At 34.3% G+C, this 57,671-nt stretch carries 44 protein-coding genes and 2 pseudogenes (1 of these 46 running past the window's edge); 26 read left to right on the forward strand and 20 right to left on the reverse strand.

Features of this window, described 5'->3' with window-relative positions:
• Positions 1-119: 119 nt before the first annotated feature.
• The 3 genes and pseudogenes from FLV_RS20045 to FLV_RS17575 all read left to right on the forward strand — a co-directional run.
• A pseudogene (locus FLV_RS20045) lies at positions 120-245 on the forward strand (QacE family quaternary ammonium compound efflux SMR transporter); the annotation flags it as partial.
• A gap of 17 nt (positions 246-262) precedes the next feature.
• A complete protein-coding gene (locus FLV_RS17570; RefSeq protein WP_243235892.1) occupies positions 263-727 on the forward strand; it encodes a GNAT family N-acetyltransferase in 465 nt (154 codons plus the stop codon).
• 19 nt (positions 728-746) lie between these two features.
• Complete coding sequence (locus tag FLV_RS17575) at positions 747-1,355, forward strand: alpha-ketoglutarate-dependent dioxygenase AlkB family protein (protein ID WP_243235893.1); 609 nt, start codon at positions 747-749, stop codon at positions 1,353-1,355.
• Positions 1,356-1,396: 41 nt separating this feature from the next.
• Here the strand turns inward: FLV_RS17575 and FLV_RS17580 are convergent, their stop codons facing one another.
• Both FLV_RS17580 and gldJ read right to left on the reverse strand, forming a co-directional pair.
• On the reverse strand, positions 1,397-2,683 hold the full coding sequence (locus tag FLV_RS17580; protein ID WP_243235894.1) for a UDP-N-acetylmuramoyl-tripeptide--D-alanyl-D-alanine ligase: 1,287 nt from the start codon (positions 2,681-2,683) through the stop codon (positions 1,397-1,399).
• Positions 2,684-2,797: 114 nt separating this feature from the next.
• Positions 2,798-4,486, reverse strand: coding sequence for a gliding motility lipoprotein GldJ (gldJ, locus tag FLV_RS17585; protein ID WP_243236049.1), 1,689 nt, complete (start codon positions 4,484-4,486; stop codon positions 2,798-2,800).
• Between the two features lie 213 nt (positions 4,487-4,699).
• Between gldJ and porU the strand changes: the two genes are divergently transcribed.
• The 6 genes from porU to FLV_RS19960 all read left to right on the forward strand — a co-directional run bounded on the left by porU (position 4,700) and on the right by FLV_RS19960 (position 13,729).
• Positions 4,700-8,536, forward strand: a complete 3,837-nt coding sequence (gene porU / locus FLV_RS17590) for a type IX secretion system sortase PorU (RefSeq protein WP_243235895.1) — start codon at positions 4,700-4,702, stop codon at positions 8,534-8,536.
• Between the two features lie 48 nt (positions 8,537-8,584).
• A complete protein-coding gene (porV, locus tag FLV_RS17595) occupies positions 8,585-9,778 on the forward strand; it encodes a type IX secretion system outer membrane channel protein PorV (RefSeq protein ID WP_243235896.1) in 1,194 nt (397 codons plus the stop codon).
• A 75-nt stretch (positions 9,779-9,853) separates the two neighbouring features.
• Positions 9,854-10,336: a cytidine deaminase gene (gene cdd, locus FLV_RS17600; protein WP_243235897.1), complete on the forward strand. Its 483-nt coding sequence runs from the start codon at positions 9,854-9,856 to the stop codon at positions 10,334-10,336.
• A 161-nt stretch (positions 10,337-10,497) separates the two neighbouring features.
• Positions 10,498-11,496, forward strand: coding sequence for a pyruvate dehydrogenase (acetyl-transferring) E1 component subunit alpha (gene pdhA / locus FLV_RS17605; RefSeq protein WP_110347095.1), 999 nt, complete (start codon positions 10,498-10,500; stop codon positions 11,494-11,496).
• A 6-nt stretch (positions 11,497-11,502) separates the two neighbouring features.
• Entirely contained in the window at positions 11,503-13,134 is a 1,632-nt protein-coding gene (locus tag FLV_RS17610) for a pyruvate dehydrogenase complex dihydrolipoamide acetyltransferase (protein WP_243235898.1), read from the forward strand.
• A gap of 334 nt (positions 13,135-13,468) precedes the next feature.
• Positions 13,469-13,729 (forward strand): helix-turn-helix domain-containing protein, encoded by a 261-nt coding sequence (locus FLV_RS19960; protein ID WP_317235680.1) that lies wholly within the window; start codon positions 13,469-13,471, stop codon positions 13,727-13,729.
• Here the strand turns inward: FLV_RS19960 and FLV_RS17620 are convergent.
• Positions 13,726-14,970, reverse strand: coding sequence for a glycosyltransferase (locus FLV_RS17620; RefSeq protein WP_243235899.1), 1,245 nt, complete (start codon positions 14,968-14,970; stop codon positions 13,726-13,728). The genes FLV_RS19960 and FLV_RS17620 overlap by 4 nt on opposite strands.
• Positions 14,971-15,073: 103 nt before the next feature.
• Here FLV_RS17620 and FLV_RS17625 point away from each other — a divergent pair, with 103 nt between their 5' ends.
• The 5 genes from FLV_RS17625 to FLV_RS19970 all read left to right on the forward strand — a co-directional run bounded on the left by FLV_RS17625 (position 15,074) and on the right by FLV_RS19970 (position 21,110).
• A complete protein-coding gene (locus FLV_RS17625; RefSeq protein WP_243235900.1) occupies positions 15,074-15,655 on the forward strand; it encodes a tRNA-(ms[2]io[6]A)-hydroxylase in 582 nt (193 codons plus the stop codon).
• Positions 15,656-15,704: 49 nt separating this feature from the next.
• The gene (locus tag FLV_RS17630) at positions 15,705-18,467 is read left to right on the forward strand and encodes an AsmA family protein (protein ID WP_243235901.1); all 2,763 of its coding nucleotides are present in this window, start codon (positions 15,705-15,707) and stop codon (positions 18,465-18,467) included.
• A gap of 89 nt (positions 18,468-18,556) precedes the next feature.
• A complete protein-coding gene (locus tag FLV_RS17635) occupies positions 18,557-19,369 on the forward strand; it encodes a helix-turn-helix transcriptional regulator (RefSeq protein ID WP_243235902.1) in 813 nt (270 codons plus the stop codon).
• 75 nt (positions 19,370-19,444) lie between these two features.
• Entirely contained in the window at positions 19,445-20,560 is a 1,116-nt protein-coding gene (locus FLV_RS19965; protein WP_262916470.1) for a serine hydrolase, read from the forward strand.
• Between the two features lie 64 nt (positions 20,561-20,624).
• A complete protein-coding gene (locus FLV_RS19970) occupies positions 20,625-21,110 on the forward strand; it encodes a hypothetical protein (RefSeq protein WP_317235681.1) in 486 nt (161 codons plus the stop codon).
• A gap of 100 nt (positions 21,111-21,210) precedes the next feature.
• Here the strand turns inward: FLV_RS19970 and rpmA are convergent, their stop codons facing one another.
• Positions 21,211-21,471 carry a 50S ribosomal protein L27 gene (rpmA, locus tag FLV_RS17645; protein ID WP_025539465.1) on the reverse strand — a complete coding sequence of 87 codons (261 nt, stop codon included), beginning with the start codon at positions 21,469-21,471 and terminating at the stop codon, positions 21,211-21,213.
• A gap of 24 nt (positions 21,472-21,495) precedes the next feature.
• Positions 21,496-21,939 carry a 50S ribosomal protein L21 gene (rplU, locus tag FLV_RS17650; RefSeq protein ID WP_078227187.1) on the reverse strand — a complete coding sequence of 148 codons (444 nt, stop codon included), beginning with the start codon at positions 21,937-21,939 and terminating at the stop codon, positions 21,496-21,498.
• Positions 21,940-22,210: 271 nt separating this feature from the next.
• Between rplU and FLV_RS17655 the strand changes: the two genes are divergently transcribed.
• Both FLV_RS17655 and FLV_RS17660 read left to right on the forward strand, forming a co-directional pair.
• Entirely contained in the window at positions 22,211-23,533 is a 1,323-nt protein-coding gene (locus tag FLV_RS17655; protein ID WP_243235903.1) for a M16 family metallopeptidase, read from the forward strand.
• A gap of 12 nt (positions 23,534-23,545) precedes the next feature.
• Positions 23,546-25,594, forward strand: a complete 2,049-nt coding sequence (locus FLV_RS17660) for an insulinase family protein (RefSeq protein ID WP_243235904.1) — start codon at positions 23,546-23,548, stop codon at positions 25,592-25,594.
• Between the two features lie 210 nt (positions 25,595-25,804).
• On the opposite strand, the gene FLV_RS17665 is transcribed toward FLV_RS17660, so the two are convergent.
• Entirely contained in the window at positions 25,805-26,671 is an 867-nt protein-coding gene (locus tag FLV_RS17665) for a DMT family transporter (RefSeq protein ID WP_243235905.1), read from the reverse strand.
• Between the two features lie 101 nt (positions 26,672-26,772).
• Here FLV_RS17665 and FLV_RS17670 point away from each other — a divergent pair, with 101 nt between their 5' ends.
• Positions 26,773-27,153 carry a heavy-metal-associated domain-containing protein gene (locus FLV_RS17670; protein ID WP_243235906.1) on the forward strand — a complete coding sequence of 127 codons (381 nt, stop codon included), beginning with the start codon at positions 26,773-26,775 and terminating at the stop codon, positions 27,151-27,153.
• 164 nt (positions 27,154-27,317) lie between these two features.
• Positions 27,318-27,779 (forward strand): VOC family protein, encoded by a 462-nt coding sequence (locus FLV_RS17675; protein ID WP_243235907.1) that lies wholly within the window; start codon positions 27,318-27,320, stop codon positions 27,777-27,779.
• Between the two features lie 60 nt (positions 27,780-27,839).
• Here the strand turns inward: FLV_RS17675 and gldD are convergent, their stop codons facing one another.
• From gldD to mutY, 4 genes are read right to left on the reverse strand one after another with little or no spacing between them, the layout of a single operon-like run.
• Positions 27,840-28,400, reverse strand: coding sequence for a gliding motility lipoprotein GldD (gene gldD / locus FLV_RS17680; RefSeq protein WP_243235908.1), 561 nt, complete (start codon positions 28,398-28,400; stop codon positions 27,840-27,842).
• Position 28,401: 1 nt separating this feature from the next.
• The gene (locus tag FLV_RS17685; RefSeq protein ID WP_243235909.1) at positions 28,402-29,694 is read right to left on the reverse strand and encodes a gliding motility-associated protein GldE; all 1,293 of its coding nucleotides are present in this window, start codon (positions 29,692-29,694) and stop codon (positions 28,402-28,404) included.
• A 23-nt stretch (positions 29,695-29,717) separates the two neighbouring features.
• Positions 29,718-30,155, reverse strand: coding sequence for a single-stranded DNA-binding protein (locus FLV_RS17690; RefSeq protein WP_243235910.1), 438 nt, complete (start codon positions 30,153-30,155; stop codon positions 29,718-29,720).
• 36 nt (positions 30,156-30,191) lie between these two features.
• On the reverse strand, positions 30,192-31,238 hold the full coding sequence (mutY, locus tag FLV_RS17695; protein WP_243235911.1) for an A/G-specific adenine glycosylase: 1,047 nt from the start codon (positions 31,236-31,238) through the stop codon (positions 30,192-30,194).
• Between the two features lie 129 nt (positions 31,239-31,367).
• Here mutY and FLV_RS17700 point away from each other — a divergent pair, with 129 nt between their 5' ends.
• Together FLV_RS17700 and FLV_RS17705 are read left to right on the forward strand one after the other, a co-directional pair.
• On the forward strand, positions 31,368-31,670 hold the full coding sequence (locus FLV_RS17700) for an HU family DNA-binding protein (protein ID WP_255347995.1): 303 nt from the start codon (positions 31,368-31,370) through the stop codon (positions 31,668-31,670).
• A 417-nt stretch (positions 31,671-32,087) separates the two neighbouring features.
• A complete protein-coding gene (locus FLV_RS17705; protein ID WP_243235912.1) occupies positions 32,088-33,632 on the forward strand; it encodes a ribonuclease E/G in 1,545 nt (514 codons plus the stop codon).
• A gap of 372 nt (positions 33,633-34,004) precedes the next feature.
• Here FLV_RS17705 and pbpC read toward each other — a convergent pair whose 3' ends face one another.
• The 3 genes from pbpC to FLV_RS17720 form a co-directional block, all read right to left on the reverse strand.
• A complete protein-coding gene (gene pbpC / locus FLV_RS17710; RefSeq protein ID WP_243235913.1) occupies positions 34,005-36,380 on the reverse strand; it encodes a penicillin-binding protein 1C in 2,376 nt (791 codons plus the stop codon).
• A 114-nt stretch (positions 36,381-36,494) separates the two neighbouring features.
• Positions 36,495-42,164: an alpha-2-macroglobulin family protein gene (locus tag FLV_RS17715; RefSeq protein ID WP_243235916.1), complete on the reverse strand. Its 5,670-nt coding sequence runs from the start codon at positions 42,162-42,164 to the stop codon at positions 36,495-36,497.
• A gap of 183 nt (positions 42,165-42,347) precedes the next feature.
• Positions 42,348-42,791: a nucleoside deaminase gene (locus FLV_RS17720; protein WP_243235918.1), complete on the reverse strand. Its 444-nt coding sequence runs from the start codon at positions 42,789-42,791 to the stop codon at positions 42,348-42,350.
• 101 nt (positions 42,792-42,892) lie between these two features.
• On the opposite strand from FLV_RS17720, the gene FLV_RS17725 reads away from it, so the two are divergent.
• The 3 genes from FLV_RS17725 to FLV_RS17735 all read left to right on the forward strand — a co-directional run bounded on the left by FLV_RS17725 (position 42,893) and on the right by FLV_RS17735 (position 46,481).
• Positions 42,893-43,588 carry a hypothetical protein gene (locus tag FLV_RS17725; protein WP_243235919.1) on the forward strand — a complete coding sequence of 232 codons (696 nt, stop codon included), beginning with the start codon at positions 42,893-42,895 and terminating at the stop codon, positions 43,586-43,588.
• Between the two features lie 65 nt (positions 43,589-43,653).
• Complete coding sequence (locus FLV_RS17730; RefSeq protein WP_243235920.1) at positions 43,654-45,444, forward strand: 1-deoxy-D-xylulose-5-phosphate synthase; 1,791 nt, start codon at positions 43,654-43,656, stop codon at positions 45,442-45,444.
• A 38-nt stretch (positions 45,445-45,482) separates the two neighbouring features.
• Positions 45,483-46,481 (forward strand): DUF3078 domain-containing protein, encoded by a 999-nt coding sequence (locus FLV_RS17735; RefSeq protein ID WP_243235921.1) that lies wholly within the window; start codon positions 45,483-45,485, stop codon positions 46,479-46,481.
• 4 nt (positions 46,482-46,485) lie between these two features.
• On the opposite strand, the gene FLV_RS17740 is transcribed toward FLV_RS17735, so the two are convergent.
• The 3 genes from FLV_RS17740 to FLV_RS17750 all read right to left on the reverse strand — a co-directional run bounded on the left by FLV_RS17740 (position 46,486) and on the right by FLV_RS17750 (position 50,283).
• On the reverse strand, positions 46,486-47,832 hold the full coding sequence (locus FLV_RS17740; RefSeq protein WP_243235922.1) for a deoxyguanosinetriphosphate triphosphohydrolase: 1,347 nt from the start codon (positions 47,830-47,832) through the stop codon (positions 46,486-46,488).
• 69 nt (positions 47,833-47,901) lie between these two features.
• On the reverse strand, positions 47,902-48,378 hold the full coding sequence (locus FLV_RS17745) for an RDD family protein (protein ID WP_243235923.1): 477 nt from the start codon (positions 48,376-48,378) through the stop codon (positions 47,902-47,904).
• Between the two features lie 27 nt (positions 48,379-48,405).
• On the reverse strand, positions 48,406-50,283 hold the full coding sequence (locus tag FLV_RS17750; protein WP_243235924.1) for a hypothetical protein: 1,878 nt from the start codon (positions 50,281-50,283) through the stop codon (positions 48,406-48,408).
• A 104-nt stretch (positions 50,284-50,387) separates the two neighbouring features.
• Between FLV_RS17750 and FLV_RS20050 the strand changes: the two are divergent.
• A pseudogene (locus FLV_RS20050) lies at positions 50,388-50,486 on the forward strand (hypothetical protein); the annotation flags it as partial.
• Between the two features lie 193 nt (positions 50,487-50,679).
• Here FLV_RS20050 and FLV_RS17760 read toward each other — a convergent pair.
• The gene (locus tag FLV_RS17760; RefSeq protein ID WP_243235927.1) at positions 50,680-51,261 is read right to left on the reverse strand and encodes an outer membrane beta-barrel protein; all 582 of its coding nucleotides are present in this window, start codon (positions 51,259-51,261) and stop codon (positions 50,680-50,682) included.
• 219 nt (positions 51,262-51,480) lie between these two features.
• Positions 51,481-52,071, reverse strand: coding sequence for an outer membrane beta-barrel protein (locus FLV_RS17765; RefSeq protein ID WP_243235929.1), 591 nt, complete (start codon positions 52,069-52,071; stop codon positions 51,481-51,483).
• A gap of 146 nt (positions 52,072-52,217) precedes the next feature.
• Between FLV_RS17765 and gldA the strand changes: the two genes are divergently transcribed.
• Both gldA and FLV_RS17775 read left to right on the forward strand, forming a co-directional pair.
• Positions 52,218-53,114: a gliding motility-associated ABC transporter ATP-binding subunit GldA gene (gldA, locus tag FLV_RS17770; RefSeq protein WP_243235930.1), complete on the forward strand. Its 897-nt coding sequence runs from the start codon at positions 52,218-52,220 to the stop codon at positions 53,112-53,114.
• Positions 53,115-53,394: 280 nt separating this feature from the next.
• Positions 53,395-55,839: a TonB-dependent receptor gene (locus FLV_RS17775; RefSeq protein WP_243235933.1), complete on the forward strand. Its 2,445-nt coding sequence runs from the start codon at positions 53,395-53,397 to the stop codon at positions 55,837-55,839.
• A gap of 126 nt (positions 55,840-55,965) precedes the next feature.
• On the opposite strand, the gene FLV_RS17780 is transcribed toward FLV_RS17775, so the two are convergent.
• The gene (locus FLV_RS17780; protein ID WP_243235934.1) at positions 55,966-56,763 is read right to left on the reverse strand and encodes an alpha/beta hydrolase; all 798 of its coding nucleotides are present in this window, start codon (positions 56,761-56,763) and stop codon (positions 55,966-55,968) included.
• A gap of 385 nt (positions 56,764-57,148) precedes the next feature.
• On the reverse strand, positions 57,149-57,671 hold the 3' end of the coding sequence (locus FLV_RS17785) for a pyridoxal phosphate-dependent decarboxylase family protein (protein WP_243235935.1). The gene runs 881 nt beyond the window's last position; 523 of the gene's 1,404 nt are visible here — the last part of the coding sequence; the start codon falls outside the window, past its right edge; its stop codon occupies positions 57,149-57,151.

The raw sequence follows: 57,671 nt of genomic DNA on the forward strand, positions 1-57,671 counted from the left end.
AAACAAAAAATTGATATAATTTTGTCTTTACAAAGCATTGGTGAGGTTTATTGGTTCGCAAAACAAATTTACTAAACCTCTGCTTTGTTTTTTTATGATATCCAAACTAGCAACTTGAATTAATTACTATTATTGGAGCCCTTTTTTTCAAACAAATACCTGATTTACCAGCAATAATTGGATTGAGTTTAATTATTATTGGAGTTGTCGTTATAAATGTTTTTTCTAAAACTACGGCACATTAATTTTTAAAACCTAAAAAATGAATTTCAAAAAAGCAACAATTTCAGATTTAGCCGAAATGCAAAAATTATATATTGAAACCATTCAGTCAGTTTGCAAAAACGATTATAATCCGGAACAAATTGAAGCCTGGATTTATGGCGTAAAAAATACAGATCGCTGGATAGATGTTATCAATACACAATTTGTTTTATTAGCCATAATCGAAAAGCAAATTACAGGATTTGGAACCTTGAAAGACACAAATTATATTGATTTTTTCTACATTCATAAAAATTTTCAAAGACAGGGAATCGCCGATAAAATTCTGAACGCATTAGAGGTTGAAGCCAGAAATCATGGCTCAAAAACTTTAACTTCAGATATAAGCATAACCGCAAAACCTTTTTTTGAAAAGAATGGTTTTATTGTAAAAACGGAACAAAAAAATATTCGTCTCAATACAGAACTTATTAATTACAAAATGGAAAAGAAATTACAATAGCCTTCTTTAATTTAAAAAAATGGATTTATTCAATCTCGAAATAGACGAAAACACAAACTTACTCCCTAGTGACGGAACCGTAAATTATTACGGGAGATTATTCTCAAGAGAAGAATCAAATCATTATTTAGACATTTTTCTAAATACTATTGAATGGAAAAATGACGAAGCCATTATTTTTGGAAAAATGATTTTAACTAAACGAAAAGTAGCCTGGTACGGAGATCAGGAATTCGAATATACCTATTCAAACACTACCAAAAAAGCACTTCCGTGGACAAAAGAATTACTGGAATTAAAAACGTTTATTGAAGAAAAAACGGGAGAAACTTTCAATTCCTGTCTTCTGAATTTATATCACACCGGTGAAGAAGGAATGGCCTGGCACAGTGATGCCGAAAAAGATTTAAAGAAAAATGGCGCCATTGGCTCAGTAAGTTTTGGTGCCGAACGTAAGTTTGCTTTCAAACATAAAGAAACCAAAGAAACGGTTTCCTTGATTTTAGAACATGGCAGTTTATTGATTATGAAAGATGAAACACAAACGCATTGGCTGCATCGTTTACCTCCAACTAAAACAATTTCAAAACCTCGTGTCAATTTAACTTTTAGAACTATTGAAAAATAAAAAACCTAACAATTTCAAGAAACGGTTAGGTTCTGTTTATTTTATAAATATTCTAAAGTTCTTTCTAAAGCCATCCCACGAGAACCTTTAATCAATAAAGTACTATCATTTACGAATTTATTCACTTTCAGATATTCTGAAAAACCTTCAAAGGTTTCAAAAAAATGAAGATTTTCATTAGAAATTCGATTTTCATAAAACGATTTTCCAATCAAATAACAAACAGATTTATTCTGATGTTTCAAAGAATCTACAATAATTTTATGCTCTTGCTGACTTTCGCTTCCAAGTTCAAACATGTCTCCTAAAATCATTACTTTATTTGAATTATCTAACTGTAAAAAATTAGTAATTGCAACAGCCATACTACTCGGATTAGCATTATAAGCATCCAGAATAATTTCAAATGATTCTTTTTTTAATAACTGAGATCGGTTATTGGTCGGAATATAATTTTCAATTGCCCTTTTAATATCATTATCACCAACTTTAAAATAGCTACCGATGGCAACGGCAGCATTAATATTGTTAGCATTATAAAGTCCGATTAAATTAGATTTTACAAAAAAGTCATTGTAATTAATTACTACAAACGGATTTGCTTCTATCTTACCGACGTTAATATCTGCAAGACTATTATGCAAACCAAATGTGAAGGATTTGATTTTTTTTGATTTTTCAACCTGAATAGCATCATCCAAATTAACAAAGGCTATTTTATCATTTTCAAGTAAGTACTTATACATCTCACTTTTTCCTTCAATTACACCCTCAACACCTCCAAAACCTTCTAAATGAGCTTTTCCAAAATTGGTAATATAACCATAATCAGGTTGTGCTATCTCACATAAAAACTCAATTTCTTTTTTATGATTTGCTCCCATTTCTACAATTCCAATTTCGGTTTCATTGGTAAAAGACAGTAATGTTAACGGAACTCCAATATGGTTATTTAAGTTTCCAACAGTTGCTTTTGTCTTGTATTTTTGTGCCAAAACAACGTTTATAAGTTCTTTTGTTGTTGTTTTTCCATTGCTTCCCGTTAAGGCAACAATAGGAATTTTTAAGTATTGTCTATGAAATTTTGCTAACTCCTGTAATGTTTCTAAACTGTTTTGTACCAAAATTGTTCTTTCATCAATCAGATAAGACGGATTATCAATTACCACAAATAAAGCGCCTCTTTCTAAAGCCTCCTGAGCAAAAGTATTAGCATCAAAATTTTCTCCTTTAATAGCAAAAAACATGGAATCTTTTTCAATCTTACGTGTATCAATTGAAAGCGATTTACATTTTAAAAACAAATCATGAATTTCTTTAATATTCATTTTATAAGCATTTATTTAGATTATAAAAATAGAAAAAAAACAATAAAAAAATTCCAAATCCCTTACTGAACTCAGTTTTGGAATTTGGAATTTTTTTATTGGAATTTCTAAAATTTAATTCCTTGGTGATTTTCTTCTTTCAGTTTTAGCACCTACTCTAGACATTGCACATCTAAATCCGATGTAGTCAGTAGCCATATCCTGAGGAAAATATCTTCTTTGTGCAGGATCTAACCAGTAAGCTCTGTCTCTCCAGGAACCTCCTTTATAAACTCTTGCATTATCGTTTATTAAAGTTGTTCTTTTGCTTGAACTGTCATATTTTCTCACCATATTACCTAAACTATCTGTAGTAACATTATGAACTGGTGAGTTATACATTGATTCTTTTTTAGCATCATCAGCAGATTCTGAATCTCCAAAATCATAATATCTTGAAGATTGTTTATCTCCATCTCTATAATTTACGTTATCACTTTTGCTGAAATTTTGTCTCAAGTATGTTTCATTTTCATCAACCGGAACCTGAGCAATTTCTCCCGGTAAATTTGTAGCAACTACTTTACCGTTACTTAAAGTGGTATATTTAATATTATCTTTTGTGATAATTTCTAACTTACCATCTTTTCCAATTTTGTTTTTAGCGTATTGATTTCCTCTGTAGTAGTTAAAATCATTTGCTTCGTTATCAATTATTGGTCTGTAAACGTCAGCAACCCATTCTGCTACGTTACCCGCCATATCGTATAATCCAAAATCGTTAGCCGGATAACTTTTTACATTATTTGTAATATCGGCACCATCATCTGACCAACCTGCGATTCCACCGTAGTCACCATTTCCTTGCTTAAAGTTAGCCAATTGATCGCCTCTGTTTTTACGTTTTGCAGAACGAGTATAATCTCCAGACCAAGGGTATTTCTTTTGTCCTTTATAGATATTATATTCTCTTTGTCCTACATCTGCTGCTGCAGCATATTCCCACTCAGCTTCTGTAGGAAGTCTGTACTCCGGCAAAATAACACCTGAAGAACGTTGTGCATAAACATTTTTTTGTTCTTCTACTTCACCACCTTTTACTTTTCTAGGTCTTCTTCCGTTAGGGCTTTTCTTTAAAACGATCTCTTCATTACCTCCGTAAGAAGTAGATGGAGACGCAAGATAAGCTTCTGTGTTAAACAGACTTTCAGCACTAACATCTTGTGTTTTAGCACCTCTTTTAATATATCTTTCTTTCTCTAAAACAGCTTCGTTAACACGGTCAGTTCTCCATTTACTAAATTCAACTGCCTGAATCCAGTTAACACCAACTACCGGATAGTTAGCATAAGCGGGATGTCTTAAATAATTATTTGTCATCGTTTCGTTGTAACCTAAACGATTTCTCCATACCAAGGTATCCGGCGATGCCCCGGCATAAATATTTTTATAACTTTCTTCTGTAGGTGGGAAAACTTTTTTCAACCATTCCAGGTATTCTAAATACATACCATTGGTAACTTCCGTTTCATCCATGTAAAACGACTGAACGTGTTGTTGAGTTGGTGTGTTATTCCAATCGTGCATAACATCATCCTGTACTTTACCCATCGTAAATGTACCTCCTTCAACGAAAACTAAACCAGGACCGGCCTGTTGTTTTTTTCCTGCATTTCTGGCAGCCGTTCCATTCTGACTATCAACATCCCAACCTGTTGCTCTTGAAGCGCGGCTAGAACTTGATTTTTTGCTACAACTAGCCGTGCCTAACATCAATACTATTGACATCATTACTTGCAAGGCTACAATTTTGTTTACTTTCATACTCATTCTTAGGTGATAAATTTAGGTGCTGCAATATAATAATTAACATTTAATTAGCAACATGTGTTCTAATAATTTTATTTAGCTGTTTTTTTACCAGAAAATAACCTATAGTTTCGAACGCAAAAATATACTTTTTATTATAACTATAACATTAAATACTATATTTTTACTTACTAAAATATTTTAAAATTAATTTCGTTTTCTTTAACTATGAAACAAGCCATCCTTTTATATCTTTTTTTAGTTCCATTTTTCTTATTTTCCCAGAAAAATGGGACACTGACAATAGATTGGCAAAATAAAAAAGAAATGAATTTTGGTCAGTTCAAAACAAATATACCCTACTTTTCAGGCGATAATTTCCGATATGACATTACTAAAAAAACCATAACATTATTATTCAGCCCGAATTATTCGGATTTTTCCAGCAATAGCAACGTTCAAATTACCAACATTATTTACGAAGCTGTTTCTGCTAGTGATTTGGGAGATTTATCATTAGTAAATATTCTGGCAAAACCAAACGAAACTCTAGAAATAGCCACTTCAAGAGACCAAAAGCAAGGCTTCATTTCTTTATCACCAATCGTATCCGAAGGAAATAGCTTTAAAAGAATCAAATCTTTTTCTTATTCGATAAACAGCAACACTTCAAAAAACAACAACTCAGCCTCCACTTTAAAATCTAACAGTATTTCAAATTCGGTTTTATCCTCCGGAGACTGGTATCGCTTTTATGTTGAAAAATCAGGTGTTTATAGAATTTCAAGATCTTTTTTACAAAGCCTTGGCTTTGATGTAAGTAAAAGCGATCCTAAAAAAATAAAAATTTACGGAAACGGAGGAAGAATGCTTCCTTTATCCAACAACATCTATTACCCGGAAGATTTAACTGAAAATGCTATTCAGATTATTGGAGAAAATGACGGCAGCTTTAACAATGAGGACTACATTCTTTTTTACGCAGAAGGAATCAATAACTGGAACACGGAAAGCAAAACCAACATTAACTTATACGCTACCAGATCCTATTATTACATTACCACTCAGGGAGGTGACGGAAAAAGGATTTCTAACATGCCCCAACCTACAGGAAACAGCACTTTAGAATTAACCACTTTCGACGACCATCAATTTCATGAAACCGACTTGACCAATATTGCACATTTGGGACGTCAATGGTTTGGAGAATCGTTTGACATCAATCAGGAGCAAGAGTTTGAATTTAATTTTCCAAATCTTGAGTCAGCGACTCCAATAAAAATAGAAACTGTTGCGGCTTCAGCATCACTTACCAGCACTTCATTTACCGTTTCTGCTAACGGACAGAATATTGGAAATATTTCTTTTAGCCAGCTTAGTTCCGATTCTGATATAAAATTCAACACAGGCAATTTACCTGCTAATACAAGCTTTACCGGATCTGAAAATGTAAAAATAAAACTCACCTATAACAATAATGGAGTACCCGGATCTAAAGGATATTTGGATTACATTAATTTAACAGCAAAAAGAAAACTCAAAGGCACGGGGAAACAATTTCAATTTCAGTACGACCTCGCCGGTTCTACCTCAGGAATTGTAAACTACACCATCTCGAGCGCTTCCCAAATTTCACAAATTTGGGACATTACTGACCTATATAATGTATCTAAAATCGAAAACAGCAATTTAGATAATTTTAATTTTAAAGCTTCATTAGGTGAAATTCGAAAATACATAGCAATTGCCCCGGCAGATTATTACACACCTTTAAAAGAGAATCAGTCAAAAATTACAAATCAAAACTTAAAAGGGACTCTTTTCAAAAACAACCAAAATAACTTTCAGGATATTGATTATCTAATTATCACTCCAAGGATTTTACTTTCACAGGCTGAAAAACTGGCTAACTTTCATAAAACTTATTCCAATTTAAATGTAAAAGTTGTTACTCTTGAAAACATCTATCAGGAGTTTTCGTCAGGAAAGCAAGACATTGCTGCAATCAGAAACTGTATTCGATATGTTTACAAAAATGCCTCTACATCTGACAAGAGAATAAAATACCTGAATCTCTTTGGCGATGCCTCATTTGATTACAAAAACCGCATTTCCAACAATACTAACATTGTACCTATATACCATTCTTTAACCAGCAACACAATCGGCGAATCTTCTTTTGCTTCTGACGATTTTTACGGATTAATGGATGACAACGAAGGAAATGTTATGTCTTTTTTTGGAGGAATCGATATTGCCACAGGGAGGATGTTAATATCCGACAATGCACAGGCCGAAGAAATGGTCAATAAAGTTTTAGAATATCATAACACTAAATCTTACGGAAACTGGCGAAACAATTTTGTTTTAATCAGTGATGATTCCGACAAAGCTTCGGATGCCACATTACAGTCTCGTCAAAACACATTGGCAGACAAAATCGCCACTGAAAAGCCTTTTTTAAATATCGACAAAATCTTCATGGATTCTTATACACAAGAAGCATCTGCAGGAGGCTCAAGATACCCTAAGGCAAGGGCAGATTTTTTTGATGCGTTCGAAAAAGGCGCTTTAGTCTTTAATTACTTAGGCCACGGAGGAGAAGATGGCTTATCCAGCGAAAGATTATGGGAAAAATCAGATGGTCAAAACTTAAGCAATCAGTACAAATATCCTTTATTTATAACTATCACTTGTGAATTCTCCCGTTTTGACGACCCAACTCACCCTACAGCCGGAGAATATACTTTTTGGAATCCAAAAGGAGGTGCAATAGCAATGCTAACCACCGTTCGTTCAATCGGACAATACAATGCCGAAAATTTCAATGACATCTTAATGAAAAACCTTTTGTCTTTTGGATCTAATCAATATACAACAATCGCTGAAGCGCTTCGAATTTCAAAGAACGAAAATCCAAGCTCTTCCAGCAATGTTGTTTTTTACTTAGGAGATCCCGCAATAAAGCTAGCTATCCCCAAACCCCGAATCAACTTAACAAAAGTAAACGACCTGCCTGTTTCAGGAGTAATTGAAGATTTTAAATCTTTAGCAAAAATTAAAATATCCGGAGAAATTACCGACGAAAACAACAACCTGCTTAATAATTATAATGGCGAACTTTCGACTGCTATTTTTGACAAACTAATTACAAGCACAACACTTAATAATGATGGTTTTAGTCCGGCAATGCAATTCAAAACATTAGGCGAAACTATTTTTAGAGGAAATGCTTCCGTAACTAACGGTCAGTTTGAATTTAGTTTTATAGTTCCAAGAGACATTCGAATCCCTGTTAACAATGGCAGAATTAGTTTTTATTCCAAAAAAAATGAAGCTTTAGAAAACCAATCGGGATATAATGATGTAATAAAAATTGGAGGAATTAATGAAAATGCACCTCAGGACAATATTAGTCCAAAAGTGCAGTTATATATGAACGATGAAACTTTTGTGTCTGGAGGAATTACAAATGACTCCCCTTTTCTTTTGGCGCTTCTTGAAGACGAAAACGGAATCAACACAGCAAGCGGAATCGGTCATGATATTATTGCTATTTTAGATGGAGATGTTAGCAATCCTTATGTTTTGAATGATTATTATCAGACAAAACTGGATGATTACACGAATGGAAATCTACGTTTTCCGTTACGTAATTTAAGTCCGGGAATGCACACCATAAGTTTCACCGCCTGGGATGTTTACAATAATCCGGTAACAAGTGAGATTCAATTTATGGTTGTTAGCGATGAATCGCTCACATTGACACACGTTCTTAATTATCCAAATCCGTTTTCTACTTACACCCAGTTTTGGTTTTCTCACAACAAACCTTACGAACCTTTAGATGTTCAGGTGCAGGTAATGACGATAACAGGAAAAGTTGTCTGGACAAAAAACCAGCTTATCACAACTGAAGGTTTTTTATCAAGAGACATTACCTGGGATGGCAAGGATGATTTTGGAGACAGGATAGGAAAAGGTGTTTATATTTACAAACTCACTGTCAAATCCAATTTAACAAACAAAAAAGCAGAAAAGTATGAAAAACTTGTTATTCTATAATATATATTTGCACCATTAACAGATGAACTAACACTTTACTTAATATAAATGAAAAAAATATCGCTCTTACTATTTTATTTTATTATATCGTTTGCGAAAGCACAAGACAGACCAATCACTACAGGGGTACCTTTTTTACAAGTTGCCGCTGATGCCAGAGCTGCCGGACTTGGAGACCAGGGAGTTGCTACATCTGCAGACGTATTTTCTCAACAATGGAATCCTGCCAAATATGCTTTTTCAATTGACAAACAAGGATTTTCTGTCAGCTATACTCCTTATTTAACAGATTTAGTAAATGATATTTCGCTAAGCCAGGTAACCTATTACAACAAAATTAATGAACGAAGTGCTTTTGCCGGAAGCGTACGTTATTTTAGTATTGGTGATATCGAGTTAAGAAATGATGCGACTGACCCTGCCAACACTGTTAAACCTTCAGAATATGCAATCGACGGATCATACTCATTGAAATTAAGTGAAATGTTCTCTATGGCAGTAGCCGCAAGATTTATCAGTTCAAATTTAGGAATTACAACGGAAGGACAAAGTTTATCTGCAGCAAGATCATTTGCATTTGATGTTGCGGGATTTTATCAGTCTGAAGAATTTGCCTACAGAGATTTTAACGGAAGATGGAGAGCCGGTTTTAATTTTCAGAATCTTGGGCCAAAAATTAATTATGATTTAAGCGGAATAACGGACGGATCAGGATCAAACTTTCTTCCGGCTAACTTAAGAATAGGTGGTGGCTTTGATTTCATATTAGACGATTACAATAAAGTAGCAGTAGGTCTTGAATTTACAAAGCTACTTGTTCCTACCCAACAAATCCCTGTACCTGTTGATTTGAATAATGATGGAGACACCACAGATGCAGGAGAAACTAATGGCGTCCAGGAAGCTAACAACGAATATAATTCCATAGGCTGGGTACCTGGAATTTTTAAATCTTTTGGAGATGCTCCAGGCGGCTTCAGCGAAGAATTAAAAGAAATCACCTACAGTCTTTCAGGAGAATACACCTATCAGGATTCGTTTTCGATGCGTGCAGGATATTATCATCAAAGTCCTGAAAAAGGGGCGGTTCAATTTTTCTCTTTAGGAGCCGGATTTAAATACAATGTCGTAAAAGTGGATGTTTCGTACTTATTCTCTGCATCAAAAGTTAAAAATCCGTTAGAAAACACACTTCGTTTCTCATTAACCTTTAATTTTGGTGAGAAATACGAAGAGTATTAATCTGATAACAAATAAAAATATATCAAATCCAAATTTCTAGAAATAGAAATTTGGATTTTTTTTCCCTTACAAATAATGAAAGAAATAAGCGTAACATCATCATTTCTGGTTTTCGATACTTTAGAAGAACTACCAAACGACATTCAGAATTTAATGAATCAGGCCGTCGAAATTCGTAAAAAAGCGTATGCACCCTACTCACAATTTAGAGTTGGTGCCGCTTTACTATTAGACAACGGGAAAATTGTTTTAGGATCGAATCAGGAAAATGCGGCTTATCCCTCAGGATTGTGCGCAGAACGTGTAGCCATCTTTCATGCAGGAAGTATTTATCCGGAAGCTAAGATTTTAAAAATGGCCATTACAGCAGCATCAGATTTGAACCAGACTCAGGCTCCTATTCCGCCTTGCGGTTCCTGCAGACAATCAATCGCAGAATATGAAATCAAACAAGACACCCCCATTGAAATCTATTTTATGGGAGAAATTGGCGCAATTTATCAGTCGGCATCCCTTAAAAACCTCCTTCCTTTCATGTTTGATAAAAAGTTCTTGTAAAAAAAGCCAAAAAGTAGCTTTTAAATTTTAGTTCTTAAATGTAATGTCTTATTTTTGCATCCCGACCCTTCGGGCGCAAATTTGTGGGAGGAAACTATTTTTGCGTTATAGGTGATAATTGATAACACAAAAAAACAACTTTAGCAAAAGAAAGAATTCAGATGAAAGAAGTTACAAAAGAGGTTTACTTAAAGTGGTATGAAGACATGCTGCTTTGGAGAAAGTTTGAAGACAAACTTGCAGCATTATACATTCAACAAAAAGTCAGAGGATTTCTTCACCTCTACAATGGTCAGGAGGCAGTATTAGCGGGAGCTTTACATGCAATGGATTTGACTAAAGATAAAATGATTACTGCATACAGAAATCACGTACAGCCAATAGGTATGGGAGTTGATCCTAGACGTGTAATGGCTGAACTTTTAGGAAAAGCAACAGGAACATCAAAAGGTATGGGTGGTTCTATGCACATTTTCTCAAAAGAGCACCGTTTTTACGGAGGTCACGGAATCGTAGGAGGACAAATTCCTGTAGGAGCCGGATTAGCTTTTGCTGATAAATATTTTGAAACTGGTGGTGTAACCATGACTTATTTTGGTGATGGAGCAGCAAGACAAGGTTCATTACACGAAGCTTTCAACATGGCAATGTTATGGAAATTACCGGTTGTATTTATCGTTGAAAACAATGGTTATGCAATGGGAACTTCTGTTGAAAGAACTGCAAACCATACTGACATCTGGAAACTTGGTTTAGGATACGAAATGCCTTGCGGACCAGTTGACGGAATGAATCCTGTAAAAGTTGCCGAAGCAATGACTGAAGCAATCGAAAGAGCACGTCGTGGAGACGGACCAACTTTCCTTGAAATGAAAACGTACCGTTACAGAGGACACTCTATGTCTGATGCACAACTATACCGTTCAAAAGAAGAAATCGAAGAATACAAAAAAATTGACCCTATTACTCAGGTTTTAGATGTAATTATGGATCAAAAATATGCTACAGAAGAAGAAATTGAAGTAATTGACCAAAGAGTAAAAGACCTGGTTGAAGAATGTGTGAAATTCGCCGAAGAATCTCCATATCCGGACTTGCAACAATTATACGATGTAGTATACGCACAAGAAGACTATCCATTTACACCTCATAAACTATAATATATTATGGCGATTAAAGTAACAATGCCTCGTTTGAGCGATACTATGACGGAAGGAACGGTAGCGACTTGGTTAAAAAAAGTAGGCGACAAAGTCAGCGAAGGAGATATCTTAGCTGAAATTGAAACAGACAAAGCAACAATGGAGTTCGAATCTTTTAACGAAGGAACTCTTTTACATATTGGAATTCAGGCTGGAGAAACTGCTCCGGTTGATTCATTATTAGCAATTATTGGAAATGAAGGCGAAGACATTTCGGCTCTTTTAGCCGGTGGCGATGCCCCTGCCGCTCCAAAAGCTGAAGCCGCTCCTGCTGCCGAAGCAAAAACAGAAACTGCTGCTCCTGCAAAAGCTGCAACTGAATTACCAAAAGGTGTTATAGTGGTGACTATGCCTCGTTTGAGCGACACCATGACAGAAGGAACTGTAGCTACCTGGTTGAAAAAAGTAGGTGATACTGTTGCTGAAGGAGATATCTTAGCAGAAATTGAGACGGACAAAGCGACTATGGAGTTTGAGTCTTTCAATGCCGGAACATTATTATACATCGGAATTCAGGAAGGAAACACCGCTCCAGTTGATAGTTTATTAGCCATCATCGGACCAGCTGGAACTGACATTTCAGGAATTGCTGACGGTTTTACTGCCGGAGGTACTACAACTGCAAGCGCTCCTGCTGCTGCAGAAGAAACAAAAGCTGCACCTGTAGCCGAAAAAGCATCTGAAGCAGTTGCTGAAACTTCTAACGGAAGAATTTTAGCTTCTCCATTAGCTAAGAAAATTGCTTCCGACAAAGGAATTCAATTGTCACAAGTTAAAGGATCTGGAGAAAATGGACGTATCGTAAAAAGCGATATTGAAAACTTTACTCCATCTGCACAGCCTGCTGCTAAAGCAACTTCTGATGCAAAACCACAAGAATCAGCTGCACCAAAAGTATTTGTTCCTGCCGGAGAAGTTTACACAGAAGAGATCAAAAACTCTCAAATGCGTAAAATCATTGCAAAACGTCTTGCTGAATCATTATTTACTGCTCCTCACTATAACTTAGTAATTGAAGTAAGCATGGACGAAGCGATGGGCGCAAGAGCAACAATCAATACGGTTCCGGATACAAAAGTATCTTTTAACGATATGGTAATTAAAGCTTGTGCTTTAGCCTTGAAAAAACATCCAAAAATTAACTCTCAGTGGAAAGAAGATGCTATCATCATCAACCACCACGTAAATATTGGTGTTGCTGTAGCAGTTGAAGACGGATTAGTAGTTCCTGTATTGAAATTTACTGACGCTATGAGTTTATCTCAAATTGGTGCTTCAGTAAGAGATCTTGCCGGAAGAGCTAAAAACAAAAAATTAGGACCTCAGGAAATGGAAGGAAGCACATTTACAGTTTCTAACCTTGGAATGTTTGGTATCACTGAATTTAATTCAATTATCAACCAGCCAAACTCTGCCATCCTTTCTGTAGGTGCAATTGTTGAGAAACCAGTAGTTAAAAACGGTCAGATTGTAGTTGGAAACACCATGATGTTATCATTAGCTTGTGACCACAGAACAATTGACGGTGCAACTGGCGCTCAATTTTTACAAACATTAAAACAATACATCGAAAGCCCGGTTACAATGTTGGCATAAAACAATGTCAGCCTGAGCAAAGTAGAAGGTTATTATAATTTTAAAATCCCGTTTTGAAAAATTCAAAACGGGATTTTTTTTTCTCAACCTGAACTGAATTATTATTATCTCCAACGGCTGAAACCATTGGTTATAGTTTATAACATTGGATTATTATTTTCAAACGATGCTAAAAAAACAAAATGCTCCTATTTAGCCCCGATTGCTACGCCAGTTCGCTTCGCTCGTATGAAGTGAAAATCCTTATGGCCCGGAGTTCGGGACATAAGATTATAACCGAAAGCGGGACGATACTTGCTGAAAAATCCTAACCTTTCTGCTCCAAAAAATAATAATCGTATTCAGGTTTCTCAAATTTTCACAGGGAAAATTATCCAAGAATTACTTCAAAAAAACACTTACTGATTTAATTTCGGAAAGAATCATCATTGAAGCTAAAAGAGAATTATATATGACCAACAAAACGGTAAAAGAAATCGCTTATGAATTAGGCTATGATGACGAACATTATTTTAGTAGATTTTTTAAAACCAATGCTGATGTTTCTCCTCAAATTTATCGAGAAACATTAGGATTTGGAAAAATGGAAGCTTAATTTTTATTCTTCGCCTCTATCCATTTTGCCATGTATTTAGTACTTTTTAAAGTATGATGCTGAAGCAGACTCCCCATAAAATTTTGTAAACGATGGCTTTCTGAATCTTTCAAAAGTGAATCAACTACAGCTATTAATTCCACAGAATATTTTTCCTTTTGATAACATTCATTAACAATGGTAATTCCATTTTTTTGAGATTGTCCCCAAAGCTTTTTATCCTGATATAACAAAATAGCATGTTTAGCAAATTCATCAACATCATCTGCAATAAAGCCATTCCAAGATAAATTTGCATGCATCGCTTCAGAGCCAATTGTTGAAGTTACACTTGGCGTACCACATTGCATGGCTTCTAACAATTTACCTTTTAAACCAGCACCAAAACGAATCGGAGCTAAAACAACCCTGGCTTTTTTAACAATTTCATTAGCATCATTAGCTCTTCCCATTATAAAAAAACCATTTTTGGGTTGATGCAATTGTAATACTTTTTGCGAAGGATAAGCGCCATACACTTCTAAAACAGCTTCAGGGAATTGTTTTTTAATTAGAGGCCAAATCGATTCTTTTAAATATTGAACCGTATTCCAATTGGGTTCATGAAGAAAATTCCCGATGAAAACAAAATGCTGACGATCTTCAAAAGAAGGCAATTTCAGCAAATCTTCTTCTGACATTTCTTCAACTAAAAAAGGCAAATATTGCAATAAATTCGGATCAATTTTAAAAATATCTTTTAAAACCTTCATTTCAAATTCAGAAATAATATAACTCAAATCACATCTTAAAATACTGGCAATTTCACGTTTTGCTACTTCTTCAGATAACAAATCATTCCATTTAAACATCCTGTTTTCTTTGAATGCTTTTTGACGTGCAGTCCTTAAGCAATGCAAATCTTCTGTATCTAATAATCGAATCGCTTTCGGACAATGCTCTGCCACTCGCCAGCCAAATTGTTCTTCAATCATAAAACGATCAAACAAAACTACGTCCGGATTGAGTTCAATTATAAAATCATCAAAACTCGAATTATTCAGTTCAATCGATTTTTTCTCAACACCAAATTCAGACAAATCAACCATAAAATCGCTATCTAAAGCCGGACTTGCAAATGTAATTTCAAATCCATTTGCTGTAAAAATCGAAATCAACTGCATCATTCTTCCACCCGCTGCGGAAGAATTGGGTTCAGGCCAGACAAAGCCAATAATTAATAGTTTTTTTATCTGTTTCATTTTTAATATTTTCTAGTTGCAAAATAATGCTTTTTTAGGCGCATTTACTGATTTTAGGTTATAAAAAAGACTAATTTTGCAGCATACAATTTTGATAAAAATTATGTTAGGATTAAAATTAGCCACAGACCCGCGTTGGGTAAATATCGTCGAATCGAATATCGAAGAAATTTTGACAGATCATGCCTGGTGCGAGCAAAAAGCAGCTTCAAACGCAATCAGCTTAGTTACTTACAACTCTGAATTAGAGGAATTAGTAACCGAAATGTTAGTGATTGCCAGGGAAGAACTGGAACATTTGCAAATGGTTCACGATTTAATCAAAAAAAGAGGCCTGACTTTGGGGCGCGAAAGAAAAGATCATTATGTAAATGAGCTTTTTAAGTTCATGAAAAAAGACGGAAGCCGAAAAGATGCACTTTGTGATCGTTTATTATTTTCGGCCATGATTGAAGCCAGAAGCTGTGAACGTTTTAAAGTTCTTTCTGAGAATATTAAAGATGAAGAATTGGCTAAATTTTACCGTGACCTGATGATTTCTGAAGCCGGTCATTATACTACTTTTTTAGGATTCGCCAGAAAATATCAGGACAATATCGATATTGATAAACGCTGGAAGGAATGGATTGAATACGAAGGTTCAATTATTACCAATTATGGAAAAAGCGAAACCGTACACGGTTAATTTGTCTATTTTTTATCATTATTAAATACTTAAATTTAACAAAACAGTTATGTCAAAAAACAAATCTAAATCGATTTTATTGAAAATTGCAAAATACTCCGGAATAACCTTTGTTGTTATTTTAGGTCTATTGTTTTTGACACCTATTGTTTTTGCTGATAAAATTAAGGAGCAGATTAAAAAAACGGCTAATGAAAAATTAAGCGCAGAACTGAATTACTCTGATGTATCCTTGTCATTTTTTCATCATTTTCCTTCTTTAACTTTAACATTAAACGATTTAAGCCTTAACGGCTCTGCACCCTATAAAAGCGAAAAATTCATTACCGCTAAAGAGGTTTCTTTTGGAATAAATGTGGCCAGCTTAGTTTTTAGCAAATCCGTAAAAATTGATCAGATATATTTATCCGATTCATTTATTAATGTAAAAGTAAACCCAAAAGGAGAAGCAAATTATAATATTTATAAATCATCTTCACAGGCCGAAACGACAAAAGATAGCAGCGAAACAGCTCTAAAACTGGAGCGAATTGAGATTTTGAACAGTAAAATAATTTATAACGATCAATCTACCAAAGTACATTTTGATGCGCTTGGATTTAATTATTTAGGAAAAGGAGATCTAAACAAAGCTGTTTTTGATTTATACTCGAAAGCTAACATCGAAAAACTGAATATTGTTTACGAAGGCGAACCTTATTTAATGAACAAAAAGATTGACGCTGATTTAATTACTAAGGTAAACGTAAACTCATTGTCTTTTTTCTTTCAACAAAATAATTTAAAAATCAATCAGCTTTTGGTCGATTTTAAAGGGAAATTTGATTTTTTGAAAGACGGTTACAAAATGGATTTTGTTATAAAATCTGACAATAGTAACCTGCACGATGTCTTTACAGCTTTCCCTCCAAAATATATTACGTGGCTTTCTAAAACGGAATTAAAAGGAAATACTAATTTACTTTTTACTCTAAAAGGAGATTATATTGCCTCACAAAATATAGCGCCAGACCTTAATCTGGATGTAAAAATAGACAACGGATTTGTAAATTATGACAAAAATGCTTTTCCGGTTTCAAATTTGAACCTGGACATTAAAACAAAAGTTCCTTCTTTAAATCCGGATCTTGTAATTGTTGATGCAAAAAATTTATCCTTAAACATTAACAAAGATTATTTAAAATCTAAATTTTACGTAAAAGGTGTCAATACTCCGGAAATCAATGGTGAATTTAAAGCAAAAATTGATCTTGGAAAACTAACTAAAGCTTTAGGAATTCCTGACATTGAACTAAAAGGAACTCTTACCGGAGATATAAAAACCAACGGAAAATTTGATCAAAAAAACAGACTTTTCCCTGCTACAAAAGGCTTTGTCGATTTAAATAACGGATATGTAAAAACCAAATATTACCCAAATCCGATTACGAATATTATTGTGAAATCTAATATAAGCAATCAAAAAGGGACTTTTGACGATTTAAAAGTAAAACTAAAACCTGCTCAATTCACTTTTGAAGGAAAACCGGTTTTTGTATCGGCTGATTTGAACAATTTTGATGATTTAACTTATGACGTGAAAGCCAAAGGAGAACTTGACGTTAAAAAAATATATAAGGTTTTCTCTCAAAAAGGACTTGATTTGGATGGTTTCATAAAAGCTGACCTGGCTTTAAAAGGAAAACAAAGTGATGCCACAAAAGGAAATTACAGCAAACTTCACAACAAAGGAACACTTGAACTAAGGAACATCGGAATTGCATCAGAATATCTTCCTCAAAAATTCATTATTAAAGAAGGTATTTTTAAAATCAATCAGGATAAGATGTCTTTCAATAACTTTTTGGCAGCTTATGGCCAATCTGATTTTAAGATGAATGGTTATCTGCAAAATGTTTTTAATTACGCAACTACTAATACCGGAATTCTAAAAGGTTCCTTTACTGTTTATGCACGATATATTAACGTAGATGAGTTTATGTCAACTACAGACAACAGCACACCTGTTACAAAAAGCTCTGCTCAACAAACTGAAACAAAATCAGGCACAACCACTCAGACAGGAGTTATCATAATTCCGACCAATTTGAATCTGCAATTAATGGCAAATGCACAAAAGGTATATTTTGACAAGCTTAACCTTCAAAATGCAAAAGGAAATTTAAGTATGAAAAATGGCAAACTGACCATGCAAAATACAGGATTCAATTTAATTGGCTGCAATGTGAATATGAATGGTAATTATCAAGCCACGACACCCCAAAAGGCTAATTTTGATTACAGTATAAAAGCTTCAGATTTTAGCATAAAAAGAGCTTATAACGAAATTGAAGTTTTCAGAAAAATGGCCAGTGCCGCCGAAAAAGCTCAGGGAATTGTTTCTTTAGATTACAAACTAAAAGGGCGCTTAAACGAAAATATGGAGCCGGTTTACCCTTCTTTAACCGGTGGTGGAACACTTTCTGTTAAAGATGTAAAAGTAAGAGGTTTGAAAATGTTTAACGCAGTGAGTAAAGAAACAAGCTCTGAATCGATGAAAAATCCTGATGTTTCTAAAGTTGATATTAAAACTACAATCAAAAACAACATCATGACTGTAGAACGTTTTAAATTTAAGTTTGCGGGCTTCAGGCCACGAATCGAAGGAACAACAAGTTTAGACGGAAAACTTAATTTAAAAATGCGTTTGGGATTACCTCCGTTAGGTATATTTGGAATTCCACTGACTGTTACCGGAACTCAAAATAATCCAAAAGTAAAAGTGGGCCGCAATACGGAAGATCTTGAGGAAACAGAAGATACTGAGCAATAGAATCTAAAACCTGCTTTTTTGAGCAGGTTTTTCTTTTTATTAAATTATATTTATAGTTTTGGTTTTGAATAACAAACAGACAGACAACCATGAATCAGTCAAAAAGGGGAGAATTTTATGGTCAGACTAACAAAACGATTTCTCTTGAAGGAATAACGCTCACAGATACTGTATATACCCTCCCTAAAGTCGACTGGCACTATCATGAGCATGCTTATTTTACATTTATCCTGCAGGGAAATGTAATTGAAGGAAATAAAAAAGAAGTTTATAATTGCTCACCAGGAAGTTTGCTGTTTCACAACTGGCAGGAATCTCATTATAACATCAAACCAGATGGTTTTACCAGAGGTTTTCATCTTGAAATTGAAAAAAAATGGTTTGATGATTTGACAATAAACAGCAATAATTTGCAAGGAAGTACCTCGATCCTGAATCCGGACATCAAACTTTTGATGTATAAAATATTCCGGGCAACTAAAATCGATGATATCCAATCTGATCTTTCCACACAAACTTTATTGATCGAAATACTGTCAAAACTAAATGGTGATTCTCAATCCGTTTTACATAAAAATCCGAAATGGGTTTTAATGATTGACGAAATTCTCCATGATCAATTCACAGAAACTATAACGCTCGATTATTTATCAAAAATACTAAACATACATCCTATTCATCTTTCACGGGATTTTTCAAAATATTTTCATTGCAATTTGGGTGAATATATCCGGAAATTAAAAGTAGAGAAAGCATTGTCTTTAATTGGTTTGCAGAATAAATCTTTGACTGAAATAGCTTATGAGTGTGGCTTTTCTGACCAAAGTCACCTTACACGATCATTTAAAGACGTTAACGGTTTAAATCCTTCTGAACATAAAAAATTGCTTTTCAAAAAATAAGTAAAATGTTAATTCTGTACAATTTTTTGAATTTGTTGCGCCGTAGTTTTACATTTTAACACTTATAAAAATCATATGATAAAACAAATCTTTTTATTATCAATACTATTTTTCAATAACATTGTTTCGGCACAAAATAATAATCTGATAAAAACCGATGAAATAACGACTGAATTACATAAGCGTAATATTGGCCAAATTACCTTTATGAATGGAAATATTCCTTTAGATCAATATACCGAATCTGATTTTCTCAAATCATTCGAATTAAAACGCAAATCAGACTTGAACATCAGAGTTTTTATGGATAATTCTGTCGCGAATTATTTACATCAATTAAACCCTAATTTACCTGCAGAAAAGCTTTTACAAACAGGGAACCTCCAATTTTCATTTTATATTGACAACAAGTTTATTTATAAAGAAAATATTAATTCCGGATGCAATTTCGGATCAGGAGGCAACAAAAATACTTCAACGACATTTAGGGTTCCACTTACCAGCTCAAAAGGAGAAGACTGGTGGGCAATATACATGTGGGACAGATTTAAAGATAATGGCGGAGAAAAAGCTTTGACTGAAGGTACGCATAAACTAAAAATAGAAATTCGGCCTTATCTTAAAAAAGGTATTACTACCGAAATTAAAACGGGAGATCTAATAGCAAAAGGTGAAATCCAGCTTGTTATAAAAAAACCAAAATTAACAGCAAAACAAATTGAAGTTCAGCCCATATTACCAAACAGCGATTGGGAAGTCTCGAATTTTCCTTTTGACAAAAAAAAGATCGAAAAGCTTAATAATGATATTGCAAATTATAGTTTGAAAGAGATAACAAGTGTAGTTGTTGTTTATAATAAAAAGCTTTTAATTGAAGAGTATTTTAATGATGCAAACAGAAATACTTTACATGACACCCGTTCAGCAGGAAAATCTTTTGCATCAACATTAATGGGAATTGCCATAAAGGATGGACATATTAAAAATGAAAATCAAACTTTAAACAAATTCTACGAGTTAAATAAATTTGCAAATTACGGAACAAAAAAAGATAGTGTAAAAATAAAAGACTTGCTAACCATGAGCTCTGCATTTGAAGGTTCTGATATAGATGGAGATTCGCCAGGAAACGAAGAAAACATGTATCCTACAGATAACTGGGTAAAATTCGCTCTAGACTTACCTATATAAATCTAAAACCAATGGCAGCAAATGGGATTACTTTACAGCCGGAACAGTTTTATTAGGCGATATTATAAACAAATCTGTTCCTAATGGATTAGAAAAATATGCTAATGAAAAACTTTTCAAACCATTAAACATCACTAATTACCAATGGCAATTTACTCCGCAAAAAGTGCCTAATACCGCAGGAAGCCTGCAAATGACATCGCTTGATTATGCAAAATATGCTCAATTGTACAAAAACAAAGGTCTTTGGAATGGCAAACAAATTCTTTCTCCAGACTGGGTTGAAAAAACTTTAACTCATCAAATTCAAATTCCCGAAAGAGAGAATCAATTCTATGGTTATTTGTTTTGGAATAAGACTTTTACTTTTGAAGGTAAAGACTACGAAACGTATTATTGCGCTGGTAATGGAGGAAATGAGTTTATAATCTTCAACGATTATCCTATTGTAATTATTATCACTTCAAAAGCTTACAACAAACCTTATGGACACGCTCAGGCTGATAAAATTGTACTTGATTATGTACTGCCTTCTATAATAAAAGAATAAAATTTACTTTTTTATTTATTCAAGCCGATAATTTCAATTTATAGAAAACAAAAAACCCGATCTTTTCAGATCGGGTTTTCTATAATAATTTATCTAATGATTATGCTTCGAATGGAAGGATAGATACATAAGATTTGTTATCTCTTTTCTTTTGGAACTTAACAACTCCATCAACTTTAGCATGTAAAGTGTGATCTTTACTAATGTAAACGTTTTCACCTGGATTGTGTTTTGAACCTCTTTGTCTAACGATGATGTTCCCAGCAATAGCAGCCTGTCCACCAAAAATCTTAACGCCTAGACGTTTTGATTCTGATTCTCTACCATTCTTCGAACTACCGACACCTTTCTTGTGAGCCATGACGTATGAGTTTAAATATTGTTATTATTCTTCTTTAGCTTCTTTTTTTGCTTTTGGAGCTGCTGCTTTTTTTGCTTTTGGAGCTGCTTCAGCTTCAGTAGCCGGAGCTTCTTCTGCTACAACTGCTTTTTTAGCTGCTGCTTTTTTAGTTCCGCCTGCTGCAGTAATACCTTCAATTACAATTTGTGTAAGATATTGTCTGTGACCATTTCTCTTTTTGTATCCTTTTCTTCTTTTCTTTTTGAAAACGATAACTTTATCACCTTTTAAGTGTTGTAACACTTTAGCTTCTACTGAAGCACCTTCTATAGCTGGGGCGCCTAAAGTTACATTTCCGTTATCGTCTAATAAAAGAACTTTGTCAAAAGAAACTTTTGAACCTTCTTCGTTAGCCAAACGGTGAACATAAACCTTTAAGTCTTTGCTTACTTTAAATTGTTGCCCTGCTATCTCTACGATTGCATACATACCAAATTGATTTATTGATTTTTAAGGATGCAAATATACAATTAAAAATTTAGTATGCAATCTCTTATTTCAAAAATATTTTCCCTGCTTTAAAGTCTGCTTTTCAAGGCGTTTGATTCCATTTTCAAAAGAATTTAAAAGTAAAAGATTGTTAAAATATAATCAAAACAAGCACCAGTTTTTAAATAACAACTAAAAAAAGGTATTTTTGATGTAACATAAATCAACTCTTGAATACCTACTCTTAGGTAAATATAAATTATTAATCTTTATGAAAAATTCAATAATGATGTTAAGTGCTGCACTTATGCTTGGCGGAGTAGCTAATGCCCAAAAAGTAGCTTTTGAAGAATACAATTTAGACAATGGCATGCATGTTATTCTGCACAATGATCCTTCTGCCCCTGTTGTTATTACCTCTGTAATGTATCACGTAGGTTCAAAAGACGAACGCCCTGACCGAACGGGTTTTGCACATTTCTTCGAACATTTATTATTTGAAGGAACCGAAAACATAAAACGCGGCGAATGGATGAAAATCGTTACCGCAAATGGCGGCGTTAACAATGCCAACACTTCTGACGACAGAACGTATTATTATGAAGTTTTTCCATCAAACAGTTTAGAACTGGGATTATGGATGGAATCTGAAAGACTGATGCACCCAATTATTAATAAAATAGGTGTTGAAACTCAAAATGAGGTTGTCAAAGAAGAAAAAAGAATGCGCTACGACAATCAGCCTTATGGAAACATTTTACCTGAGGTTAAAAAATACATGTTCAAAAATCACCCGTACCGATGGACGACTATTGGTTCGATGAAAGATCTTGACGCTGCCACTCTTGAAGAATTTCAGGCTTTCAACAAAAAATTCTACACCCCAAATAATGCCGTTTTAGTTGTTGCCGGAGATTTCGACAAAGCCAAAACCAAAGAATGGATTCAGAAATACTTTGGACCAATTCCGAAAGGAGAAGTTTTGAAAAAACAAACTTTTACCGAAGAGCCAATTACTCAGACGATCCACGCCACTTACGAAGATCCGAACATTCAGATTCCGATGGTAGTTGCCACTTACAGAACGCCTTCGATGAAAACCAGAGATGCAAGGGTTTTAGACTTAATATCTTCTTATTTAAGTGACGGGAAAAGCTCTAAACTGTACAAAAAAATAGTCGACGACAAAAAAATGGCCCTTCAAATTGGCGCCGTAGGTTTCAGCCAGGAAGATTACGGAATGTACATTTTGTATGGTCTGCCAATGGGCAAATACACCACAGCTGACATTTTAAAAGAAATGGACGAAGAAATTGTAAAAATCCAAACCGATTTAATTTCCGAGAAAGACTATCAAAAATTACAAAATAAATTCGATAATAATTTTGTCAATGCAAATGCAAGCGTTGAAGGAATTGCAGAAAATCTAGCCTCTTATTATTTACTTTATGGAGACGTGAATCTTATTAATACCGAAATCGACATCTACCACTCTATCACCCGAGAAGAAATCAGAGAAGTCGCTAAAAAGTATTTAAATCCTAATCAGCGTTTAATTTTAGATTATGTTCCTTCAAAAAAAGTTCAAAACTAAGAATATCGAATCATGAAAAAAATACATACAGTTTTAATCCTTTTATTCCTTACCGGAATTATGCAAGCACAAGATCGACCACAACCAAAACCAGGAAAATCACCAGTTGTCAACATCAAAAAACCACATACTTTTGTTTTGGCAAACGGCATGAAAGTTTTGGTAGTTGAAAATCATAAATTACCAAGAGTAAGCTTTAATCTTACATTAGACAACGCTCCTTTTACCGAAGGAAATAAAAAAGGCGTTGACGAGCTAACCAGCAGTCTGATTGGAAACGGAACCAAAAAAACTACAAAGGAAGCATTCAATGAAGAAATTGACTTTTACGGAGCAAATATCAATTTTACTTCTCAGGGAGCTTCTGCAAGTGCTCTTTCCAAATATTCCGGACGAGTTTTGGAACTTTTGGCAGAAGGTGCTTTACAGCCAAATTTCACTCAGGCCGAATTCGATAAAGAAAAAGCAAAAATGCTGGAAGGCCTTAAAGCCGACGAAAAAAGTGTTCCCGCTATTGCCAGTAGAATTGTAGATGTTTTGGCTTTTGGAAAAAATCATCCTTCGGGCGAATTTGTTTCTGAAGAAACCCTGCAAAATGTTACTCTTGCTGATGTCCAAACTAATTACAACACTTATTTCGTTCCTGAAAACGCCTATTTAGTTATAGTGGGTGATATTAAATTTAAAGAAACAAAAGCTGCTGTAGAAAAACTTTTTAACGGATGGAAAAAACAAGCTGCTCCAAAAAACACCTATCCAAATCCTGAGAACGTTTCTAAACTTGAAATTGATTTCGTAGATGTTCCAAATGCAGTTCAGTCTGAAATTTCATTAGTAAATACTGTAAGTTTAAAAATGAGCGATCCTGATTTTTTTCCTGCCGTAATTGCAAATCAAATTTTAGGAGGTGATTTTAACAGTTATCTGAACATGAATTTACGTGAAAAGCACGCCTGGACGTACGGTGCAAGTTCAAATATTGGAAGCGGAAAATATGTAACCAAATTCAAAGCTTCATCGGCTGTTCGAAATGCCGTTACAGACAGTGCCGTGGTTGAATTTATAAAGGAAATTAAAAGAATCCGAACTGAAAAAGTTTCTGAAGATGTCCTGAAAAACGTAAAAGCAGGCTACATCGGGCGTTTTGTAATGCAGGTTGAAAAACCTCAATCAGTTGCGCGCTACGCATTAAATACCGAAACAGAAAAACTACCGGCTGATTTCTACGAAAAATACATTCAGACCATTAGCAACGTTACCATTGAAGATATTTATCGCGTGTCGAACAAGTATTTCCCAATCGACAACATGAGAATTGTAATTGTCGGTAAAGGGTCTGAAGTGCTTCCGGGTTTAGAAAAACTCGGAATTCCGATTTCTTATTTTGACAAGTATGGAAACTCAATTACCAAACCTGTTTCTAAAAAAGAAGCTCCTGCCGGAGTAACAGCAAAAGTTGTTTTTGATAATTACATTAAAGCAATTGGAGGAGAAAAGGCCGTTTCATCCGTAAAAACATTATTCATGAACGGAACAACTACCATTCCGCAGGCACCCGCTCCTCTAACTTTTATTTCAAAATTAGATTCTAAAGGAAAAATGATTGTTTCTCTTTCTATGGGAAGCATGGCTTTAATGAAACAGGTTGTAAATGAAAAAGGAGCCTATATTGAACAGCAAGGGCAGCGCAAAAATTTAGAAGGCTCAGATTTAGCCGAGATGAAAGCTAATGCTGCTCCTTTTGAAGAATTGCAACTAAGCAAAAGAACCGATTTAACCGTAAGCGGAATTGAGCAGATAAACGGTAATGATGCTTACTCCATAAAAGATGGTAAAACAATCTATTTTTATGATGTAAAATCAGGTTTAAAAGTAGCCGAAACCAAAGTAAAAGAACAAAGCGGACAATCAACCACACAAACCACTTATTTTAATGATTACAAAGAAGTAAAAGGTGTAAAAGTTCCTTTTAATTTAATACAAAATGTAGGTTTTGAATTAGATATTAAAATGTCTGATATTAAAATAAATGAAGGAGTTACTGAAAAAGATTTTCTTTAAGATTCTGAGTTGCTAAGTTACTGAGATTCTAAGATTTTTTTTTAACCAGAAAGGCTGTCGTAACTGACAGCCTTTCTGGTTTTATTGATATTCTTTTTGTCAGGTTGAGCGGAGTCGAAGCCCTTTCCAATTGGGACGCCCTTCGACTTCGCTCAGGGTCACTCTACAACAACATTTCACATCTCACAAAAACCATTTCACAACCAAAAGTTACTTTTTAGCCGACAAATAAACCCCAATCAAAATAACAAAAGCTCCAAAAAACTGAATTGGAGTCAGCATTTCATTATCCAGCAATCCCCAGAAAAAAGCCACTATCGGAATCAAATAAGTTACAGAAGTTGCAAATACCGGCGAAGACATTTGTATTAATTTAAAAAACAAAATATTTGCGATTCCCGTACCTAAAATCCCCAAAATCATTACAAACAAAACAGAGTACTGTGTCGTCTCCAGATGTAGTTTTTGTGTAAAATCGGTTGTACTTAAAATAATTAAAGCCGGTAAAAATAAAACTGCAAAATTCCCTGTTGTAATGCTCACTGAATTCAAATCGGATAAATATTTTTTGATCAGATTAACATTAATAGCATAACACAGTGTTGCAATTACAACCAAAATCAGGTAATAATAATTTTGCCCGGTATTACTCGATGCGCCATTCAAAACCAACAACAAACAGCCTACTAATCCGATAAAAACACCTAAAACCTGACGTTTTTGAAACTGAATCCCAAAAAATATAATTCCTAAAACTAATGTATTTAAAGGTGTAAGCGAATTTAAAATAGCCACAATCGAGCTATCAACCTGTGTTTCGGCAATCGCAAAAAAGAACGCCGGAATAAATGTCCCGAAGAATGAAGTCAGGGCAACAAATTTCCATTGACGCAGGGAAATTTTCTTTAAACTCGAAAATCCAACAATAAGCAAAAACAAAGCAGCAAAAATAATTCGGAGCGAACCCACCTGAATAGCCGTTAACCCTACCAACCCTCTTTTGATTAAAATAAATGAACTTCCCCAAATTAGCGAAAGCAGCAATAAATAAAACCACTTTAATTGTTTTGCGTCCATAAATCGTATTTTACTGCAAATTTGTAATAATTTTAGGAACTGACCTTCTGATTTTTATTAATTTTGCAACAAACATATTGACAAACTAAAATTATATATAAATGAAACTTACAAAAATAATAGCATCGTTAGCTATTGCTGGTTTGGTACTGGTAAGCTGTAAAAAAGAAGAAGACAAAAGTCTGGCAGTCGCAAGAGGTGAAAAAACAGAAACACCAAAAGAACACCAACCAATCGCTGCAGAAAATGTACAGACAGCCAGTTTTACAATCGAAGGAATGACTTGTGCCATGGGATGCGCTAAAACTATTGAAGAAGAATTAGCAAACCTTGACGGTGTTGAAAAAGCAGCTGTTGATTTTGACAAAAAAACAGCAACCGTAACTTTTGATAAAACAATTCAAAATCCGGAGTCTTTGACAAAAGTTGTTCAGAAAACCGGAGACGGAAAAACATATAAAGTTTTGAATTTTAAATCGTAATTAAGACGATTATCTAATTCTGATAATAAACAATTTTAGACAGTATTAAACTCAGGTTTACTACTGTCTTTTTTTCTGAATTATATTTCAATTACATTTTAACTGCATAATCCTCTTGAGAATAGCGGTAAAAAAATCATCAATTTACACTACATATAAAAAGAATGAATCTTAAGTTTAGTCACATAGATATTTTAGTAAATGACCTTGAATCAGCCTGTAATTATTACGCAAAAACACTTGGCGCTGAGATTTCAAAAAAATTTACATGGAAAAGAGATGAACTTCATGTCACATATGCTGTTGTAAAAATTGGTCAGGAACGATTTATGCTTGTAAAGCCTTTTTCAGGAAATTTAAAAAATCTTTTAGACACCAAAGGAGAAGGAACGATATATCGCCACTGCTATTCTACTCCTGACATTGAAGCTGCATTTGATGAATTGATATCCAACGGAGTTCAGCCAGAGGACGAAAACGGAAAGCCTTTATCACGGGAAAGTCTCAATTCTCCGAGTGGAGTCAGAATTATTTGGCTTCCAAAACGTTTTGGTGAATTTTCAATTGAAATACTTGAAGAGACGGGACTTCAAGAATTTATGACAGAAGCATTTTCAGCACAATAAACATTGCTAGCCATTTTAAACAAACAAAAGGCGCTCACATGAACGCCTTTGTTTTTTATTTTATTTCCATTTTAATGTCTCCATAAGTCTCTGCATATCATTTTTGATATAACTCGCTGCCGGCATAATCGAGTCAAAATTAGGTTTGCTATAAAAATAAACCGATCCCGTGATGAAATGTTTCGTACTATCCGTTACATAAAATTGTGAGTTGGTTGCCGCATTTCCGTTTACCTGATAAAACATTCCGTACACTTTTTTTTCAGGATTTAAATAAGGCTGCTCTAATATATCATCAGCTTTAATCACATGCTCGTAAGTTAGTTTTTGAGCATCTTTCAGCAGTTTTTCTATATTATTATTTACGGGTTTGTATGTCAGATAAATGGTCGCTTTCATCTTTGGATACGTAATCGCAAAACCACATTCCTTTTCACCCTTAATTGATGCCGCTTCATTCATTTGAAAAGAAAACGGACATGTATTTTCAAAATTCACATATTTAGCTACCGGATAATCCAAACGCAAAAAACCGGCCGGTTTTGGCAATACATCGTCTTTACAGCTTATAACAGTCAGGCTCAGTAAAATTACCGCTATCCAAATTGTTTTTTTTAACATCTTATTCTATGGTTACTTTTATTTGTTTAACACGTTTTTTATCAACTGCTTCTATGGTGAAGATACAATTCTCAAACGCTACTTTTTGGTCTTTTTTAGGAAAATTGCCCAGAATTTCAAGTATAAATCCGGCCAGTGTTTCTGCTTCTCCTTTACGAACCTCAAAAACATCCTCATCAACATCAACAATTCTGTAAAAATCCTTCAGATTGATTTTTCCTTCAAAAAGGAAATTCTTTTCATCAATTTGAGAAAAGTTCAAATGTTCGTCATCAAACTCATCACTAATATCTCCTACTATTTCCTCAATTACATCTTCTAAAGAAACCAAACCTGATGTTCCGCCGTATTCATCCACTACAATCGCCAAATGACTTTTCAGACCTTGAAAGTCCTTCAACAGGTTGTCTAATTTTTTATTCTCAGGAACAAAAAAAGCTTCTCTTATTAAAGTTGTCCAGTCAAATTCGACCTTGTCAATATGAGGCAATAAATCTTTAACAAACAAAACGCCTTCAATCTGGTCAATATTATCGCGATATATTGGAATCCTTGAAAATCCTTTCTCAATTATCTTTGGATAAATGGCTTCAAAAGATTCTGATATTTCTAATGCAAAAACATCAATCCTCGGACTCATTACCTGTTTGGTATCTGTATTTCCAAAAGAGACTATTCCTTCCAGTATTTTTTGCTCTTCAGTCGATGTTCCTTCTGAATCGGTAAGTTCCAAAGCCTGCGAAAGCTGATCGACCGAAAAATTTGTTTTCTGTTTTCCTAATTTATTATGCAAATATAACGTAACGGAACGCATTGGCAAGCTTATCGGAGAAAGTAATTTATTTAAAAAAGCAACCGGATAAACTACTCGTTTGGCAAATTTTATGTTGTTACGGCTAGCATAAACCTTGGGAAGAACTTCTCCAAAAAGCAAAATCAAAAAAGTAACCACAATTACTTCTAAGATAAATTTCAATAACGCCGAGCTAACCTCCTCAAAGATATTTTTGCCAATAAATGAAAACAGAACAACTACCCCAATATTTAAAAAATTATTGGCAACTAATAATGTAGCTAAGAGTTTTTTGGGTTTTTCTAAAAGGTTCGAAATTATTTTTCCTTTCGGATTGTTTTCCTGTAACGTATCCTCAATATCTTTTTGAGTCAGGGAAAAAAAAGCAACTTCAGCACCAGAAACGATGGCTGATAAAAAAAGTAAAATAAATATTCCGGCAAAACCAATAATTAAATCAGTATCTGCTGATGCAAAAAATAAACTGGGCTCCGGGTCCAAATTAAATAAAATTAGTTAAACAATTAAAAGGGCAAATCATTGATAGGCAATCCTTCATTAGGATTTTCAAAGTTAGTGTTTTTTGGTGATTCAGATGCCTGATGATGCTTGTGTTCTGTTTCTTTTTTGGTTGTCAAAAAGGTAAACTCGGTCACCTGAATCTCGGTAGTATATTTTGTAGTTCCGTCTTCAGCCTGCCACTGTCGTGATTTTATACGGCCTTCAACATATATTTTATCTCCTTTTGACAAATATTTTTCACAGATTTCGGCAGCTTTATTGCGTACAACCAAATTATGCCATTCTGTGGAAGTAATTTTTTCGTTTGTAGTTTTATTAATATACACCTCATTTGTAGCAAGTTGAAAACGTCCAATGCAGTTTCCCCCATCAAAATAATGCATTTTAACATCATCGCCCAAATGGCCAATCAACATCACTTTATTTAATGTTCCGTTCATGATATATCATTTGTGTGTATCAAAGATACATTTTTTTTAACGACTTAATTCTTCCTTTTCAATAAAATTATAAATAGCAATCGGAAACGGAAATGTTTTTAAATCACTATAATTCACACCATTAACAATCAATTCATTAATTTTTATTTTCCAGAATTGAATATGTAAATGCTGATGGGAAAGTTTGTGAATTACTGTTGCATGAGAACATTCCTCAATACCTTTAATAGTATAAGAAGACAAAACACCCTGCCCGATTGTCTTTGAAATAAAATCAAAATCAACAATTTCGTCGGTTTCCAATAAAGGAAATTCATATAAATTGTGCCAAATACCTTTTGCTGTACGCTTTTGAATTAAAGTATTTCCTAAAACATCTTCTAAAATCAGGTAATTAAAAAACCTATTAGTTACTTTTAACTTCTTAGCTTTTACAGGCAGCACATCAACTTTCTTTTTTTGCAGAGCCAGACAGCTTTCATTAAACACACAAACAGAACAATTTGGATTTTTTGGCACACATTGCAAAGCTCCAAATTCCATAATCGCCTGATTGAAAATTGCGGGGTCATCTTTTGGCATCAATTCATAAGCAAGAGCGGTAAATTCTTTTTTAGTCGCAGGCAAAGCGATATCAGATTCGATATCAAAATAACGCGAAAGAACTCTAAATACATTTCCATCAACAACCGGAACCGTTTCATGGTAAGAAAAAGAAGCAATTGCAGCAGCTGTATATTCGCCAACACCTTTTAACTTTAACAGCTCCTTATAGGTAGCCGGAAAAACACCGTTTAAATCATTTGCTATGTACTGAGCAGTTTTATGAAGGTTTCGTGCCCGGGAATAATATCCTAATCCCTGCCAAAGTTTCAAAACCTTTTCTTCATCGGCATTAGCCAAATCAAACACTGTAGGAAATTCCTCTGTAAAAGAAAAAAAATAAGGCATTCCCTGCGCTACTCTGGTTTGCTGCAGCATAATTTCTGAGAGCCAAATATGGTAAGGATTGACAGTATTTCGCCAAGGCAAATCACGTTTGTTTTGTAAATACCATTTTATCAATAGGTTATGAAATTTCATTGCAAAATACTTAGAATGCAAAAGTAAATGTTTATGTAATTAAAATTTAACGAATTAGCTTGATTAATTATTTTTTTAATTCCTATATTTGCAAACTCAAAAAAATAGTACATCATTTATAAAGTAAAAATAGGAAAGAAAATGACGAAAGCAGATATCGTAGCAAAAATTTCAGAGAAACTAGGTCTTGAAAAAGGAGATGTTCAGGCAACAGTAGAAACTTTTATGGAAGAAGTTAAAACTTCTTTAGAAACTGGAGACAATGTTTACTTAAGAGGTTTTGGTAGTTTTATTGTAAAAACTAGAGCTGAAAAGACAGGAAGAAACATTTCTAAAAATACCACAATCAAAATTCCTGCACACAATATTCCTGCTTTTAAACCTGCAAAAGTTTTTGTAGAAGGAGTTAAAACAAATAACGAAGCAAAATAATACTATTAATTAATCATAAAATCGACACGATATGCCAAGTGGTAAAAAAAGAAAGAGACATAAGGTAGCTACTCACAAAAGAAAAAAAAGAGCGAGAGCTAACCGTCACAAAAAGAAAAAGTAGTTTTAAACTACTTTTTTCTTTTTTAAACCGTTCATTGAAATTTGGGAAATTTCAAAAATTCCAAAAAATAAAATCCAAAATCCAACGATTAAGAAATCAAAATTGAATCAAATTGGAATTTGGAATTTAAATATTGAGATTTAACTTTCCCTCCCGGGTTCAATACCTGTTAAAAATATTGTTTAATCCATCCTTGCTTGAAAAGTTGATGGTTGGTAGTTGATCGTTGATGGATTTTCCAATAACCGACAACCAACAACCGACAACCAATAAGTTCGGATAAAAATTTACAAATGAATAAAGAATTAATTATTCGATCAAGTTCAGATTTCGTAGATTTTGCCTTATTAAAAGATGGAAAACTAATTGAATTACATAAGGAAGAAGAAAAAAGCAACTTTCAGGTTGGCGATATTTTTATTGCCAAAATAAGAAAACCGGTTGCCGGACTTAATGCTGCTTTTGTAAATGTAGGCTTCGAAAAAGATGCTTTTTTACATTATCACGATTTAGGACCAAACTTAGCTTCCCAACTGAAATTCATAAAACTTGTAAGCGCAGGTAAATTAAAAGATTTCTCCCTAAAGACCTTTCAGTTTGAAAAAGAGATTGACAAAGATGGCATCATTACTGATATTTTAAGTGCCAATCAATCTGTCTTAGTACAAGTTGTAAAAGAACCTATATCTACCAAAGGTCCAAGAATAAGCGCTGAGCTTTCATTGGCAGGAAGATTTATTGTTCTCGTTCCGTTTTCTGACCGAGTTTCTATTTCACAAAAAATAGAAGACAAAAAAGAAAAGGATCGTCTAAAAAAACTTGTATTATCGATCAAACCTAAAGGATTTGGTGTTATTGTTCGCACAGTAGCCGAAGGCAAAAATACAGCCGAATTAGAAAAAGATTTGCAGAACCTGCTTGGCAGATGGACTGCAATGTGTAAAAAATTACCAACTGCTCATCATCCATCAAAAGTATTAGGAGAGCTTAACAGAGCTTCTTCAATATTAAGAGATGTTTTTAACGATACCTTTAGTGGTATCCAGATAGATGATGAAGAGTTGTACCATCAAACGAAGGATTATTTGCAAGAGATTGCACCTTCAAAACAATCAATTGTGAAGTTTTATCAATCAAACGACACTCCGATTTTTGAGAAATACAATATAGAGAGACAAATCAAAACTTCATTTGGAAGAACGGTTTCAATGAGCAAAGGCGCTTATCTTATCATAGAACACACTGAAGCACTTCACGTTATAGACGTAAACAGCGGAAACCGTTCTAATAAAGCGACCAATCAGGAAGATACCGCCATGGAAGTGAATATGATTGCTGCCGCTGAAATTGCCAGACAGCTTCGTCTGAGAGATATGGGCGGAATAATCGTAGTTGATTTTATTGATATGTCTAATCCTGAAAACAGGAAAGTTTTGTTCGACTTCTTGCGAGAAGAAATGAGCGACGATAAAGCAAAGCATAAAATCTTACCGCCAAGCAAATTTGGACTGGTTCAAATTACCAGACAGCGCGTAAGACCAGAAGTAAATATTAAAACCAGAGAAGAAGACCCCAATAAGGTAAATGGTGAAATTGAAGCACCAATTTTAATCATTGACAAAATCTCATCTGATTTAGACAGACTTTTAAAAACCCACAACAAAGTAGTACTTAATGTACATCCGTTTGTGGCTGCATACCTCAGTAAAGGTTTTCCATCCTTACGTTCAAAATGGTTTTTTGAGCATAAGAAATGGGTGAAAATCATACCTCGTGACGCTTACACGTATTTAGAATATCATTTCTACGATAAAAAAGGAAATGTTATTTCAGAATAAAAACAAACCGCCTTTCGTGAGATTGGCGGTTTTTTTATGCGCCATTGCGAGGGACGAAGCAATTACACTTGTATTTTCGATTTTGGAATTTAAAGTTCAGGAGCAATTTCCAGCTATCCGTTTCAATCTTTTACTTTTTAAAGAAAAAAGCAAAAGGATTTTCACTTCTATCTGGGCTAGGGCTATCATTTTCATAAGATGATTTTATATCAAAAATATTCTAATAAATCATAATGTCATATCCTGAGCGGAATCGAAGGCTTTCCGGTACAAAATGGCTTCGACTACACTCAGCCTGACAAACAATATATTATTTCTAAAAATTGGACTTTGGAATTTATTCAGCAGTTTTGGAATTGGAATTTTAAAAATTTATTCTCTCACAATTTCAATTCTCCTTCTAATTTCATTCCCAAAAGCATCCACAACCGTAATATAATGCACTCCCGAAGTTGGAATAACCGGCAATTCATGAAACGTTTTTGTCGTTGCCTTATACACATCATCAACGTACCAAAACAATTCTTTATCCCTTTCAGAGTAAGCTACCTTCAGAATTACGGGCTGCACTTCGCTGTTAAAATTCTTCGTTAAATAAATTTTACTGTTCGTTTTTGGATAAATAAAATCCATTGTTTTGGATTGAATCCCTTCGCAGCCTTCTTTAAACGGAGGTAAAGACAGATATTCAATATGCTGACTTTTATAATACCAAGCCATTACCGGAGGGAGAACAAACCAACTTTTAGTCACAATATCATCAACACTTTCGCAACTACTATTAACCTGAAATCGCTCTGTTTTATCTAAATGGACCTTTTTATGATACGGACAAACTACAGTAGATTTACCTTTTTTAGAAACCCATTGCTTTATTTTTGGGCAATCCTCTTTGGCCAGATAACCGCTCAAACGGCAAACCTCAACTTCAGCTAAATCATTGTACGGAGTATCAAACCATCTTTGTCTTGGCAGTAAATTAAAAACATCAAACAAAATGGGCGCAGCACTTGTCACGCCGGTTAAAGTTGGCCTTCCCTCTCCCGTGGCGTTTCCAACCCAAATACCAACTACATATTTTGAATTTGTTCCTATTGCCCAGGCATCTCTGTTTCCAAAGCTCGTTCCGGTTTTCCATGCAATTTTCAAAGAACTGTCATAAAACTTCCAGGCTTCATCGCCTTCCGGCCTGTTTACCTCTTCCATCGCATTATACGTCAGCCAAATTGCTCCGGCTCCCATTATATTCTTCTGATCGGTTTCCGTGCCAAAATCAGCTTCAAAATCATTTTTATAATTCAGCTCTGCAAATTCTTTAGTTCGATACTTTGCCTGATTTTTACTATAATAATTAACTGTTGAAGATAATCCGGCATAAGTCCGGCATAAATCCCATAAATTACTTTCGGCACCGCCTAAAATGAGTGATAACCCATAATGATCCGGGGTTTTATTAATATCTCTTAATTTAAATTTCTGCAATTCTTCATAAAACTTATTTACACCAAAATCCTGCAGCATCAAAACTGCCGGAATATTTAGCGATCTTGATAAAGCGCGATGAGCCGGAACAGCCCCATCAAATGTGAGATTAAAATTTTGCGGTGTATAACCGGCTATTTGTGTTGGTACATCAGCGACTAAAGTATTCGGCAATAATTCGCCATCGTCTAACATTGCTGCGTATAAAAACGGCTTCAAAATACTTCCTGTACTTCTGGGAGCATCAATAATATCTACATCTTTTTGATGATTATTATCTGTTGGAGCATTTCCAACATAACTCATTACATTTCGATTCGAAACATCAATTACCAAAATCGCCAGATTGTTTACTTCATTCTGCTTGTACTGGTTATAATAATACTTCGCAATTTGGTTGACCCTATTTTGCAGAGCATAATCAATCGTAGTTTTTACTCGGGTTCCTTCTTCATTTTTTGCCACGCGCTGTAATAAATGAGGTGCAATTTGGGGCAAATCGTAAGGTTTTTGTGGTAATGGTTCATCGATTGACAATTCGTAAGTCTGCTTATCAATAATTCCTTCCTGATGCAATTTTAATAAAAGTCGGTTACGTTTATTCAATAACTTAATTTGATTCTTTCCCGGATAAATTAAGCTTGGCGCATTGGGTAAAACAGCCAATGTTGCATTCTCCGCCCATGACAATTGATTGGACTGCACTCCAAAATAACGCCATGAAGCCATTTCCAACCCAACTACATTTCCGCCAAATGGAGCGTGTGCCGCATACATTTCGAGAATTTCGTTTTTCGAATAGCCCAATTCTAATCGGGTTGAGAGAATAATTTCGATTAATTTTTCAAAATAAGTCCTGCCTTTGCCTTTTCGGGATAAACGAATAACCTGCTGTGTTAAGGTACTTCCGCCTCGAACAACTTTTCCTGCTTTTTGATTTTGTTGAAATGCATTGACCATTGCAACGGGATTAAATCCCGGATGTTTATAAAAATACTCATCTTCAAAATAAACAATACATTTTTTGAATTTATCAGGTACGCTGTCTTGGGCAGGAAAACGCCATTGTCCGTCACGGGCTATTTTTGCCCCGAGCAATTCTCCTTCTTTGCTTTCTATTACTGTTGAATAAGGTTCCTGAAATAAAGTTCGTGGTATAGAAAAATAGTAAATCAGCAAGAGTACAAATACAATTGCTGATTTTATTTTGTTTTTTTTAATCCAGTTTATAATGCGTAGTGAGAACGCTATTAATTTATTTTTCAAAGTAATAATTTATTTTTAACCGCGCTAAGTTCGCAAAGTTATTTTTCACGCAGATTTAGCAGATTTGGCAGATTTTATTTTTATCTGCTCGATCTGCTAAATCTGCGTGAGACTTTATTTCACCACCTCAACCCAGAATCCTTTTGTTCTGGCTAAGAATGTATTATCGTACATTGCTTCACATTGTAATCCCGGTAAATAATAATTCCCCAAATAAGAAGCATTCAGTAAAATCCTGAATACTTTTGTTTCTCCGGCTTTCATTCCAAAATAAAAATTAGTCCTATCGTCCCGAATATCAATGTAATCTGCAATATTGTTTGTTGCGTCTCCGTAATCGGTAAAACGGGTGTTTACAATTTCAAAACCTGAAGGCAGAATTTGAGATAATGCTACATTTTCTACATGCTCATTTCTTTGATTTCTGACTGTAACCTCTGCAATAAATTCAGTTCCCTGACTAATTTTAGAAACATTGATAACGCTTCCTTTTCTGTTTTTGAAAACAATATTAGCTGAAACGTCACTCTGAATTGGTTTCTCCTGTCCGATTGGTAATATTCCGGTGTTCAAAACACGAACATAAACTGTATTGTTTTTAATATTTTTCAGCGTTACGCTATTAGCACCCGTTTGAACAATCAAACTTCTGTCTGCAACAGTTTTATTAGTGTTTATCGTTTCGCCTTTTCCGTTTTTGCTAAACTGAATATTGATTCCTTTTGGACCGTTACTAACCGCGAATTTTGACATCGCATACAAGCAATAAGCTGTAGTCTGAGTGCTCATCCATTGATTGTTTGACATTTGTTTGGCTAATTTAGAAGCCATCGTAAATGCCTTTTGTTTCTGACCTAAAAGCAGCATCGTTTCTAAAGCCATTGCCCTGTTTCTTTCACCTGAACCATAATAGTAATAATTATAATTGCTCGATTCAGCTTCAATTTTACTATGCAAAAACAAATTCAATCCTGCCGATTTTTGTCCCGCTAAAACATAAGCTGCAGCTAAACGCAGCTTACTTTCGTTTGAAATTTCTTTGGTTTCTCTCAATCTGTTCATTGAAGACAAATCGGCATTTCCGGCTAGAGCCAAAGTATATAATCGATAAGCCTGAGCCAAATCATTACCGTATTTTGGCTCAAAACGCCATTGTTTTGCTTCACGTTGTTGATACGAAATCCATTTTGATTTGAAATTAATTGGCAAAATATATCCTTTTTTCTCTGCTTCAATCAGGAAATGTCCTGCATACGAAGTTCCCCAGTCATCTGCAATTGTATTACCCTGCCAGTAAGCGACTCCTCCATTTGACAATTGGAAACTGCCTAATCTTGTAATTCCGGCAGTAATATTCTTTTGAATGATTCCTTTTCGGGTCGCATCTAAATCGACAACATCATTTAAATACAATTGTGGAAAAACCGAAGAAGTCGTTTGCTCCACACATCCATGCGGATATTGAATAAGATATTGTAATCTTCCATTAAGATTCATTGTTGGCATTGACGAAACCTCTAATCTTGCTTTATTGCTTCCTGAAACCCCAAACGTTTTCCATGAAATAGTTTTGGTGCTGTTTGGAGACAAAATCACATCAGTAAAAGTATTCGTAACCGGATTAGGATTCGTCATGTCGATTTCGACATCATAAACCGATTTCTCTTTTCCAGAAGTTGCAATAACCTGAACTTTCGCAATTCCTGTAGCCGAACCTACAACTAAATTAAAATAGGCCATTTTTTCATCAGGCTGTTTAAAAACCAAGGATTGCGTTGCACTTCCCATAACTTTTAAACCATTGCTCGTTTTAATCTGAATCGAAACATTTTTGATATTATTCTCTGTCGCAAAAACAGTAACCGGAATCGTAACTTTTTCTGAAGGCGATATTTTTCTTGGCAACGAAGCCAAAACCATCAACGGACTTTTAACCGGAGTTGCTTTTTCAACACTTCCGTAAGCGCTTGTGTTGGCATCTCCCGCAACCACCATAGTTCTAACGGAACCAATATATTTTGGCAATTTTAATTGATGTGATTTGGTTTGTCCTTTTTCTAATTTAAACGGACCGTAATACAATACAACCGGCTTGAAGCGATTTGCTTTTTTAGCTTTTCCACCGCCTAAATCCTGATCTCCACCAATACTGAAAATCTGATTTATTTTTCCGCCATACGCTCCAATTACATCATCATAAATATCCCAGGTTTTAACGCCCAAAGCTTCACGAACATAAAAACTATCCCAGGCATTTGGTGTTTTAAAGCGGGTTAGATCCAAAAGACCTTCATCTACAACCGCAAGAGTATAGGTCATTTCTTTTCCGGTTTTTTCGCCTACTTTTACCGTAAATGTCTGCTCCGGTTTTAAAACATCAAGCATAGAAAGTGTTGGTGCTAAAATGGTATTTTTATCTACAACTTCAATCGGGACAATACCATACATACGAATTGGGGAATCATTTTTAGTTGAAGCATGTGGTTGTAATAAGGTAATATTAAAATATACGTTTGGGGCCATTGCCGAAGTTATCGGAACCTCAACTTTTGTTTCACCTTTTCTTGTCTTAGCCCAAATAGTCTGCACTACTTTTGATCCATTTTCGATCGAAATTAAAGCACGTCCGCCTTCACTTGAAGGAAAAGATATTTGCGCTTTTTCACCTACAGCATAATTTGTTTTATCAGTTGAAAACACCAACATATTGGCCGTAGAAGCATCACGGTTTCTTGTTTTTCCGGACCAGATTGGCCAGTCAATATTTACGGTTAAAGCTGTCGCATGACCATCTGTATTATCAGAAACACGGATCAAGTAACGCCCCCATTCTTCATCGGTCAACGAAAACTGAACACTTCCTTTTCCGCTTGAATCTGTATTAATTATAAATGTTTTGTATGATGTCGTAGCATTCGCAGCATTATAATTCGATAAATTATCACTCGAAGCATCCCACCACCAGCGCCATTCTATTTTATAAACTTTTACCTCCAGATTTCGCCCCGATTTTGGTCTTCCATTTTCATCAACCGTCACAATATCAAAACGATTATTGGTTCTGGTTTCCAGCATTCCGTATTTATTTAACTCTGGAGATTTAATTCCCACATAGGTTTTATATGGAGAATAAGTCGCTGCAATAACATCTGTACTAAAGTCTCCACCTTCTTCATACACTTTTGTGATAAACGAAGCACGAAGCATTCCCGGTGCCTGACCTTGTAATTTTGGCTGAATATTTACGGAAGCTTTCCCGTTTTCGTTTAATTTTCCGGAGAAAACATTTATTTCTTCTGTGCTGAATTGACGCACTAAATCATCAAAACTGAATTTCTCATACCCTTTAAAAGTCGTCGTTTGCTGAGAAAATTTTGCCTGCATTTCTACATTCAGATTTTTAGCAATCGCACCGTGAAGCCAGGTTACTTCCAAATTACTCGTATTTGGATAAGAAGACGAAAGCGTTTTTCTGGAGAAATTGTTTTTGATTTTTAGACGATTTGGTTTAATCGTTTCAATTTTAATGCTTTTGTAAAATTTAGCTCCACCCACGCTTACCATCACTTCCCAGTTTCCTGTTGGCGCCTCCTGACTTGTTGGAACTGTAAAAGTATAATGATTCAGTTCATTTGTTTTTTGAACGGCCTGATACACAGTTTTACCATTTGGATCATTCAGTCTGAATTTAATGGGGTGCGACTTCGGAAGTTTATTTGAAGCATCATTAAAAATAAAAGACAAATACAAATTATCGCCCGGACGCCAAACGCCACGTTCTCCATAAATAAAACCTTTTAAGCCTTTTTGCAAGGTTTCGCCCGCAACATCAAAATTACTGACAGACAACGAAAGTCCGTCATCCAATTTCACGTAAGTTGATTGATTACCTAAAGATACAATAGCAAAATAGGCATATTTATCCAGCTTAAAAGATGCAATTCCTTCACTGCTTGTTGCTCCTGTACCAATTTTTTGTTGCTGGTAATTATAAAGATCAATTCTTGCATTCGAAACAGGTTCTGTCGTTACAATGTTATTTACTGCAAATAAATACGACTTATTCTCGCCTCGTTTGGCAATAACGCCCAAATCTGTCGCCAGAATGTTGGTCGCGATTTTAGCATTATAAAAATATGATCCCGAACAAGGATCCTGGCTTTCTCTCCATTCGTAATCGTCATAATAGTAATCATCGTAGGAGTTCCCGCTGTAGTTTACATCATTTTCATCAACTTCTTCTTCCTCTTCTTCCTGATCTGCATTTGAAGTTTCACATTTATACAAAGAGTATTTCTTTTTATAGACAAATTCTACTCTGTAAATGGCTCCCGGTTCCGGTGTGATTATTTTAGATAAATCCAAAGCAAAAGTGTTCCATTTACTTGGATTGACTAATTTACTTTCAATTAAATTCAGCGTTGTTTTAGCAACAGGCTGTGCCACTTTCTTAAGATTCTGACTACCGTTTAATTCATTATACTGAAGAAACTGCAGAATATTATTCTTGTAAATTTTATAGACTTTAACATCAACTGCTCTTAAATTTACGGCTTCAAAATTCAGTTTTAGATTATTAGAACTTGGCAGAATTGTTCCATTTTTAATAAAACGAATACTTGGCTTTATTTGATCAAAAGTAATTTTCTGCGTGTAATTGGCGTCCATTTTTTTGCCGTACTGGCTTTCAATTCCCTGAAAAACTTCAACCAGTAAATCCCCAACAATAATTTGTTCGGGCTTCGTTTCTTCTTCCTGCACGACTTCTACAGCTTCCTCAACTACAGCCGCTGCACTATCCACAATCACTGTTGATGAATCTACCAGAGAAACTATCGAATCTTCAACCGCTATTGCAACAGGAACCTCTTTGACAACAATGTCTTTTTCATTGCTAAAATAAACTTTCAGCAAATTTCCCTGAGTTGAAAACTTTAAATTATGGGTATTCTGAATTGAAACTAATCCTTTAAAATCCTGTCCTTTTTCTAAAGGTTCAGAAAAATTGATGGTTAACGACTGATTGCTTCCATCCGGAACTTCAACTTTTACAATTTTAAACTCATTAATATTCGTAATTGGAACATCGATTTGTCCTTTCTGATCAATATCAAAATCGTTTCCATCATAAATAATTTCCAGATTTGTTGCTTCAGCATAACGCTGAATACTATCAATGATAAAATGGAATTCTTTTCCTGAACCAGAATTTTTCTCAAATTTAATTTTAAGATTATTCCCTTTTTGCCTGGCCTCAACTAATTTTTTAGCCATCTCCAGATCAATATTATCAGCCGTTTTCAAAACGCAGTTCAGGTATTGATATTCTTTACTGTATGACTGGATATCAGCTGTATTTATCGTAAAATCCTGCTTGATTGTTTTAACCGTAAAATTGAATTCAGAAAGTGTTTTTTCTTTCTCTTTCGGAAGTGTAATCAGTTTATCTAAGTTTAAAGTAACCTGATATTCTGTTCCCGGCTTTAATTTTTTCTCCGGGATAAAAGCAATTGTATTGGCAGAAAGTGCTACGACTTTTCCATCAACCCCTGGCGAAATATCAAACAAATCGCTGTCTAAAATCTGATTGGCTTTCCATTCTTTTTTATCGAAAGCCAAAACGACCCTAATATCGGATTCAGACGAGACTATTCCCCCTGTAAAACTGACTATATACTCTTTAAATAATGAAAAATCAGAATTGAAATCGGCTGCTGATTTTCTGCCGCAAGATTGAAAAATAAAAAACACACAAAACACGAGAACTAATCCTTTTGCTTTCACTTTTATTTAGAGTTAATGGGTTACGAATTTTAAGAAATGACAGAACGTTTTAACATTTTATTATTAAAACCATAACAAGCAAAATGCTAATTATATTGTAGTAAATGTAAAATATTTTCTGAGATATTTTAAGAGGAAAATTCGCTAAGTGAAATTATTTTTTGGAAGAAAAAAAACGGAGTATTATTTACGCCTCTCGATAAAAAACCGTTTCATCAAATCAGCGGCTTCATTTGCCATTACACCAGAAACAACAGTAGTTTTGGGATGTAGTTTTGTACCCATAACCATAAAACCCCGTTGTTCGTCGCGAGCACCAAAAACAATTTTCGAAATCTGACTCCAGTACAAAGCTCCGGCACACATTTGGCAAGGTTCGAGCGTCACATATAAGGTACAATCTTTTAAATATTTTCCACCCAGAAAATTTGCTGCAGCCGTTATCGACTGCATTTCGGCATGAGCCGTAACATCGTTTAACAATTCCGTTAAATTATGACTGCTTGCAATTACTTTATTAGCTACTACAATGACGGCACCAACAGGAATTTCGCCTTTACTAAAAGCCATTTCAGCTTCCTGCAAAGCTTTTTTCATAAAATATTCGTCGGTGAAAGGATTTATCATAACTGCAAAAATAGAACTTTTCCACATTATTTTTATTACTTTTAAATCCTGAAATTCAAGCATGGAAAGAAAATACTAAATAACAATACCTGAACCCTGTGATGATTACAATACAAACTCCAAATCGCATTTTATACATGCAGGCACACAATCTTAAACTATTTTTACTGTCTTTATTCTTTTTATCAGGAACAACTCTATTTAGCTGTGCAGATAAAAGTGACCGCAAGAAAAAAAGTGAGCAAATCGAAGTTGCTGATTCTGAAAAAAAACAAAATGACAATCCGAAACAGATTTCTTCACTCCCGGAAAAAGAAAATCAATCGGAACATGCTGAAAAAAATATTGAAATTAAAAACGAAGAAATTGTTTCTTCTAAAAACAATTCTGAACATTCGGTTTCAGCATCTACAGATCTGGTAAAATCTATAAAAACTGAAAACACTAATAATACCGAAAAAGACAAAAAAAACACTTCTTCAAAAAAAGCAGCTGCAGTAAAGACCGAAGTTCCTCTTCATAAAAATGCAGAACTTCCGGGAGGGATTGATCAATTTTATACCTTTTTTGAAAAGGAATATAAAAAGCCGGAAAACACCACAAAACTCAACATTAAAATATCATTTGCAGTAGAAAAAAACGGTTCAGTATCTTATATTGAATCTGAACCGGCTGTTGACAAAATTGTAGAAACAGAAATTATCAGGGTTATAAGCTTATCCCCAAAATGGCAGCCCGGAGAATCTAATGGAAAAAAAATAAAAATGCAGTATTCGCTGCCCATCGTATTAAAATAAACTGCTTTAAAATTCCTCCGCAATAAAATTAAATTTAAAACCGTAAATTTGCTTTTTACCTTACAATGAAAAGCGATTTACTTTCAAACATATACAATCCCGCCGATTTACGTCTTTTAAAAGAAGCGCAGCTTACACAGGTCGCACAGGAGCTGCGTCAGTTTATTATTGACGTTGTTTCTGTAAAAGAAGGGCATTTGGGGGCAAGTCTGGGCGTTGTTGAGCTTACAATTGCTTTGCATTATGTTTTTAACACACCCGAAGATTTATTGGTTTGGGATGTTGGACACCAAGCTTACGGACATAAAATTTTAACCGAAAGAAGAGAAAACTTTCATACCAACAGACAGCTTGGCGGCGTTTCCGGATTCCCAAAAAGAGCCGAAAGTATTTATGATCCTTTTGGTGTTGGACATTCTTCAACGTCAATTTCTGCAGCACTCGGAATGGCGATTGCTTCCAGACTTAAAGGAGATTTCAGCAAACAACATATTGCAGTAATTGGCGATGCCTCAATTGCAAGCGGAATGGCATTTGAGGGCTTAAACCATGCCGGAGTTACAGATGCTAATATCTTAGTAATTCTAAACGACAATGCTATCGGAATCGACCCTAGTGTAGGAGCTTTAAAAAAATACCTGACCGCAGTTAAAAACGGAAAAAATCCGAAACAGAATAACATCATCAAATCTTTAAATTTTGATTATTCCGGACCAATTGACGGTCACGATCTTCCTACTTTAATAAAAGAATTAAATCGTTTAAAAAAAATAAAAGGCCCTAAATTCCTTCACATTGTAACTACCAAAGGAAAAGGTCTGCAGCAGGCTGAAGAAAACCAGGTAAAATATCATGCACCCGGAAAATTCGATGCTTCAACCGGAGAAATTCATTTAAAATCGGAAGAAAATCTTCCACCAAAATATCAGGACGTTTTTGGATTGACTATTTTAGATTTAGCCAAAAAGAACGAAAAAATTATCGGAATCACGCCTGCAATGCCATCCGGAAGTTCTTTAAAATTTATGATGGATGAAATTCCGGAACGCGCATTTGATGTTGGTATTGCCGAACAGCATGCCGTTACACTTGCGGCCGGAATGGCTACTCAGGGAATGATTGTCTATTGCAATATTTATTCGACTTTTTTACAACGTGCCTACGATCAGGTAATTCATGATGTGGCGCTTCAAAATTTACCGGTTATTTTTTGTTTAGACAGAGCAGGGCTGGTTGGTGAAGATGGTGCAACGCATCATGGCGTGTTTGATATTGCTTATTTGAGAGCTATTCCAAATATGATTATTTATGCACCAATCAACGAAATTGCCCTGCAGAATATTTTATATACCGTTCAGTCAGGTTCTTTACCCCATCCTATTGCAATTCGTTATCCGAGAGGCCGTGGCGTTTTGCCAAAATGGGAAACAGAAAATTTCGGAAATTATCAAAACATTACAATTGGTAAAGCAAATTGTTTAAAAACCGGAACAAAAAAAGCGGTTTTGTCTACAGGAGCCATTGGTAATAACGTAATCGCTGCCATAAACGAATTAGATAATCCTGAAACTATTGCCCATTACGATTTTCCTTTTATAAAACCTTTAGACCATAATTTGTTAGACAAAATCTTAACCTCTTTCGATCATATTATTACGATTGAGGACGGAGTAAAAATTGGTGGTTTCGGGAGTGCTGTTTTAGAGTATGCTACAGCAAATAATTACACAAAAAAGATAGAAATTTTAGGCATTCCGGACACTTTTATTGAACATGGCACAGTAATTGAGCAACAACATTTTTGTAAAATTGACGTTAAAAGTTTAACAAATCTTTTTTCAAACATTGAAAAATAGTATTTTGCACTGCCAAAAAAAAATCAAAAGTTTGCCTGATGAAATTATTACGACCGACCCTGTTTTTATTCCTTTTTTTATTTGCAACGAACAGTTTTGCTCAAATTATCCAAACCACTTTAGACCCAAAACAAGCACCTCCTGTTCCTTCAAACTGGACTAAAAAAAATAAACTTGGTTTTGACATTTCAGAAATTGCTTTTGTCAATTGGAGTGCCGGGGGAACCAGTTCTATTTCAGGGCTCTTTAAAGGTGAATTTTCCAGAACCTATACCAAAGACAATCATAAATGGTTTAATGAACTGATTGTAAAATATGGCCTGAACAAACAGGATGGTACCGAACTGAGAAAAACGGATGATGCCGTACAATTTAACTCTACTTACGGATTTAGAAAAGACACCGCCTCAAACTGGTTTTATTCGGCAAAATTTAATTTCAACACGCAATTTACCAACGGTTACAGATATCCAAACAGAGATGTTGCCATCTCTAAACCTTTTGCACCGGCTTACATCTTTCTGGGAGCCGGAGCTGAGAATTCAAACAAGAAAAAAAACAGAACCTTTTATTTCTCTCCAATCACGTTAAAAACTACTTTGGTATTAGATCAGGATTTAGCAAATCAGGGAGCTTTTGGTGTTAAAAAAGCTGTTTATGCCCCTGATCCTCTTGATCCGGATAATGAAATTTTAATTGAAAACGGCCAAAAAGTAAAAGCTGAATTTGGTATCCTGTTTACCGGATACATGAAAAACGAGATTTACAAAAATATTTTTTACGAAAACAGACTGGTACTATATACAGATTACCTAAATCAATTTGGAAATGTCGATATTGATTACGATACTCGTTTAGACCTTGTGGTTAACGCTTATGTAAAGGCAAATATTGGTGTTCATATCATTTATGACGACGATATTAAAACTAAAAAAGAGGTTGTTGATCCTGCATCAGGCTCAAAATCACAAGTCGATGACGGACCAAGAGCCCAGTTAAGACAAGTTTTAGGCGTTGGTCTCGTATATGCTTTTTAATACATTAGCTGTTTTTTCTGCCATTAATCATTTCATATAACTCTAACGCATTGCCATCGGTTAAAAGTGATACATAATGACAAATATGAAGCAGACGCTCGTATAAATTACCTTTTTCCAAATGATGTTTTTCAGGCAGCATTTTCAGAATCAGTTTATCGTAATTTGAAGCAGTTCCTTCGTATTTGTTATTAAAAGCAGTTATAAATTTATCAAGCAGGGTTTGAATAATCTGATAACCTACAATTTCTTTCTCAATAACTTCACGGCTTTGGTAGATTTTCTCAACACTCAATTTGATGATATCATTCATCTGTGCCTTGTATTTGCTTTTATCTGTTAAAGCAAAAGGAAAATTCCCTGCCAGAATTGCTTCTTCATTTTCAACAAAAACATCTACAGCATCATTAATCAAAGCGCCGATAGCCAAAGCACGCAGATAACTGATTCTGTCTTCTTTGGTTTCTAATAATTTGTACTTTGCTACACCAATATTATCTTTTACCAGTTTAATCAAATATTCTAAAGCATAATCTTCAGAAACCAATCCTAAATTTATACCATCTTCAAAATCGATAATTGTGTAGCAAATATCATCTGCAGCTTCAACCAGATATGCCAAAGGATGTCTTTCAAAACCAATATCCCCATCAGATTTATTAGCGATCAAACCCATATCTTCGGCAACTTCCTCAAAGAACAATTTGTCTGTCTGAAAGAAACCATATTTTTTATCTGAGATATTACTTGTTGGCTTTTTAGGAAGACTTTCTTTTGGATATTTCATAAAAGCCCCCAAAGTTGCGTATGAAATTCTAAGCCCGCCTTCGATTCCCGGACGACTTGCGGTAAGCACCGAAAATCCGTTTGCATTTCCTTCAAAATCAATTAAATCCTGCCATTGTTTTGCCGTAAGTTTGTCTTTGTATTTCAATCCTTTTCCACTCGAAAAATACTCTCCAATTGCTTTTTCGCCGGAATGTCCAAAAGGCGGATTTCCAATATCATGTGCCAGCGAAGCCGCAGCCACAATCGCACCAAAATCGTTCATGTGATAACCGTGAACCTCTTTTAAATAGGGATATTTTTCGATGATTTTTTTTCCAACCAAACGTCCTAAAGACCTTCCTACAACCGAAACTTCTAAACTGTGTGTCAATCTTGTATGCACAAAATCGGTTTTTGAAAGCGGAATTACCTGGGTTTTATCCTGTAAAGAGCGAAATGCAGATGAAAAGATAATTCGGTCATAATCTACCTCGAATCCTAATCGGGTATCATCTTGTTCTGCACGTAATCTTTTGGTTGTGTCTCCTTGGCGTTTTAGTGATAAAAGTTGTTCCCAGTTCATTATGCTTTTAGATTGTCGATTAACGATTTTAGGTTTATGATTTAAAAAGAACCAAAAATACATTTTATTTTAGGACTTTTCTAAAGATATTAACTCAAGATGTTCATGTATTTGCTCTTCGAATTTGGATTTTACCACAACAAAAGTTCCTGAATTTTTATCATGCAGCCCCAATGCACGACCTCTTAAAAAACTCAGGGGTTCAAAAGGTAAAATACGCAATAAAGTTCGTGCCAGAACAGACATTAAAACTGGCTTAGAGCCATCCTGCATCACAACAATTGTTTTGGTAAAATATTTGGCCGGAGATCTGGAAAGAAAGGTTTCGGTAATTCCGTAATATACAAAACTAATAAGACTCCAAAACAAATAACGTTCGATCATATCTAATGAATCTATTTCTTTTGCAAACTCAGAAAGATTTAGAAAAGTTATAACCAACTTAACTATAATTAGCTTAATTACACCATCAATAAAAAAGTTTAAAAATCGTTTTTTTTTTGATGCCAATAAATAATTTGAGATTTCAAAACCTTCCTTTTTCATTTTTTAAAATTCCTGAAACAACAGCTTTTAATTCAACTTAATCACTTGATTATCATATTTATCAAATACATAAATTTCATTATTAAATTGTTCTAATTTTAGAGTATTATAATATTCGCTTAAATTACGATCTTTATTTTTTCCAAGAATATCTCCTTTCAAATAAATTTCGGATTCATTCGCATTAGAAATTTTAATTATCCTTGTTCTATTTTCATCCGTAACATAAATATTTCCTGAATCATCAATAACTATGTTTTCGGGTTCATTAAAGAAAATCCCATTATTGGGCGTAATTAAACTTATAGTTTTGTCTTTTGAAATTTTTACAATTCTATTATTATAAGAGTCACAAATAAACAAATTGTCTTTTTTATCAATTGCCAGACCATGAGGTGAATTTAGTTTTATATGTTTAACTTCAAAGTAATTAGAAACAATTCCTTCAGGCGTAATCATATAAATAGTGTTTTTCACACTATCAGAAATCAATAGATTGTTCTTGGAATCGCACACTAAATCTGCAGGTCTTTCCCAATTTACAGTACTCCTCTTAGTATCTATAAAAGTCGTGGTGTTACCCTCTAAATCAACAACCCTAATTTTAGTACTTTTCCAATCTCCATCTAAAACAAACAACTTACCATTATTATCAATTGTAATTGCATTTGGGTATTCAAAACTGCTGTAAGTGTTTTTACCATCCTGACTTCCATATAAACCAGAACCTGCAAAAGTACTTACAACTCCGTTTTTAGAAATTTTACGAATCAAATTATTGCCTTTATCTACCACAAAAAGATTTCCATCTTTGTCAAAAACTCCATCATAAGGCATTTGATAAGTAGCCCTATTTGCATTACCATCTCTATGTGTTCCATCTTTCTCTCCAATTTGTGTCGTTTTGTTATCCGGAGTTATTGTAATAACATAGTTTTGCGAAGGGATAATTATATTGTCCTTTTCATCAACCATTATTTTAACATGATGAGCAAAACTTTCATTATATAGTTTTTCATTGCTAAAGACATTCAACAATTTTCCTTTCGCATCAAATTTGTAAAGTTTTTTTTGAGAACTATCAAATACAATCACTTCTTGTTTACTGTTAACTGCAATTGCTGCTGGCCAATCGATTACTCCTTTTGGAATAAACTCAGAAACAGTACTTTCCTTTTTTATCAACTTAATTTTTTTATTAACCTGATCTACCACAAAAATATCGCCCTCATCATTTAAGGCTATATCACTTATTTGATAAAAAAGAGCCTTTTTTGCATTACCAATTTTATCCCCCGACCCATTCTGACCTGCTATTGTTGTAACCAAACCATCAGTTGTAATTTTGCGAATTAAATGTCCCGCAGCCACATAAATAACATCTTTCTTATCAATCTTTAAAGAAGAAATTAATGGAAAATAAGCAGTTTCCTTAGCGCTTTCAATTTCGCCATCGGCTGGACCGTCAATTGTTCCTCTATATTTTTTTCCTGCAAACATACTAACGTTGCCCGATGGATCTATTTTTCTAATTTGATGATAATTTACAGAAACATAAATATTCTTCTTGCTGTCTATTGCCATGCTTTCAGGATTTTGAAAAGATGCCGATTGATATTTTCCGTCAATATTTTCATCTTGCCCATTTCCTGCAAAATTTAAAATTTGATTATCCTTAATTTGTCTAATGCAATTGTTCCTTGTATCAGCTATTAATTGTAGTTCATTATCAAGTTTCAACACACTGGAAGGATAATTTAAAACAATGTCATTTTGAGTGTTTACACCGGAAAAAACAATGATTTTGGTTTCCTTTTTGATTTCATTTTTAACAATACTTTTATTGGAAGTACAACCATTTATTACAAAAATTAATAGTATCGTAATTTTTTTTAATTTGTTCATATAGTTTAATTCCCTTAATTGATTACAAATAAGCAATCTTATACAATTTTAACATAAAATATCTGCAATCAAATATAATAGAATTATTCAGATAAAACGGATTGATAAATCCGGATTGCGGTTTAAAAACCCGTCACCGGGATGAAACCAAAAAAGCATTGATTGAAATGGTTGCCGCCGCTCTGGAAATGAGAGCCGAGGTTGAATATCCTGTAAGTTTACAATACTTTTCAGACAATTTTTGTTTTTTAATGCCAGCTGGCGAAATCGAAAATCTTGTAGTTATGATTTGTTTCAACTTCGTTTAACTTGGCATTTTTATGCAATCAAAAAACTTTGACTAACAAAAAAGCACCCCAACCGGAGTGCTTTCCTAATTTATATAAAAATTTAAAGCTAAAAGTTTTTAGAAATTCCGACGCTTATTGTTTTACCAAAATTGAAGTAAAAAGAACGCTCATCAATATCAACATTATCATAACTATAGGTTGTGTACCCCAACCCACCAATACTGAAATTTAATCCAAAACCCTTTTTCATATTAATAAAAAGAGCCGGGGTTAAATCTGTATAAAAACCATTTGCTTTACTTTCTGAAATAAGATCGTCATTATTGTAAGCTTTCCCTTTACTTGCTGTAAAACCAGCACCTAAATCTGCAAAAACAGAAAAAGTTTCACTTAATGGCATTGTATAACGCACAAATGCACCTACTTTATAAGCATTATTTTTAACTTCGCTCATTTGTCCATCTTGTTTTAATGAGCTGATAGTAAATTCAGCACCTGCTGTCCAGTTATCATGAAACTGATAACCTACTTTAGGAGAAAAATCAAAAGAATTCATTTTTATTTTACCTGTTTCGGCATCAACTGTTCGGGTGGTATAATCAATATCACCTCCAACTAAGATTGTTCCCTTTTGTGCATTTGCAAAGCCAACAACTGACAATGCAAGAATAAGTAGCATTTTTTTCATAATGATTTAAAATTTAAAATTTAAAAACATTAACTAACAACGATGCCATTACCTACAAAAATAACAGGTAAAAACTTATGTTTACAGTTAATTAATAAATTCCAAACATATCATTAGAAATAAGTCTTTTATTACAAATTACTTCACCCTAAATTTACATACGCCATAAAAAAAGCACCCCAATTGGAGTACTCTCTGAAATTGAGCATAAAATTTAGATTAGAAATTCTTTGAAATTCCCACAGAAAATGCCTGTCCGAAAGAAACATTAAAATTCTTAACAGTATCTCCGTTTCCGTTATTTCCGTCAAAATTTAAGGTATTGTAACCTAAACCTCCAATATTAAAATTCAGGCCAAAACCTTTATTAACATTAATAAAAATTGCCGGAGTTACACCAATGTAAAAACCATCACCTTTATTTATAGCTGAAAATGCACCGGTAGAACTAGTTATTTTACTGTTTTGAAAACCAATTCCTAAGTCAGCATAAGCTGAGAAAGTTTGATTTAAAGGTTTAGAATAACGTAAAAAACCTCCTAAAGAAAAATTATTGGTTTTGTACTCCGTATTTCCGAAATCCCGTTTATCTGTTACAACTCCAGCCTCAATACCTACGGTCCAGTTTTGGTGAAATTGATATCCTACTTTTGGAGCAAAACCAAAAGAATTGTTTGTAGTTTCAGAACCGGAGTTAGATACTTTTTGAGATTCATAATTAAAACTTCCCATTACTAGGACAGAACCTTTTTTTTGTGCATTTGTAAAGCTAATCATCGCCAAAGCCGCGATAAGAAAAATTTTTTTCATGATTTGGGTTTTATTAAAATTTACAATCCTCAAGCAAGAACGGTGCCGCCATTACTCATTATTATATTTATTTTAAGAATTCTTTACCTGACAATTTTTAGCAATCCAAACTATTTCTGTTTACTTTTGTAACAAATAAAAAGTCTATGTCGATAGAAGTAAACAGCATATCAAAAAGTTACGGAGAGCAAAAAGCTTTAAATGAAATTTCTTTTAAAATTGAGAAAGGAGAAATCGTAGGGTTTCTTGGTCCAAACGGTGCAGGAAAATCTACTTTGATGAAAATTTTGACTACTTATTTACTTGCCGACAGTGGCTCAGCCCTTGTTAATAGTCATGATGTCATGACAGAGACCAAAAAAGTTCAAAATTCAATCGGGTACTTGCCGGAGCACAATCCTTTATATTTGGATTTGTATGTTCGTGAATATTTGGCTTTTAATGCCGATGTTTACAAAGTTCAAAAATCAAGAATTGAAGAAGTAATCCAACTGACAGGACTATCACCGGAAAGCCATAAAAAAATCAGCCAATTATCTAAAGGATACCGTCAGCGTGTAGGACTTGCCAATGCTTTATTACACAATCCGGATGTTTTGATTCTAGATGAACCCACTACAGGACTAGACCCAAATCAGTTAATCGAAATCCGAAATGTAATTAAAAATGTCGGCAAGGATAAAACCGTTTTTTTATCAACACACATCATGCAGGAAGTCGAAGCCATTTGCGATCGTGTCATTATTATTGATAAAGGAAAAATTGTAGCCGATAAAAAACTGAATAATTTAATCTCAGCCGATAAAGAACAGGTAATCGAAGTTGAATTTGATTATAAAATTGAAGAACAGGTCATTGCTACCATTCCGCATCTAAAATCTTATACCAATATACACGATTGTTTATGGGAATTAACCTTTTTAGCTGATAAAGACATGCGACCGACAGTTTTTGATTTTGCTCACGATAACGGATTGAAGACTTTACAACTTAATCAGAAAAATAAAAATCTGGAAGCTGTATTTAGGGAAATTACTAAATAGGTTTTAGATTTCAGATAATAGAAAGCTCGTTTTAAAATATTTAAAACGAGCTTTCTATTTTTATTTCATCAATGATTTCATGGAAATCTTAAATAATAGCGATAATACAACGGTCGAAATCCGGAGTATTTTTTTTTATAATTCTATGCTTAGATTGAAAAGTACAGAGAACTGAATTGTGGCTCCAATTAATATTGGCTGTTTTTTAGAAATCATTTAAATTTATTTTTATTTAGTCTAAATTATTATATTTTTGCGGTCTAAAATTTAAATAACCGCCATGAAGTTTACTTATTTAATAGTATTGTTAGCCTTTTTCAATATAGGTCAGGCACAAAATGCTAATATTACGGGAAAGATAATTTCCGAAAATAATGAAGCTGTTTCGTATGCTTCTATTTCCATTAAAAATTTAAAAAAAAATACCGTTTCTGATGACAACGGCAATTTTGAAATCACGAATCTTGTACCGGGATCTTATACTGTTTCTTTTTCGGCAATGGGGTTTTCTGATTTCGAAAAAACAATCGAGCTGCATGAAAATGAAAATGCAGAAGTTTCTATAATTTTACAGAAAAACATTAATACACTCCAGGCTGTAGAAATTACAGGACGAAAAGAGAAGTCCTATAAAAATACCAAATCTTTTATTGGAGCTAAAACAGAAATTGCCTTAAAAGATTTACCTCAGGCAGTTTCTTATGCCACAAAAGAGTTAATCGCAGATCAGGGTGCCATTCGCGTAGGCGAAGTTGTAAAAAATTTCAGTGGTGTAAGCCAGTTTACTTTTTATGATGATATCTCCATTAGAGGATTTCGCATCAATGGAGGAAGTAATACGCAATTATTAAACGGAATGCGAACCTCAACAGGTTTCTGGAAACAGCCACTTGCTAATTACTTAGAACGTGTTGAAGTTTTAAAAGGTCCCTCTTCGGCTTTATTTGGAAATGCATCCCCAGGAGGAGTTTTAAACCGTGTCACAAAAAAACCTTTAGATCAAACTGCTAACAGCGTTAGTTTTTCAACAGGCAGTTTTAATACACTAAGAGCTCTGGCAGATTTTACTGGTCCGCTTACAGAAGACAAATCACTTTTATATCGCCTGAATTTGGGTTATGAGAACGCCAATTCTTTTAGAGATTTACAATTTGACAAAAATATCGTGTTAGCCCCGTCTTTGTCTTTTCTACCAAATGATAAAACAAGCGTCAATTTTGATTTGATTTATACCTCTTCAAAAAGCATCCTGGATCGTGGTCAGTCTACCTACGAAAATAATTTGTACTCGACAAAGATTTCCAACTCTTTAAATTCTACAAATGATTACTTAAACGAGGAAACCTACATCGTAACAACTTCGTTAAATCACCAATTTACGGATCGTTTATCTTTTTCAGCTTCCTATATACGTACAGGCTACAGCGAAGATCTACTGGAACATCGCGGTGCTAATAAATATGCTTCTGCAGGTGATGGAACTACAATTTCTACGGCAATTGAAATGCAGGTTTTTCAACGTAAGCGTAAACGTTACATCGATAACCTATCTGCTTTTCTTAAGTATCATGCTAAAACCGGAATTTTCGATCATAACCTGATTGCCGGTTACGATTATGCACAGGAGAATGTTCCTCCCGGAGGTTCTCAATTGCAGGCATCCGGATATCGAAATGCTGCCAACACAGGATTTATCGCAACCTATAATCCTAATAACAAAAGCGCTTATTTATTAGACTCTAAAGGAAATCCGGTACCAAACGTTGCACATTTTGACCTTACGAATCCATCAGGATCTCAGCAATTAAAGGATATGAGTAAATATTTTTATACAGCTCGTCCGTTTGATCCTACCTATTACTCATTGTACGGCGTATATTTTCAGGATCATATAAAATTTGGGGCTTTTCAAGCTTTAATTGGGGTTCGCTATGATGAATATACAGAAAAAGAGAATTATAAAAAAAATACTGAGAAAAAAGTAAAACAACATTCTTTTTTACCGCGTTTTGGTTTAACATATACACTTAATCCAAACATTAATCTTTACGGAACTTATGTAAAAGGATATAATCCGCAAACAGCTTCCTCATTATCAAATCCAAATGCTGGAGGTCCTTTTGATCCTTTAGAAAGTAATATGGTTGAATTTGGAGGGAAATCTTCCTGGTTCAGGGAAAAACTTTTCGTAACGGTAGCCTTATTTAAAATTCAGCAGAAAAACACCTTGTATCCGGCAAATGACACCACTAATCCAGATTTGATGCGTGCTATTGGAGAAGAAGAATCTAAAGGTATCGAGATTGATGTAAACGGAAGTATTACAAGAAACTGGAGTATTTCGGCAGCCTATTCTTATAATGAAGCGTACATAACAGAAAGTCCGGTAACTACAGAAGTTGGAAGGCAAAAGCCTAACACACCCCTTCAGCAGGGCAATATCTGGACGCGTTACAATTTTACAGATGGTGCATTTAAAGATTTTGGAATCGCAATGGGATCTAATTTTGTAACAACCCGTAATTTGAGTCAAACCATAACACAGACAATTCCAGGCTATACCTTGTTTAATGCTGCTTTGTATTATAGCATTAATAAGTTTAAAATTCAGTTGAATGCCAATAATATAACCAACAAGACCTATTGGGTTGGCGGTTATGACTACATTCGCTTGTTCCCAGGAGCGCCATCAAATTGGCTCCTAACACTTGGGTATTCATTTTAATTTTTAATATAGCAACAAAAATATTAATGCATCTAAACAATTAGCCCGGAGTAACATCCGGGCTAATTGTTTTATTGTCTACCTGATGGTGATTGCACTATAACTTCCAAATCAAATTCAAAATCCTTATTTCAAAAAATAATTAGTATCCTCAAACCAATCCGCCAATCGCTGTGGCCAGGTTTTCAACGAATTTGTTTTAGCTCTTTTTCCCATATTAAAAGCATGTCCGCCTTTGGCATACAAATGCATTTCTACCGAAACATTTGCTTTTCGATATCCATTAAGCAGTTCCACAATTGGTGCTGAGCAACAAGAATCATCATTTGCAACTAATAAAAAAGCGGGAGGAGCATCAGCCTTAATCTCTTTCGGAATAAATAATGGACCCGGATAAATCAATATCTGGAAATTGGGCTGTGAGTTCAGTTTATCAATTGCATCCGAAGTATTTTTTAAAATATTATTAGAATCATAAGCAATCAGGGCGACAACTTCTCCACCTGCAGAAAATCCCATAGCACCAATGCGATTTGAGTCTATTTTAAATTCAACCGCTCTGCTTCTTATGAACCTCATCGCCCTTTCGGCGTCCTGCTTCACGTGGGTTTCCAGTTTGTATGGAGAATCTTTTGTCCTTGCTAAACGATATTTCAAAACAAAAGCAGTTACGCCAATACTGTTTAAAAATTCGGCAGCATCTTTTCCTTCCGAATTAAAAACCAGATTTTCATGTCCGCCTCCCGGACAAATAAGTACTGCCATACCGTTTGACTTCTCCGGAAAATAAGCAGTTATCGATGGATTATGAATATTTCTGACCCACCAGTCCTGAGCCTGCTCCGGTTCATCTTTACGATTTTCAAAACCTGGGGCACCTTTTTCCCAAAGCAGAATTTTAAGTCCTTCCTTTTGTCCAAACATTATGTTTGAAAATACCAAAACACATAAACAGATATATCTTTTTTTCTTTAGCATCATTATAATCTGAATTAAATTAACGCTAAATATAAGACAATCATCGTAATGCGTTTAATACAAAATTATCATATACTGATTGTAAAATTAAATTTTTCAGTCATTCGAACTTCTAGCAGAAATCTAATTATAAAAATTAAATATTTTATTTATTTTTATTTAGATTTATTATAAATAATATTATATTTGTATTCATAACAAGTATTAAAATACTTTTTAAACCTAAGGTCTTTAGTTACTTTTTTGTTTTTTATTTTTTTTTGAATAGAAAAGGATCTGTTTTTTAGCAGATCCTTTCTTTTTAAAGTGAAGAAAAATGTTTTTTAAAGGATTAGATTTTAGAAAAAACTTCTTTCATTTCATCAATCACAATACGAATATCTTTTTCAGTTGTTCTCCAATTGACAAACGACGCCCTGATTCCTTTTCGATTTTGGTAAACAGTTGGTGTCATAAATACTTTTCCGGTGTCGTTGAGATTTGTCAAAAACTGAGATACCTTGTCCTGATTATGATTCCCTTTTAAAGTAAAACAAACATTATTCAGGTGAATTGGAGCAAGAAGTTCGAAAATCTCATCTTCAATAAGTGCATTTCCAAAGTGCAAAGCAAGCGCAACACTATTTTCAACTATATCCCTAAAACCTTCTTTACCATAAGCCAGCAAAGAAAACCAAACAGGCAGAGCTCTTAAACGTCTTGAGTTTTCCGGCAGTACATTCAGATAATTAAAATTTTCTAAAGGGTTTCCTAAATAAGGGGCATTGGAATTCTGAAAAGTTTCAATTTGTAAAGCTGTATGTTGTTCTTTTATCAAATAAAAAGCACTTTCATAAGGTACATTCAGCCACTTA

Origin of the sequence: Flavobacterium pectinovorum, from assembly GCF_022802975.1 — a bacterium.
Classification (GTDB): Bacteria; Bacteroidota; Bacteroidia; order Flavobacteriales; family Flavobacteriaceae; genus Flavobacterium; species Flavobacterium pectinovorum_B.

Coding starts and splice junctions, on each gene's coding strand:
- FLV_RS17570 (WP_243235892.1), top strand. CDS start 263: ATGAATTTCAAAAAAGCAACAATTTCAGATTTAGCCGAAATGCAAAAA.
- FLV_RS17575 (WP_243235893.1), top strand. CDS start 747: ATGGATTTATTCAATCTCGAAATAGACGAAAACACAAACTTACTCCCT.
- FLV_RS17580 (WP_243235894.1), bottom strand. CDS start 2,683: ATGAATATTAAAGAAATTCATGATTTGTTTTTAAAATGTAAATCGCTT.
- gldJ (WP_243236049.1), bottom strand. CDS start 4,486: ATGAAAGTAAACAAAATTGTAGCCTTGCAAGTAATGATGTCAATAGTA.
- porU (WP_243235895.1), top strand. CDS start 4,700: ATGAAACAAGCCATCCTTTTATATCTTTTTTTAGTTCCATTTTTCTTA.
- porV (WP_243235896.1), top strand. CDS start 8,585: ATGAAAAAAATATCGCTCTTACTATTTTATTTTATTATATCGTTTGCG.
- cdd (WP_243235897.1), top strand. CDS start 9,854: ATGAAAGAAATAAGCGTAACATCATCATTTCTGGTTTTCGATACTTTA.
- pdhA (WP_110347095.1), top strand. CDS start 10,498: ATGAAAGAAGTTACAAAAGAGGTTTACTTAAAGTGGTATGAAGACATG.
- FLV_RS17610 (WP_243235898.1), top strand. CDS start 11,503: ATGGCGATTAAAGTAACAATGCCTCGTTTGAGCGATACTATGACGGAA.
- FLV_RS17620 (WP_243235899.1), bottom strand. CDS start 14,970: ATGAAACAGATAAAAAAACTATTAATTATTGGCTTTGTCTGGCCTGAA.
- FLV_RS17625 (WP_243235900.1), top strand. CDS start 15,074: ATGTTAGGATTAAAATTAGCCACAGACCCGCGTTGGGTAAATATCGTC.
- FLV_RS17630 (WP_243235901.1), top strand. CDS start 15,705: ATGTCAAAAAACAAATCTAAATCGATTTTATTGAAAATTGCAAAATAC.
- FLV_RS17635 (WP_243235902.1), top strand. CDS start 18,557: ATGAATCAGTCAAAAAGGGGAGAATTTTATGGTCAGACTAACAAAACG.
- FLV_RS19965 (WP_262916470.1), top strand. CDS start 19,445: ATGATAAAACAAATCTTTTTATTATCAATACTATTTTTCAATAACATT.
- rpmA (WP_025539465.1), bottom strand. CDS start 21,471: ATGGCTCACAAGAAAGGTGTCGGTAGTTCGAAGAATGGTAGAGAATCA.
- rplU (WP_078227187.1), bottom strand. CDS start 21,939: ATGTATGCAATCGTAGAGATAGCAGGGCAACAATTTAAAGTAAGCAAA.
- FLV_RS17655 (WP_243235903.1), top strand. CDS start 22,211: ATGAAAAATTCAATAATGATGTTAAGTGCTGCACTTATGCTTGGCGGA.
- FLV_RS17660 (WP_243235904.1), top strand. CDS start 23,546: ATGAAAAAAATACATACAGTTTTAATCCTTTTATTCCTTACCGGAATT.
- FLV_RS17665 (WP_243235905.1), bottom strand. CDS start 26,671: ATGGACGCAAAACAATTAAAGTGGTTTTATTTATTGCTGCTTTCGCTA.
- FLV_RS17670 (WP_243235906.1), top strand. CDS start 26,773: ATGAAACTTACAAAAATAATAGCATCGTTAGCTATTGCTGGTTTGGTA.
- FLV_RS17675 (WP_243235907.1), top strand. CDS start 27,318: ATGAATCTTAAGTTTAGTCACATAGATATTTTAGTAAATGACCTTGAA.
- gldD (WP_243235908.1), bottom strand. CDS start 28,400: ATGTTAAAAAAAACAATTTGGATAGCGGTAATTTTACTGAGCCTGACT.
- FLV_RS17690 (WP_243235910.1), bottom strand. CDS start 30,155: ATGAACGGAACATTAAATAAAGTGATGTTGATTGGCCATTTGGGCGAT.
- mutY (WP_243235911.1), bottom strand. CDS start 31,238: ATGAAATTTCATAACCTATTGATAAAATGGTATTTACAAAACAAACGT.
- FLV_RS17705 (WP_243235912.1), top strand. CDS start 32,088: ATGAATAAAGAATTAATTATTCGATCAAGTTCAGATTTCGTAGATTTT.
- FLV_RS17720 (WP_243235918.1), bottom strand. CDS start 42,791: ATGATAAATCCTTTCACCGACGAATATTTTATGAAAAAAGCTTTGCAG.
- FLV_RS17725 (WP_243235919.1), top strand. CDS start 42,893: ATGATTACAATACAAACTCCAAATCGCATTTTATACATGCAGGCACAC.
- FLV_RS17730 (WP_243235920.1), top strand. CDS start 43,654: ATGAAAAGCGATTTACTTTCAAACATATACAATCCCGCCGATTTACGT.
- FLV_RS17735 (WP_243235921.1), top strand. CDS start 45,483: ATGAAATTATTACGACCGACCCTGTTTTTATTCCTTTTTTTATTTGCA.
- FLV_RS17740 (WP_243235922.1), bottom strand. CDS start 47,832: ATGAACTGGGAACAACTTTTATCACTAAAACGCCAAGGAGACACAACC.
- FLV_RS17745 (WP_243235923.1), bottom strand. CDS start 48,378: ATGAAAAAGGAAGGTTTTGAAATCTCAAATTATTTATTGGCATCAAAA.
- FLV_RS17750 (WP_243235924.1), bottom strand. CDS start 50,283: ATGAACAAATTAAAAAAAATTACGATACTATTAATTTTTGTAATAAAT.
- FLV_RS17760 (WP_243235927.1), bottom strand. CDS start 51,261: ATGAAAAAAATGCTACTTATTCTTGCATTGTCAGTTGTTGGCTTTGCA.
- FLV_RS17765 (WP_243235929.1), bottom strand. CDS start 52,071: ATGAAAAAAATTTTTCTTATCGCGGCTTTGGCGATGATTAGCTTTACA.
- gldA (WP_243235930.1), top strand. CDS start 52,218: ATGTCGATAGAAGTAAACAGCATATCAAAAAGTTACGGAGAGCAAAAA.
- FLV_RS17775 (WP_243235933.1), top strand. CDS start 53,395: ATGAAGTTTACTTATTTAATAGTATTGTTAGCCTTTTTCAATATAGGT.
- FLV_RS17780 (WP_243235934.1), bottom strand. CDS start 56,763: ATGTTTGGACAAAAGGAAGGACTTAAAATTCTGCTTTGGGAAAAAGGT.